Source organism: Psychrobacter frigidicola, from assembly GCF_007997305.1.
In the GTDB taxonomy this organism is placed as follows: domain Bacteria; phylum Pseudomonadota; class Gammaproteobacteria; order Pseudomonadales; family Moraxellaceae; genus Psychrobacter; species Psychrobacter frigidicola.
Window position 1 is genome coordinate 1 of sequence record NZ_VORZ01000005.1, and the last position, 57,671, is coordinate 57,671.

A 57,671-nucleotide genomic window follows, 5' to 3' on the forward strand; every position below is an offset into this window, starting at 1 on the left:
GCCACCTGAGGTGATAGCGGCTACGGTTGCAATAGCAGCGGTAAGGGTGGTTTTACCATGGTCAACGTGTCCGATGGTGCCGACGTTGACGTGTGGCTTTTTGCGTTCAAACTTGGCCTTTGCCATGGGGATATTCCTCTTTATTTGGGGTTAGTGCTTAAATAACAGTGATACAGTATTTAAAGCAATTTTAACCACATTAAGATAATTGTTAAAAGGTTGCACATGCAATGTGCAGATATTATAAGAAATTTGCGACCAATAACAAGTCTTTTAACAAGTTATTGGCTTAATAAAAGCTGACAATACAAAGCTAGGCTCTATATTGCCTTTATTAATTGGCTTTTAGTTACTCGTCGCCATCTTTAGAATTGAACTTAGCGATGATGTCAGCGGCAACTGATTTTGGAATCTCAGCGTACTTTTGAAACTCCATTGAATACGTTGCACGGCCTTGCGACATTGAACGCATTTGTGTGGCATAACCAAACATTTCTGCTAATGGTACTTCTGCACGAATCTGCTTAGTACCACCAGGCAAATCTTCCATACCTTGAACCAAACCACGACGACGGTTTAAGTCACCCATGATATCGCCCATGTAATCTTCAGGTGTTTCAACTTCAACTTTCATAACCGGCTCAAGAAGCGCAGGATTTGCCGCTAAGAAACCTTTTCTGAAAGCGATAGAACCTGCCATTTTAAATGATAACTCATCCGAGTCAACATCATGGTAAGAACCATCATACAGGGTCGCTTTTACGCCAACGATTGGGTAACCAGCAAGTACGCCATTTTTCATGCGCTCTTGGATACCTTTATCAACCGCGCCATGGAATTCTTTTGGTACTGTACCACCAACAACTTCTTCAGCGAATTCATATAAAACGTCGCCAGCTGGATCCATAGGCTCAAGACGTAGCCAAACGTGACCAAATTTACCACGACCACCCGTTTGACGTACAAACTTGCCTTCTTGTTCAACAGTCTCACGAATCGTTTCGCGATAAGCAACTTGCGGCGCACCGATGTTTGCTTCGACGTTGAATTCACGCTTCATACGGTCAACAAGAATCTCTAAATGGAGCTCACCCATACCACTGATGATGGTCTGACCAGATTCTTCGTCAGTATGAACGCGGAACGAAGGATCTTCTTTTGCCAAACGACCTAGAGCAATTGACATTCTTTCTTGGTCAGCTTTGGTCTTAGGCTCAACCGCTAGGCTGATAACTGGATCTGGGAATTCCATACGCTCAAGCGTGATAACATTTTGCTCGTCACATAAGGTATCACCTGTAGTCACATCTTTCATGCCAACCAATGCTGCGATATCACCCGTACGAATCTCTTGTAGCTCTTGCTGATCATCTGCCATCATCTGTACGATACGGCCAACACGCTCACGCTTCATTTTAACAGGGTTATAAACACTGCTGCCTTGCTTAAGCACGCCTGAATAGACGCGAACGAAGGTTAAGTTACCAACGAACTTGTCGTTCATGATTTTGAACGCTAGAGCAGCAAACGGTTCGTCATCTGAAGCTTCACGAGTACCTTCACTTTCTTCTTTATCATTCAAGATACCTGTAATAGCCGGCACATCAATTGGCGCAGGTAGATACTGAATAACCGCATCCAACATTTTTTGAACGCCTTTGTTTTTAAAGGCAGTACCACAAAGCAATGGGATGATTTCGTTATCAATCGTCAACTGACGAATAGCAGTATTGATTTGCTCTACTGACAATTCACCATTTTCTAGATACAGCTCCATCAGCTCTTCGGTCGCTTCAGCAGCACTTTCAACCAAATACTCGCGATATTCTTCCGCTTGTTCTTGTAATTCAGCTGGAATCTCACGTTCTTCGTATTCCATACCTTGAGAGGCTTCATCCCAATAGATGGCTTTCATGGTCACAAGATCAACAACACCTTCAAAGTAGTCTTCTTTACCAATTGGAATAACCAATGGTACTGCCTTGCCGCCTAGACGAGTTTTGATTTGTTCGACAACACGGAAGAAGTCAGCACCAACGCGATCCATTTTATTAATGAATGCAAGACGTGGCACTTTATATTTATTTGCCTGACGCCATACGGTCTCAGACTGTGGCTGTACGCCGCCTACTGCACAATACACCATGCAGGCGCCATCAAGCACACGCATAGAGCGTTCAACTTCAATCGTGAAGTCAACGTGACCTGGGGTGTCAATGATGTTGATACGGTGTTCATCAAACTGCTTGGCCATACCTGACCAAAAACAAGTTGTCGCCGCAGAAGCAATGGTAATACCACGCTCTTGTTCTTGCTCCATAAAGTCCATGGTAGCCGCACCATCATGCGTTTCACCAAGTTTGTGACTGACACCGGTGTAGAACAAAACACGTTCAGTAGTGGTCGTCTTACCAGCATCGATGTGCGCTGAAATACCAATATTGCGATAGCGCTTTAGGGGAGTTATACGAGCCATAGTGTTTTCCTAGGGGAATCATGTATGTATTAATGTGTTGTGTGTCTCTACCTTACATCCTTGGCAAAAGCATTCGGCCTTTACATTTTACTCATTAATAAACCTAATACGGTCAAAAAAGAGTAAAAACTAAGAATAGTGTGGCATCGGAGCTAAAATATAATCTTAATAGATATCCGCCAACGGCGCTGATGAATAATTCAAAACTACTATTCTTAAAGATAAGCAATCTGAAATATTTAACAGTGATATAGATGATAACGGCAATCAGTAGAGTAAATAAACAATAACGTGACTAACTGATTAATCAGTTAGTCACGATGAGCAGCTCTGTAGTCATTAACGCCTTTATGGCTATTAATGAAAAGCCACCGCGTTCTCTAAGCGATCTTAGAAGCGGTAATGAGAGAATGCTTTGTTGGCATCTGCCATGCGGTGAACTTCGTCACGCTTCTTCATAGCATTACCTTTGCCTTCTGAGGCATCAGACAATTCGCCAGCCAAACGTAGCGCCATTGATTTCTCAGAACGCTTTGCAGCAGCTTCAGCTAACCAACGCATAGCCAAGGCAGTACGACGGGAGGGGCGTACTTCCATTGGTACTTGGTAGGTTGCACCACCGACACGGCGAGCTTTTACTTCAACCATTGGGCGAACGTTTTCTAACACGTCTTCAAAGAACGCTACTGGATCTTCGATGTTACGCTTTTGTACCACCGTTTCAAGTGCACCGTAAACGATACGCTCAGCAGTAGATTTTTTACCATGGCTCATCACGTGGTTGATGAATTTTGCGATGGTTTGGCTACCAAACTTAGGATCCGGTAGGATCTCACGGGTAGCAATGACGCGACGTCTTGGCATAATAATAATCCTTTTCTTCAGGAGTGTCTGACATTCACAATCTCGCACCCGCCAATAATTTTGGGGCGTAGCAGCAAGTTGTCAGTCAGCCTTACTGCATGGTGGTACGTTATGGCGGTATGCTCATTAATGAGCTACTCAAATCCTTAACATAAAACTCATGCACAGTTAATGGGGCGTACGAATAAAATCTACGTTAATATTATGACTAATATTATGCTTTAGGTTTTTTCGCACCATATTTAGAACGACCTTGCTTACGGTCTTTTACGCCTGCACAGTCAAGTGCGCCACGAACGGTGTGATAACGTACACCTGGTAGATCTTTTACACGACCACCGCGGATAAGAACAACACTGTGCTCTTGTAAGTTATGACCTTCGCCGCCGATATAGCTTGATACTTCATAGCCTGAAGTCAAACGTACACGGCATACTTTACGCATGGCTGAGTTAGGTTTTTTAGGCGTAGTGGTATATACACGAGTACATACACCGCGACGTTGTGGGCACGCTTGCAATGCAGGAACTTTTGACTTTTCCTTGATTGTTTTGCGACCCTTGCGAATCAGTTGGTTAGTTGTTGCCATAAGGCATGCTTCTCCCGTTTGGTATAAAACAAAAAAATGGGTCTATCCACCAGTTACTTGACGTTATCCGTCAGTTTTTGGGGAACCCATTTTTAGGACAATGTATTATAAAGAGTTGTTGCTGCTATTTCAACTACTTATCAGACTTCCCACTTTACAAATATTCTTAGATGTGCTTTAAGCCTGATAAGGCTCTTATGAATAAATGGCGATATAAGTACGTTTTTCAAGAGACCCCTTTAAATTAATATTTATAAGGGCCTAAGTAATCATTATACCGCCTACTCACTACTCTGCTTCACTATTTACTAAAGCGGTCGCACTATTTTTAGCGTCAGCTTTCTGCTCAGAGCCTTTAGTCTTTTTAGCCTTCTCAGGTTCGACATCGTCTTCTGCTTTCTTGTTCTTTAGAGAAGACTTGTCTAACTTGCTCTCTTTTGACTTAGTATCATCTTCTTTGTCACTATCATTAATATCAAGTTTCTTAGTATCCAAAGCGGTAGTAGACTTTTCTGACTTCTTATCATTATCATCGTCTAATTTTTTATCTTCTTTGGAATCCGAAGAATTCTCTGCTTTACTTGTTATCTTCTCTTTGTCGTTATTGCTTTCATTTTTTTCAACTTTAACTTCACTGCTACTGTCATCAGTGATGGCAAGTTTTGGCTCAGGCGCAAAAGTTGCCTGGGCAACCCCAATTACTTCATCAATCAACTGGCTGTTGTAACGCATACCGACGACCACGGCGGTAACAGGTAATAACTTACGAATCCACGAAAAGTTAATTTGATCAAGATCAATACCCACTTGACCAGCAATATTATCGATCTGTTCAGCGTAAAAATTAACGTTTTGGTTTTTGAGGCCTAAGTTTTTAAGTTCACTATGCAGACCACGGCTTTGAGCATTATCTAGTAAGCCCTTACCTACTCCAATACCCGCTAGAAGTGCTTGTTTTTCTTGCATTTTGCTCAGGTCAGCATTAGCTAATAGCTCATATGCCATTTTAATACCTTGCTTACCTGTTAGCGGCTTATCATAGACTGCTGCTAACTGATAAACCGTACGTAATGATACCAATAGTAGCCATAAAGTATCAGCAAGCAGCCCTGGTAAACCGGCAAGACCTGTGATACCACCGAGGGTTGCTAGCGCACGGTTTTGATTGGCGATATCAGTTGCGAGCGCATAACGCTGCTCATTGTCTAAAGTAGCAATACCTGCAAAACGATGCTCACTTGGTAAATCTACTTGACTCCAATTGGCAGCCAGCTGGGCAACCTTTACAAAAGCGCTATCAAGCACCGACTGGAACATGCTGTTAGGGACGACTTTTTTGGCATATTTACCATAGGTTGCAAATCGGCTACCAAGCAACTGCTGAGTGGTCTTTAACGTTTGCTCACGAAATAAGTCCTGCTGGTAGTCATCATCACCTAGATTGACCGCTTTATATTGACGCGGTTTACTGGTTTTAGCATTGACGCTATCAAGCATTGAACCCACACGCTCAAGATTATTACGAGTCATGTGTCCAATAATACTAATACTTTTAGTGAGAGTGCTCTGCTTTGCCATAGTTATGTCCTTAACGTGAGGGTCATTGTTATTAAGAGTAGAATGTTAAAATTTCAGTGTTTTTTATCATTCAGGTCAGTAATAAGTGCTTTTTTATTTAACTTGCTAACAAATTTAGCCTATTATTCTAGCTACATTCTATTGTTAATGTCAGTGATAGCAATGTTATTAGTCCCGCAAATTTTGTATCTAAAAGTATAGCTTAGTTATCATATTAGATGTTGTCATTGCCAGTCTTTAATAAACCTTTCAGTAATCATAGTAGTTGTTAAACACAACTATTTGAAAAATGCTGTATTTAATCATATTAAATTTTTACTGTTATGCAAAGATTTTGCAGCCTTGATACGCTATCATACTGAGGCTTACATTGTGATTAAGAATATGCTCAAACATCTTTAGTAACATAGTGAATATGCTTAATAAAATATTATATTTAATCTAATATCTAGTAATACCCATAGCCATTATTAAACATCGATCATCAAACATCGATCATCAAACATCGATTATTAAACAGCCTATCATAAGGAATAGAGTATGCGCCGAGTTGTCATCACTGGAGCAGGGATTGTCTCTTGTATCGGACATGATTTAGCCACGGTTACCACTGCCCTCAAAAACGGCCAGTCAGGTATTGTCTTTAACGAATCTTATGCTGAACGCGGTTTTAAGTCGCAAGTCAGTGGCAGTATTGATAATGCCGCACTCGATACTTCTGCCATTGACCGTAAGCTTAAGCGCTTCTTTAGTGATGCCAGTCTCTATGCTTATTTAAGCGCCTTGGCAGCGATTGAGCAATCTGGACTGTCCCTTGAAACTATAAACCATAACCCGCGTGTCGGCGTCGTTGCTGGTTCGGGTGGCGCCTCAACTGAAGGCGTCGTCATTGCAGTAGATGCGATGCGCGAAAAAGGGTTGCGCGGTGTTGGAGCGATGGCGGTACCAAAAACCATGAGCAGCTCAGTATCAGCGGCGCTCGCAACGGGTCTTAAAATCCATGGCCCTTCCTACTCTATCTCTTCTGCTTGCGCCACATCAACCCATTGTATCGGTCATGCCGCTGAGCTCATTCAGCTGGGTAAAGCAGATGTGGTCTTAGCAGGTGGTAGTGAAGCTGAACACTGGACACAGTCGTGTATGTTCGATGCGATGGGGGCGATGAGTACCCAATATAACGATACGCCTAAACAATCCTCACGGGCTTATGATAAAGACCGTGATGGCTTTGTGATTGCCGGTGGCGGTGCGATGGTCGTGGTTGAAAGCTTAGAGCATGCTCAAGCTCGCGGTGCCAATATTTTAGCTGAAATTGTCGGTTATGGCGCTACTTCTGACGGTGCGGAGATGGTCGCCCCAAGTGGTGAAGGCGCGGTACGTTGTATGCAACAAGCATTAGATCAAGCAGGGTTAACCAGCGTTGATTATATCAATAGTCACGGTACTAGCACGCCACTAGGTGATATTACTGAGCTCAAAGCGATTGCTGAAGTGTTTGGTGGTAATTCTGGTACCGATGGCACTGCTAATTCCAAAGCATCTGTTCCGCCCATCAGTTCAACCAAATCAATGACCGGTCATAGCTTAGGGGCAGTTGGAGCGCAAGAGCTTATCTATTGCTTACTCATGTTACAGGACAGCTTTATTGCGCCAAGTATCAATATCGAGCAGTTAGACCCAGCGACCGAAGGCTTTGATATTGTCACTGAAAAGCGTGATGTTAAGCTCAAAACCTTGATGAGCAATAGCTTTGGTTTTGGTGGTACTAACGCTACTTTAATTATTAAAAAGTTCGATGCTTAATCTATGATTGCACTTGATAACTTTACCAAAACACCTACGATAAAAACGCCATCGGTTCTGAATCGATGGCGTTTTAATGATTTGCCTGTTGCTGAGTTACTTAAGCAATTACAGCAGCATTTATTGGCACAAGATAAAAATAGCAATTGGCAACTTACTTGGCTTAATAATGACGGTCGACCAGTCATTGGCTTGCTACCAAAAGTCAGCTGGTCAGTTTACTTTTGTTCCGATCAAACCGTGACTAACTCTACCCTACACCCTAATTATAAAATTGTGAAAACTCACCGTGACAACGGTTCGATAACCACAGCTTATATGAGCTATGCCGACTGGCAAGATGAATTAATCAGTTATAGCAGCCATTATGATAAAGGGTATGATTCTAATAACAGTACAATCACTTTAATAAACAAACAAAACAAGCAACCCAGCTATCATCACGGATTTATGGGCTTTATCGGCTATGATATGAGCGCGCATGAGCTCAGTCCAGCAGCCAAAATTAAACTGGCAACGCAACCTTGCGCGGTTCTAGGGCATTATGATATTTATCTAACCCCAACTGATAATGAAGCTGGCTGGACGTTAAACAGTAAAATATTAAATAGTGAGACTTTAAATAACGAGCTATTAGACATTGAAGATACACTTGACAATTCAAAACTATCAGCGCTTATAGACTATTTAAATATACTGGATAACGAGCTGTCGACTATAGACAGTGCCAATCAACCTAAAGGCGCATTAGCACCCTTCTTAACATTAACTGCCAACTGGCAAAAAAGTGACTATCAGCAAGCCTTTGTGCAAACCCAACGTTATCTACAACAAGGCGACTGTTATCAAATTAATCTCACTCAAGTATGGCAAGGTTGCCTAAATAAGTCTCTCAATAATGATAAAACAACGCCGATGCTCATTGACTATTTACCTACATTACATCGTAACACGCAAGCGCCGTTTGCTGGTTATATCAGTGTAAGCAAGCCAGAAAATTATGATTTAAAGACTGAGGTTTCAACAACTGACAACGTAGATACTATCAGCTTTGAGCTACTAAGCTGCTCCCCTGAGTTATTCTTTACCTTTATAAAAGATATTGAAACAGATATGAATCATATCCGTACCAAGCCAATCAAAGGCACTATGCCACGTGGTAGTACTAGCAAACAGGATTTACTATTAAAACAGCAACTAACTGCTAGCGCTAAAGACCGTGCTGAGAATGTCATGATTGTAGATTTATTGCGTAATGACTTAGGTAAATATGCCAAAACTGGCAGCGTAAAAGTACCGCTGCTGTTCGCTATTGAAAGCTTTAGTAACGTCCATCATATGGTCAGCACTATTACTGCTGAGTTAAAAGTGGACGCGCATCCATTAGCAGTATTATTTGGTAGTTTGCCGGCAGGCTCTATTACTGGTACACCCAAAAAGCGCGCGGTTGAGATTATATCTGAGTTAGAAGCTGATGCACGCGGTGCTTATTGCGGCACGATGGGCTATATGAATTTTGACGGTAGTGGCCAGTGGAATGTATTGATTCGTACGCTACAAGCAAATGAATCGTTAAGTGGAACTAGAAAAGTGAGTCTTTGGGCAGGTGGCGGTATTACTATCGCTTCAAATTGTGACGATGAATACCAAGAATGTCTCGATAAAGTTGGCAACTTGCTACAAGTGCTAAAGCAAGAAACTGGCACTCATTAATTAGAAAATTATCGACTAGACATTAATGAATTAGGCGGTTAATAGCAGGATGCTAATTAATAAGATATTAATTAGTAGAATGTTAGATAATAAAATACAAGGCATAAAGTACTGACGGTTGCTATAAAGTTTAAGTTAATGTCATAGCTTAATTCTCATCGAGCAATAGCATAACTTCACCTTCATGATAAACCTGCACACTTGTATTCTGTAGATGCTGCACGGTAATGCCATTGCCTTCCTGTAAATTGCCCGTAAAACTGCCATCATAAATCAAACCACGCCCGCAAGAAGGGCTTTTTGACTTTAGTAATGCGCGCGTAATTTGATACTTTTTAGCTATAACGCAAGCTTGCCTAGCACCTTCAACAAAGGCATCTGTCACTAGCTGTCCATCACAATCAACCACCTCGATACGTCCTTGTTGGTTGACTGTATCGGCAGGCGCACGTAGAGTTAGTAACCTTCCTAGCATCTCTGGATAAATAGAGACAACTGTAAACTTAGTACGCAGCTGCGTTAGTAATTCGCTATCTGCTAGCTGCGCATGATGAACATCATAGCGCACCTACTGATCTAGCAGGCAGGCACTGACTAACACAATCTCTTTTATAGTAGCAGGCATTTCTACCTATAGTACTTTTAACGCATCAATCAACCGTTGATGCTGCGCTGCGGTACCAATAGTAATACGCAAATATTCTTCAATACGCGGCTGATTAAAGTGTCGCACAATAATACCTTGCTCACGTAACGCGCTAGCAACCGCACTAGCATCACCCTTTTTAGGCCGTGCAAATATAAAGTTGGCATGCGATGGCAATACTTGATAGCCAAGCGCTGTTAAATCAGTCGTCAATGACTCACGTAGATCAATAACTTGCTGGCAGGTTTGCTCAAAATAAGTCTTGTCCAATACACTGGCAGTCGCCCCTGCTTGGGCTAATTTGTCTAGCGGATAGCTATTAAAGCTATTTTTCATTCGCGTTAAAGCTTCGATTAATGAGGTATTACCAAAGGCCATGCCTACACGCAAACCAGCAAGCGAACGTGACTTTGAACAGGTTTGGGTCACGAGCAAATTATCAAACTCATTGATAAGACTAATGGCTGAAACCGCTTTATCTAAGCTGTCCTTGGCCGCATAGGCGAAATCAATATAAGCTTCATCAATCACCACTACGGCATCAGGATGCGCACTTACCAGCTTATGGATATCAGTAAGTGACAATAACAATCCGGTAGGCGCGTTAGGATTAGCAATAATGATGCCGCTGCAAGGTTGATTATAGTCATTAACGTCGACGCTAAAATTATCTGCAAGGGCAATTTGTATCAAATCCACGCCAAAAGTCTGCGCATAAACGGGATAAAAGCTATAGCTAATATCTGGTGCTAACAACGGGTGCTCTTTCATAAAAAAGCTAGCAAAAACCAGCGCTAATACTTCATCTGAGCCGTTACCAACAAAGACTTGCTGGCTATCAAGACCATGTAATTGTGCTAACGCCGCCCGTAAATCATCAGACTCAGGCGCAGGATACAGACGCAACTCATCCGCTTGCTTGGCTAACACCGCAGTGATGGCCTCGCCTACTTTTGCTGAGGGTGGAAATGGATTTTCATTGGTGTTTAATTTACATAAGTTGTCGTGCTGAGGCTGCTCACCAGGGACATAAGGAGATAAGTTCTTTGCTTTATTTGACCAGAGTCTAGTGTCTGTTTTTGCTCTCTCTATCGTTAAATCACTCATAAACTATCCTACTATTAAGCGTATATATAACTATAAAAAATTATAAAATAAATTCAGAAATATGCTGCTAGTCAACCTTACGACTGATAGCGATAACGCGCTGAACGCGCATGGGCTTCCAAATCTTCACGCTGCGCCAGAATATCAGCAGTCTCAGCTAACGGCTTACTACCGGACTCAGAGCAGTAAATAATGGACGATTTTTTTTGAAAGTCATAAACGCCAAGCGGTGAAGAAAATCTTGCGGTTCCTGATGTTGGTAATACATGGTTGGGCCCTGCACAGTAGTCACCGATGGCCTCTGGCGTATGGCGTCCCATAAAGATAGCGCCAGCATGACGAATATTATCAAGTAGCGCATCGGGATCATCAACCGACAGTTCTAAATGCTCAGGCGCGACCCGGTTAATCACGTCCATACCCTCAGCACGGTCTTTAACCAGAATGAGCGCACCCCGATTTTTTAGAGAATCACGGGCGATATCAGCTTTTGGTAAATCCGCTAATGCTTTTTCAATCTCTGCGGCGACTTCTGCAAGCTGTTCAGCACTAGTGGTCACAAAGATTGCCTGCGCGATACGGTCATGCTCAGCTTGTGATAACAAGTCCATCGCCAACCAATCGGCGCGATCATCGGCTTGCCCTTCCGCATAGACCAATACTTCTGAGGGGCCCGCAATCATATCGATGCCCACTTGGCCAAATACGGCGCGTTTAGCCGCGGCAACATATTTATTACCGGGGCCAGTAATCTTATCTACGGACGGAATAGTCTCAGTACCATAAGCCAATGCGGCCACTGCTTGGGCACCACCAATAGTAAACACCCGATCAACTTTGGCTAGATGTGCGGCGGCCAGAACTAACGGATTAAGAATGCCATTTGGGGCGGGTACCACCATGATAATTTCTTTGACGCCCGCCACTTTTGCTGGAATAGCATTCATCAATACTGATGAGGGATAAGACGCTAAACCGCCCGGCACATAAATTCCAACCCGATCAAGGGGCGTGACTTTTTGACCCAAACGGTTGCCCAGCTCATCTTTATATTCCCAAGTTTCTTGTACTTGGCGTTCATGAAAGGTTTGCACCCGCGTTGCCGCTGTCGTGAGCGCTTCTTTTACCTTAGTATCAAGGTTAGTAAATGCCTTTGCCAAAGATTCTTGCGATAATTCTAGCTCATGCATTGACATTGCTGGATGCTGATCAAATTTCTGGGTCAACGCCAATACTACGCTGTCGCCGTCTTGACGTACTTGCGCAATAATACTATCGACCGTTTTTAACAAATCGGCATCATTCACGGTCTCAAAAGCAAGCAAAGTGGTTAACTGCTGCTCAAAATCGACATCTTGGGTACTTAACTGGCGCATAACCTATTCCTATGTTGAAGCTAAAAATACGAATCCAAAAGTAAAGGGGCTATATGTCTGTATGCTTGGCGGCAACTAGGATAATTAACCTACTCACCACTGTTATTCTAAGCGGCATTTTTTTGCAGGCAAGCAGACACAATAAAACCAGTTTAGCATGCTATATCTATCTGGTAGCGCTAAACTGGTTTTATAATGCTGATGGCAATTCTTGGTATTATTAACAGCTATTTGCTAATAATGCTAAAGGTCGCTTATGTTTAGAAAGTCGTACTAAACAACGCTGTTAAGAAGCCGCTGCAATACTATCTTTAAAGCTATTAAGAATCGGCTCTAGTAATGAAAATTTGCGCTTGTAACTGACTTGATTGACAATCAACCGTGAAGACACATCACAAATATGGTCACGCGGCTCTAAGCCATTCGCAATTAAAGTATTGCCGGTATCAACCACATCGACAATTAAGTCCCCTAAGCCAACCAGCGGAGCTAGCTCCATCGAACCATACAGTTTGATAACGTCAACTTGCTGACCTTGACTGGCAAAATAAGCCCGCGCAACATTGACATATTTAGTCGCAATACGTAACCGACGATTCGGTAGCGGCGCGCCTTTGACACCGGCAGTCATCAGCTTACACTGGGCAATTTGCAAGTCTAATAATTCATAAACATGATTGGCACCATGTTCAAGTAGCACATCTTTACCCGCTACCCCAAAGTCCGCAGCGCCGTGTTCAACATAGGTAGGTACATCGCTAGCACGTAAAATCAATACCCTTACATTAGGGTTGGTAGTCGGAAAAATTAATTTGCGTGAAGCAGCAGGTTCTTCTAATAAATCGACGCCAGCGGCCTGTAATAATGGCATCGTCTCTTCTAAGATACGCCCTTTAGATAACGCTAACGTTAAGCCGTTAAACTCATTATCCACTTCATTTAATAAGTCATTATTCTGTAAGCTTTCGGTTTGCTCAGTCATAAGGCCATGGTGTCCGTGTGCAGTTGGTATCTCTTATCGTTAGTTAGTCTTTTTTATTGATAAGAATTATTTATTCCATTAGTGCTCATAGTAATAACATTAATAAAAGGGCAATCACTTACTGTTATTACCCTTTATCCTTATTAACTATGCATCATTAGAGTTAATGCGTTCGATATTCACGCCTAGAGTGCGTAATTTATTTTCAACGTCTTCATAACCACGGTCAATGTGATAGATGCGGTCAATCAAGCTTTCGCCTTCAGCCGCAGCAGCAGCCATAACCAATGACATTGAAGCTCGTAAATCAGTTGCCATCACCGGCGCTGCTGTAAAGTATTCCACACCTTTGACCACAGCAGTATGACCATCTACTTGGATAGAGGCACCTAAACGATTGAGCTCAGGGACATGCATAAAACGGTTTTCAAAGATATTTTCGATGAAAGTACTGGTGCCATCCGCAAGGCAAGAGATAGCCATTACTTGCGCTTGCATATCCGTTGGGAACCCTGGATGCGGTTGGGTACGAATATCAACTGGTAGCGGGCGTCCAGTCATTTGCGCGCGAATCCAATCATCACCAGTAGTAATAACAGCACCCATCGCTTCAAACTTCTCGAGCACCGGAATCAATAACAAGGCCGAGGTATTCTTAGCCATCACATCGCCACGAGTCATCAATGCCCCTGCCAAATAAGAGCCGGTTTCGATGCGGTCGGGCACGACTGAATACTCACAGCCATGTAGACGCTCAACACCCTCAATAGTCATCGTTGCCGTACCAATACCACTGATTTTAGCGCCCATTGCTACTAGCATATTTGCCAAATCAACTACTTCTGGCTCGAGCGCACAGTTGCCTAAAACAGTCGTGCCTTTAGCAAGTGCTGCCGCCATAATAACGTTTTCAGTACCGCCAACGGTGACCATATCAAAAGAGAAATTGCAGCCAATCAGTTTACCGCCTTTAGGAGCTTGCGCTTTTACATAGCCGTTTTCTACGATAATGTCAGCACCCATCGCCTCAAAGGCTTTAAGATGTTGATCAACCGGACGTGAACCTATGGCACAGCCGCCTGGAAGCGACACTTCTGCTTCACCAAAACGTGCCAGCAATGGACCAAGTACTAGAATTGAGGCACGCATCGTCTTGACTAAATCGTATGGCGCATAAAAATTATCAATATTTTTGGTATCGCAAGTAACTGTATCGTCTTGCTTTTGAATACTAATACCCATACCACCAATCAGCTTAATCAACGTCGTTACGTCTTGTAATGAAGGTACATTATGTAATGTCGTTGGAGTCTCGGCCAAAATCATGGCTGCAAGTAAAGGCAAAGCGGCATTTTTGGCGCCTGAGATAGTAACTTCCCCTGCAATACGACTGCTGCCGGTGATTAAAAATTGATCCATATAGGTGACTGCCTAGCTGTGTGAATATGAGGGAATATAAAAACAAAGGTAATATGGCAAGACAATACTCTCACCATGTATGAAACTAAAGGCTTATTATTGAAATAAAAACATTATCCTTTTGACTGAACGTCCCACTCAGCAGGTGTTAGTGCTTGAATATTCAGCGCATGAATATCACCGCTAGCAATTTTATCATTAACCAAGGCATAGATAGCCTGCTGGCGCTGAACTGAACGCTTACCTTCAAAGCTGATATCGACAACCCGCACATCAAACTTATTGCCTTGATTGGCGGCCTGGATAAAAGCGTCTGGGAAGTGTTGCTGTAAAAATGATATTAAATCGTCAGCGTTCATGCTCATAGGGATACCTTTTTATCTTTATAATTTTATCGTTAAAATAGCGTTTGGGTGCAATAAGGCGTCATTATAACAAGAGTTTGATTGTCTTACAGTACTGTCTGCTAATATACGCTTGCAGTTTAAGCTTTTAAAGAAGCCCACAGAATTTATTCAGTGTTTAGCGATGCTTTCGAAGCGCTAATTAAGCTCTTTATCCAGATAGCGTAACACTTGCGCGCGCACGTCATTAACCCAGCGCAGTGGTGAGGCCATCGCACCAATACTGGTAGCATGACTGGCACCCTTAATCTCACTATTTTCTACTGTGGCGCCAAACTCTTTTAACGCCTGCGTCATTTTGATGGTATTTTGATCATAAACCACTTTATCATTCTCAGCAGTTAACAATAAATAAGGGGGCTGCTTACCTTTAATTTGGCGATCGGGCATGACTTCATCGGGGGTTGCATCAGCTGCAAAGGCAACAGAGCCACCATATTTGCGGAAATCGTAGCTGTAAGGGCCAGCGATGCCGACTACGGCACTAATGTCACTGGGCTTCATCCCATAAGTTGCTAAAAAATCTTCGTTTGATACCGCTGCTATCATGTTAAAAGCACCAGCGGAATGACCAACAACGGCAAGACGCTGCGGATTAGCATGAAAGCGCGCGGCATTATCATAGCTCCACGCAATCGCTTGCGCCGTGTCTTTAACATAGTCCGGATAAACGTGTTCAGGCGCTTTGCGATAATTAATCACGGCGGTAATATAGCCTGCTTGGGCAAAGCTTTGCCCGACAAAAGCATAATCTTCTTTGCTACCACTTTCCCATGACCCACCATGGACAAATACGACCATCGGATAGCTGTTACTGATACTCTGCTGGCTTTGCATAGCTTGCGCTAAGGGCTTTGGATAATACATATCCAAATCTTGTAGAGGTGCATCGCCATATAAGATATCTTTACTGACCCCAACGCCGCCACTTGAACTCAAGCTATTCACTACATTTAATGCTGAAAACGCCTGAGCTTGTTGGGCAGCCAGAGCAATACTACCCACTGCCACCGCTGCGGTCACGCCTACACTTACTAGCTTAAGGCTACGTGGCTTAGGAGTTTTTGACTTAGGCCATTGTGATTCATATAAGTTTGGCTTAGTAACAGTTGTCTGATTAGCGGACTTATCCGTAAGATTCGGTTCTTGTTCTGCTCTATTTGCACCTTTCATGACCCATATCCTTATTGAGTATCAATCAACATTTAGCACGATGCTGATTCATTTATCATTCTATTTATCTTGTTTCTTGCCTTTATTATCTTACTGGCTTTTCTAGAGTTTGACGTGTTTTTACTGTTATCACTGGTTAGAGTTCTTGTGAGTAACGGCTATATCAGAATAAATAGAATAAAAAAAGATGGTGTCTGTATTTATTAAACTGAGCGTTATCGATTCGATGTTTTAATTGCTATACAACTCAATATAAGGACTGGATGTTTCTTGAGTTGCAAGATTAGTATTATCTGCTAGTAAAACGGGTTCGGCGCTATGTGCTGCATCAGTAGTCGCGGCATTCCTAATCATTGGTTTAACAGTGGCAACAGAAGCTCCTGTTGCGTTGCGCTCAAACATAATATCATCCTCAGTGACGGGCGCTCCTTGATCATTTATTAAGGTGGTTAGCAAGACCAGCTCAGTGATACCGACAGTACTATTTGCAATTTCAATCAGTAAGCTTTGCTGAGTCGGGGTCATGCGCCCCATCACGTAGACCACACCATCGTTGGTCACGGTTTTAATTTGCGAGGGTTTTATCCCATTATTAGCGGTCACCCTTGCCAGCAGCTTTGAGGTAATATAGCCATCATGGACGGTTGAGCTATACCCTTTTGCCACGCTGATATCCATCTCGTTGTAGACGCGGCGTACATCAGGCATTGAACGCACAACTTCCTCAATTTGCTTTTTAAGGGCTTCTGATGGTACTTCACCCGTCAGTAATACTTCACTATAAAAGCTGTTGATACTAATACGGCTGTCTTGTTTCAGGTTTTCTTGTAGACCATAAATATTGACTTTCACCGTATGCTCAATACTTCGATCAAGCAGGCGCTGTGGAATGGTGCGTTCGGTCACAGGTACGCCATAAGTCCCTTCGGTACTATTGGTTAGATAATTAGTGGTACAGCCGGTACTCACGATGCTGACCATCACAATGGCGCCCATCATAGCGCGGCGCGGTAAATTGAAAATAGCAGTGAGCGAATGCATCCTTGTCATTATTTACCCCATAAGACATTATTAAATGTGTAACTTTGATTATTGCGGTTACTTTACGCAAATTTTATCATTGGCGGTTAGGTATTTGGTAACGGTATATTGTTAGAATCGTTCAGCTGCCCTTTAAATCACTATTTTTAATTGATGGTTTTTGATTGCTACTATTTTTAATCACTACCATGCCGAAGCAATGAATGCGCCCATTAGCCATTCAGGTTGGTAATTGGTTTTTAGATGCTTTCCTGGCTCAATATCATAAGCAACCACATCAAATCGACAGTCCATATCAGCATATTCAGGAGTCTGCTGTAAAAAATATTTGGCCGTTTTGATAACTTTATGTTGTTTGGCTGGCGTAACACTAAGGGCCGCATCGCCAAAGCCTGAACGTCGTCGCTGACGTACTTCAATAAAAACGAGGGTTGACCATGCTTACCTAACCTCGAGCATGACCAAATCAAGCTCACCCACTTTAGGCTGCTGCCAGTTTTGGGCGATAAGTATCAGCCCTTGTTGCTGTAAAAACACCAGTGCGTGCTGCTCAAAATAGCTGCCTTGGCGCTGCTTTGGAGACGTGAGTATTAGAGGTTTGCGTAAGTTGGGTTTATTAGCCATGACACTGAATTCGTCTGCAGAACATTTCATAATTATCATAGCACAACATGCTAAACTAACCACTTTTAAGCGTTCAGTACTTCAGTAATACTCTAGCTAAACATTAGTCACCAGCACTTTTATCGCTGTCTTCAATCACTGCTCACGCTTAACATTCACAACGCCTAAGAGGTTTTCATGTCTACCCCCACTACAATGCCGGCTTGTCTATATATCGTTGCCACGCCGATTGGCAATATGCAGGATATGACCCCACGCGCGATTGATACTTTAAAGCAGGTTGCTATCATCGCTTGTGAAGACACGCGCACCTCCGGTAAATTGTTATCGTACTTTGGCATAAATACTAAAAGTAATAGCAAGAACGATGATGAAAGTGATATTAAAAGCGACATTAAAACTCATAAAGTCGACACCGATAAGTCTGATGAATCAGCAGACAGCAATACTGAAAGTAAAAAAGGCCATAACAAGCTATGGGCATATCATGAGCACAATAGTGCGATACAAACGCCCAAGATTATTGAGATGATTCAGCAAGGGTACTCGGTGGCGTTAATTAGTGATGCCGGCACGCCGCTGGTCAGTGACCCGGGTTATCAATTGGTACAAGCCGCCCATGCCGCTGGCGTCACCGTCTCGCCTATTGCCGGCGTGTCCGCTGCCGTGGCGGCGCTGTCAGTGGCAGGCTTACCATCTGACCGCTTTAGCTTTATTGGCTTCTTAAACGCCAAAACCCATGGCCGCCAAAAGCAATTGACCGCATTAAAAACACGTACTGAAACGCTGATATTTTATGAAGCACCGCATCGTATTATCGCCAGTTTAGAGGATATGGCCGCTGTATTTGGTGCCAATCGTGGCGTGACTTTTTGCCGTGAGCTCACCAAGACCTTTGAAACTGTGCACAAATCAACGCTTGCCGAATTAATTGAATTTGTTTCAGCCGATGACAATCAGCAGCGCGGCGAGATGGTCGTGGTCATCGCAGGTGATAACGCCCTGCAAGATGAAGATGACCTCAGTATTCACGATGAATTATTGCAGCGTTTATTGCTTGATTTGTCAGTCAAAAAAGCCGCTGCTTTAGCGTCTGATATCACTGGCGTCAAAAAGAATGCCCTCTATCAGCGCTTACTTGAATTGCAAACGGCAGAATAAAATCTCTCATTTAAGTATTTTTAATAAAATATCAGGAGTAGTAAATGTACGATGTAATGGCGATAGGCAATGCGTTGGTTGACCATGAGTATCTGCTCAGTGAAGCAGCGCTAGAAGAAACTGAGCTGACCAAAGGCAATATGACGCTGGCAGGACTTGAAGAGCAGCAGCAGCTGTTGGCGTATTTTCAACTGGCAGAGATTGAACCATCAAAGCAAGCCGGCGGTGGCTCAGCTGCCAATACTATGTTTGCCTTTGCAAGCTTGGGCGGTAAGCCGTTTTATGCGTGCCGGGTGGGCGATGACAAGCAAGGAAAGTTTTATCTGCAAGACTTAAATCAAGCCGGTGTTGCTACCTCAGAGCAGTCGATACATAAAGGCGGCGTGACCGGCTCATGCGTCGTTGCGGTGACCGAAGACGGCGAGCGCACCATGCAGACCTATCTTGGCACTTCAAGCGATATCAGCGCTGAGAATGTCAATTTTGATGCGCTCGTAACTGCGGATTGGTTATATTTAGAAGGCTATTTGGCAATGTCTGAAAGCATTCAGCCCGCCATGACCCAGCTGCGCCAACAAGCCGGCGTGCACAATGCCAAAATCGCCGTTAGCTTTGCCGACCCAGCTGTAGTCAAGTTTGCCAAAGACGGTTTGCTTAATATGCTTGGCAATAAAGTTGAGATAATATTTTGTAATAGTGAAGAGGCCTGTTTGTTCACTAATAAAAAACAAGTGAAAGCGGCCGCACGCGCGCTACTTGAGCATTGCCAAATAGCCGTAGTCACTGATGGTGCCAAAGGTGCGGTTATCGCGCAAAAGCCTGAGCATGATGCAGAAGGCGACAGCGACGATATCATCATTCATGAAATCGCCACCCCTGCCGTTGCAGACGTTATCGACACCAATGGCGCCGGTGACAACTACGCCGGTGCATTTTTATATGCCTTATCACAGCACTATAGCTTGCCAGAATGTGGTCGACTTGCCAGCGAAGTCTCCGCGCAAATTATTCAACAGTTTGGCCCGCGCTTAGAGTCACAAGGTTATCAAGATATTGCTCAACGCGTATTGTCTGCTTAACTCTTTAAATCGCTTTATGTTTAAATAACTAAACTGAGTCATTTTAGATTGCTGAGAGAATAAAAAAAGCCCGTATCAAATCGATATGGGCTTTTTTTATTCTTAATTTTAATGATGAATTTCAGATAGTTTACTGAACACTATTATAGCAATACCTCTAACTTAAGCAGACGCTAAGGCTTGTTCTAAATCAGCTTTGATATCGTCAATATGTTCAATACCAATTGACAAGCGTACCATGTCTGCACTAACCCCAGCTTGCGCCAATTCTTCTTCATTCAACTGACGATGGGTGGTGGTTGCTGGATGACACGCTAAAGATTTTGCATCACCAATATTAACCAAACGCGTAAACAGCTGCAAAGCATCAATAAAGCGTGCCCCTGCCTCCAAACCACCTTTTACGCCAAAGGTCAAAATCGCAGAAGGTGTGCCTTTCATATAACGCTGAGCAAGCTCATAGTCAGGATGGTCTGGCAAACCGGCATATTTTACCCAAGCGACTTTTTCATGGTCACGCAGATACTCAGCAACGATTTGCGCGTTTTGCACATGACGCTCCATACGCAAGCTTAAGGTCTCCATCCCTTGCATAATACTAAAGGCATTCAGCGGACTTAACGCCGCGCCCATATTACGCAGTGGAGCCACCCGAGCACGGGCAATAAAAGCCGCAGCGCCAACATCTTTAACGAAATTTACGCCATGATAACTGGCATCAGGGGTATTCAATAACAGGAAACGCTCAGGATAGTCCCCCCAAGGGAAGGTGCCACTATCGACAATCGCCCCGCCAATTGAAGTACCCGTACCACTCATATATTTGGTCAATGAATGCACCACGATATCCGCGCCAAACTCAAATGGACGGCAAAGTGCCGGCGTCGCTACCGTGTTATCAATGACAACAGGCACGCCATATTCATGGGCAATGTCACTTAATGCTTGAATATCAACAATATTACCCAGCGGATTACCGATACTTTCGGCAAAAATCATCTTGGTTTTGTCATCGATTAAATCACGAATTGACTCAGGTTTGGTATGGTCAAAAAAGCGCACTTCGATGCCTTGACGCGGCAGCGCATGGGCAAATAAATTATAAGTGCCGCCATATAGCGTAGAGACGGTTACGATATTGTCGCCCATCTCACAAATAGTCTGCACGGTATAAGTAATCGCAGCCATACCAGACGCTACGGCTAGGCCGCCAACACCGCCTTCAAGTGCGGCCACCCGTTCCTCTAACACCGCATTGGTCGGATTCATAATACGGGTATAAATATTACCCGCGACTTTTAAATCAAATAAATCTGCCCCATGCTGGGTATCATCAAACGCATAGGAGCTGGTATGATAAATCGGTACCGCTACTGCTTTGGTGGTGGGCTCGACACTGTAGCCGGCATGAATAGCTATTGTTTCCAGACGTTGGCTATGCTTAGTATCTTGTTTATTATTGCTCATAACAAACTCCTTAAAGTGATCAAAAACGATAATAAAAACTTATTGATAAAATCAGCACAATAAAAAAGCTAGGTCAATAGTAACCTAGCTTCGTTATGAAGAGAATAGCAAAATATTAATCGCTTAATGAATTTTATTCATAAGGAGCCTTTACTTGTCGCTTATTTATAATACGCATTCTCAGTACTAGTATGATCCGTCTCATCAATCACTTGGGTCAGCTCAGGTATTTGCTGCTTGAGCTGCACCTCCACTCCTTGGCGTAACGTCATATCAACGGCTGAACACCCTTGGCAACCACCACCGAATTTTAGTACTGCGGTTAGACCAATGCCCTCTTCTTCGATCAGCTCTATTAAATCAACCATACCGCCATGCGCGGCCAGACCGGGGTTAATCTCGGATTGCAATACATAATTAATGCGTTCTTCAACACTAGCATCAGCGCCTACTTTTGGTACTTTAGAGTTCGGCGCACGGAACGTTAACTGACCACCAAAACGGTCTTTATTATAATCAATCACCGCATCTTCTAAATAGGGTACGGATGCAGCATCAATAAAGGCAGAGAAATCGTCATAGCTGAACTGCAAATCAGCGCTGTCTTCTTCGCCTGGTTGGTTATATGCCATACAACATTCAGCACGCGGTGTACCAGGATGCTCAACGAAAATACGCACACCAATACCATCAGTATCTTGCTTCGACAGCAAATCAGCCAAGTATCCTTGCGCCGCTTCAGTAATAGTAATATTGCTTTTGGTCTCAAGCTGCTCAAGATCCAACGCCGACTCATATTCTGTTGATTCATGGTCCGCAGGGGCGGTATCTGTTAGGTTGTTTTCACTCATAATCGTTCCTCATTCGTTTGTAGGCTTTAAGACACCAATGCACTGTCTGTCTATTGATTCAGTTTATTAATTAGTCTGTTTATATATCGATTTATCGACAGCAGCAGTAGCATCAACCTTAGAAAATATGGGAGTTACTAGTCGTCACGGCTTATCATTCTATTGGTCTGGCCGTGCTGACTATCAAGTTATAACACCTATTATACCGTACTCAGAGGTTAATTCCGACTGCGCTACTGTGATTTAAACGTGTTCATTGCAAATGGTCATTATTGGTTTTTTAAATGGGGGTATTTAATAAGATAGTTTTAATAGGTAAACCTTATCTTAAGGCTGTAATGTCGTTTATCAAGAGTGATGATTTGCTGCGACTCTTAACATTTAACTTTCTAAATAAATACTTTTACAAAACAGTACTTCAGTAAAACACTAAGAAGCTACTCAGAAAACCCTTATTTAATACTTCGCTTAAAGCCTTGTTTTAAAAAATTTAAGTTTAAAAAGGCTTGATTTAATATGTATTTTTATATATTATAATTAGGTATATTAAATATTTGTTATTTTTAATGATTGATTACTACTGATCAGTTGTCCCTGTCCTGTAAGGAGCTTCTTATGAGCAAGTCATTTAACGATATCACTAAACACGTCGCTGGCAATATGGCTAAATTACGTAAGAGTATTCCTGAGACATCTAAGGCCTTTAGCGAACTTGCAACTTCTGCCTACGCTGAAGGCGTATTAGATAAAAAAACCAAAGAGCTAATCGCTTTAGCCTTGGGCGTCGGTTCACGTTGTGATGCTTGTATTGGTTTTCATATCAAATCATTGGTACAGCTTGGTGCTACCGAGCAAGAAGTGGCTGAGACGCTGGGAGTTTGTGTGGCGATGGGTGGCGGGCCGTCAATGATGTATGCCGCTGAAGCAATCGCCGCCTTTAAAGAATTTAGTAAAGAAGCTTAACCTTGTAGCGAACAAGGTATGAAAGAGTCAATAATTTTAGAGACTCAATAAAAAACTGCCTATAGTTGCTAATAACTATGGGCAGTTTTTTTGGTTATCATTATGGCAAAACTAATATTTGATATAGATGATGACCTTAGGTGTGTTAGGTCTGGTTATATCTATCATCTCACCGCAAATATAAAGTATATTGACTACCATTAAACCAGTGGTAATATGAATAAACAAAAGAAAGAAGAATTAACCTCCATTACTAAACAATACGGTTCCCTCTTCAATAAGGTCTTCTATGGATCGGTTATCAGGCATACCGTTTGCCTCAAAGGTTTCAAGTAAGCTCAAAAGGTTACGTTCTAAATCAGCTACAGCTATTTGCTTGATTAGCGAAACAAGCCTGATGTCGGGTCGTCAATCAGCTTCTTCTCTGAAAGCCGCATCTCAGCCTACGCTGCCTAAAAAAAAGGGCTCTTTGGCTAAGCCTGCGCTCTTAATTGACGATGCCACCAATTTATATCAAGTCGATTGTTTATTGTTTCGAAGTGAACAGCTGCGTGCTGAGGATATCCCGTTGCTAGAGTCTAATGACATTGACGCTATTCTCAATCTGCGCATTTTTGGTCAAAGAGCTAACCATAAACTATTGAATCACATTACCGACAATATGAATGTAAGTTTGCATAATTATCCGCTCAAGACATGGTATGTGACCCCGCAAGAAGTGGCAAAAGCGCTCGTACAAATAAGAGCATTAAAAATGCAGAATAAGCGCGTGTTAGTGCATTGTTATCACGGTTCCAACCGAACAGGCATCATTGTCGCCATGTATCGCATTATTGAGCAAGACTGGTCAATTGAACAAGCCAAGCTGGAAATGGTGACCGGTGATTTTGGCTATCATCCAATGTGGGTCAATCTACGAGCCATGTTAAATCCTGCTACCGTTGCTGAGGTTCGGGCACAAATGTAGACTACCGCTGCTTTATTAAGCGCTACTACCCGTACCAATATTTTTACCTAATATGACTTAATTTTTTGAGACTATAAATGGTTACTATAGTCACTTATATTGAAAAGTGACGTTGAAGACTTATGTATCAAAATGCATTTTTTCTCTTGTCGGCATGTAAAGGGCTGTGGCAGTATTAGCGTCATCAAACAATTTTGAATAATTGACATACATTTTGCAGAGAGTTGGCGTTTATGAGTGAATTATTAGAACAAGAGCAAGTGGCAAATCCATTAGAAATTACGGTTGGTTTAGACAATCAAGCCAATAAACATTATCACTATCTAGTATTTATTGGACGTTTTCAGCCGTTTCATAACGGACACAAAGCGGTAATCGAAGAGGCTTTAAAGCGTTCCAATGAAGTGATTATCCTTATTGGTTCAGCCAATCTGCCGCGTAGCTTACGCAATCCCTTTTCGGTTGCTGAACGTACAGCGATGATTAAAGGTGCCTACTCAAAAGAGGAGGCAGCGCGTATCCACTGCGTAGCGCTCGATGATGTACTCTATAACGACACCCGTTGGCTACAGTATGTACAAGCTGGAGTAAGATCAGTTACTGGTGATTTGCGATCTGATATTGGTTTGATTGGCCATTCTAAAGACAGCTCCTCCTATTACTTGTCACTATTCCCTCACTGGGCGTCAATCTCCGTTCCTAGCTACCATAACTTGTCCGCCACCCCTATTCGTGACAGTTATCTGATGGGCGCAACCCCTACTTCTGAGCGTACCCCTAAATCAACTCGCAAAATTTTAGACAACTTTAAAAAGACAACTGAGTACCAGCAGCTACATGAAGAAGCAGGTTTTATAGATAAATATAAAAAACAATGGGAAGCAGCGCCTTATCCACCAACCTTTATGACCGCCGATGCTCTAGTAGTACAGTCAGGGCATATCCTATTAGTTGAGCGTCGTAGTATGCCAGGACGTGGATTATGGGCACTACCAGGTGGCTTTGTTGATGCAAAGGAAACTTTATTTGACGCTTGTATCCGTGAGTTACGTGAAGAGACTCGTCTAAAAGTGCCTGAGCCCGTACTGCGCGGTTCGCGTCACAGTCAGCATACCTTTGATGACCCCTATCGCTCTGCGCGTGGTCGCACGATTACTCAAGCTTTTTATTTTCAACTAAAGAACGATGCGAAAGGGTTGCCCAAAGTAAAAGGCGGTGATGATGCTGCGCAGGCTTTTTGGCTACCGCTTGCCGAGCTTGATTCTAAAATGATGTTTGAAGATCATTATGCAATTATTATGAAGATGGTTGGGTTGTAGCGTGTTCTTCAACTCAATTTTTAATCGATAATTTTTCTTTGAGAACTATTGATACAATTTTATAAATTTTTCCGCCAGAGCTGATAGACGGTTAAGGCTAATAGCCGTAGTGATTGCGGCATCTCAAAGCAGAGGAGTTCTGTGATGTTTACCAACAATCTTAATAATTTAATTCTCAATAGCGACAGCTATAAAACCTCACATTGGGTGCAATATCCAGCGGGCAGCGAGTATATGTCCAGTTATGTCGAGGCAAGAAGTGGCGACTATGATGTGGTGTTCTTCGGCTTGCAGGCCTTTATTAAAGAATACCTAAGCATGCCGGTCACTATGCAAGACATCGATGAGGCCGAAACGGTCATTCAGGCACATGGCTTGACCTTTAACCGTGCCGGTTGGGAGCTATTGGTCAAGAGACACGGCGGTTATTTACCACTACGTATTGAAGCGGTTCCCGAAGGCAGTATCGTGCCAGTATCAAATGTAGTCTGTCAGATCGTCAATACTGATCCTGATTTTTATTGGCTACCCAGCTATATTGAAACTTCTCTATTACGAGCAATTTGGTATCCGTCAACGGTCGCTAGCGTCTCGCGCTATTGTAAAAGCGTTATCCGCCAAGCACTAGAAAAATCTGCTGATAATAGTGATTCTCTTATTTTCCGCTTACATGACTTTGGCTCACGCGGCGCCTCCAGTCATGAGTCAGTTGCGCTCGGCAGCCTAGCGCATTTGGTTAACTTTGCTGGCACTGATTCTATGACCGCTTTGGTTGCAGCCAGTCGTTGGTATCAGATGGCTAATAACATGCCAGCCTTCTCAATTCCTGCGGCTGAACACAGTACCATGACCGCATGGGGACGTGAAGGTGAAACCGCGGCCTACGCCAATATGATTGAGCAGTTCGGCGGTGCAGGTAAAACCTTTTCAGTGGTCTCTGACAGCTATGACTTGTGGAATGCCATTGATAATATTTGGGGTGATACCTTAAAAGACGATATCAAAAACATGGGCGGCACTTTAGTGATCCGGCCCGATAGTGGCGAGCCGATCAAAGTGGTTCGTGAAGCCTTAGAGCGCTTAGCAGTGAAGTTTGGTACTACCATTAATAGCAAAGGCTATAAAATATTGCCTGATTATGTACGCATTATTCAAGGCGATGGTATCAGTCCACAAAGCTTAGGCAGAATTGTTAACGCCGTCATGGCAGCGGGCTTTAGCGCTGATAATATCACTTTTGGCATGGGCGGCGGCCTGCTGCAACAAGTCAACCGCGATACTATGAGCTGGGCGATGAAAGCCAGTGCGATTTCAATCGATGGCAACTGGACTGATATCTATAAAGATCCTATCACCAGTCATGCTAAACGCTCTAAAAAAGGCCGGTTAGCGTTGATAAAAGATAACAACGGTCAATTAAGAACTGTCAAAGCTGACGAGTTGGGTACTGTTAGTAATAACTTACTACGTGACGTCTATGTTGATGGCAAACTAATAGTTGAAGACAGTCTCACAACCATTCGGGAGCGCGCTGGATGGTAGCCGCTAAAATTGCAAATGTCGCAAAAGACGTTCTACTCGCTCCGGTTTATCTGTATCAAGGGCGTAAGGTCAAGCGTGATACAGTGCGCTTACCCGAGCCAGACGGTGACAGGTATGGTCATATTAAACTAAATCCAGAAAAAAACGTCGCTATTAACGTCGATAAAATGACAGCTGCAAATCAAAAAACATTAAGTCTAATGATTGTCGGCGATTCAGCAGCAGCAGGGGTTGGTAGTCAGACCCAGCAAGAGGCGCTAGCAGGTAAGCTTATTCCAGCGTTGCAACAGCAAGCACTTATTGATGAGCAGTTCAATACAAAGTTCGATGAGATCAGCTGGTCATTACAGGCCACGACTGGCCATACTAGCTTTGATATCTTGCGCCGATTGTATATATTGCCAGCTCCTAGCGCATCCGTTGATGTCATGGTGTTAAGCGTTGGTGTCAACGATACGACAGCTAATGTTTCGCCAGCCAAGTGGCAACAGCAAATCGAAGAGATTATCACTATTGCTCAGCGCAAATTTGGCGTAGGCACGTTGATTTTTTCAAGATTGCCACAAATGGCGCAGATGCCTGCACTACCTGCACCGCTAAATGGTTTTATCGGGGCAAAAGCGGATAAGCTAGATAAAATATTACAGCAAGTTTGTGCTGAGCATATCGGTGTCACCTATATGGCTACAGACTTTGCGCGGATGATAGACGATCATGCTAATGGCACCCCTATTGATATCTCAGTAATGTTTGCCAGCGACGGTTTCCATCCTAGCAGTTTGATGTATGGCTATTGGGCCCAGCAATTAGCAGAGCTTATAGCTAAATTAGTTGATAACTGATCTGCCGACTCGTCCATAGAATAACGAGCAAAATTTATACTTACTACAAAAAAACCGCTGAATATTCAGCGGTTTTTTTATATTGGTACTATTGCAGGGCGTAAGTAAAATAACTGTAGCCCATACAGATTTCTTATTCAGCAGAATCGGTATCAGCAGCTTTCTTATTACGGCCACCAAACGCACCAAAGCGTTTGTTGAAGCTTGCAACACGACCTTCAGTAGACGATTTACGTTGTTCACCAGTATAGAACGGATGCGACGCACTTGAAATATCAAGTGGGTAGTATGGATATTCTGTACCTTCGTATTCACGAGTACCTTTGGTTTTGACCGTTGAACGAGTCAAAAAATACACGTCAGCGTTAGTGTCATGGAACAACACGTCATGGTAATCAGGATGGATATCTTTACGCATAATAAACTCTCTATGTCCGATGTATCGTCAGTCCAATCGATAATATATCTTTAAGACTGGCATACGTAACTGAGGCACTAAGGACATCTACCAGTCTGGCAATCGCGTCACTGGCTTATTCCAGCACCCAACACCACACCTCTGCTCTCTTAGCCTTTCCCCAGCGGGAAAATCAAACGACGATTTTAACGGTTTTTAGCCGTTGATGCAAGCAATGCAACCTTTAAATGCGAGTATCAACTGTCAAAAAATGCATCAAAAAACTCTTCGACTAAAAGCCCTATCTATTCTACTAATAAATAATTTAAGGGAAAATAACTATCAGCCCTTGATCAATCCGTTTTATTACTACTACTACTGACTTATAGCTACTAATACGTTATAAACGATAACTACAAGTTATCAGCATTGTATTAACACTTACTTAAACTAGAATAAAACCCTATAAAGGAAATTATATGACGTCAATATATTTACCAACTCGTATCACAAAAGCTCTTTTTATTACCTCAATACTAGGATTAACCACTGCTGCAAATGCTGCCATGCCTACTCAATGGCAGCTCGATAATTCACATACCCGCGTCGGGTTTTCAGTGGAGCATTTAGGGTTTTCAACCACTATGGGTCATTTTGATAAGGCTGATGGGTCGCTTAGCTATAATATGAAAACGCCCAATAAAACGCAGATGAACTTCGTCATTGATACAGATAGCATCAACACCGCATGGGCGGCGCGCGATGCGCATTTAAAGAAAGATGACTTCTTTAATGTGGCAAAATATCCAACGATGACCTTCAAATCTACTAAAGTGGATTTTTACAACCCCCAACAAGCTAAGGTCACGGGTGATTTTACATTGCTTGGTAAAACCAAACCATTGACCCTAGATGTGACGCTCAAGAAAATCGGTAATAGTCCGATGACCAAAGAGCCGGTTATAGGCTTTCGCGCCACTGGTAATATCGACCGCGTCGCTTATGGCATGACCACCTTTGCTCAAGGAATTACCACTAATGTGCCTATCCAAATTGATGGTGAACTGATAGAGAAAAAAGCTAAATAAAGCTAATTGGTGAAAAGATCATCCATTAAAAAGCAGCCTGTGTAAAGGCTGCTTTTTTTGATTTTGATTTTGGCTTTGAGTTAATAGTTATAAGTCAATATTTATATAAATAACTTTTAATAACTTCGTTGAACAATCTACTTATTTAAAACGGGAACAACGTGCCAAACATCAAGTTTATTGTCGCCATGCTTATCGCCGACATTCTTGTCGTTAGCGTAGAAGTATAAAGGCTTACCGTTTACTGCCCATTGGTATTTACCATCTTCACGTTTAAAAGAGGCAAACTGCCCACTAGCTTGAGCGTTATTAGGTGCCAAAAATGCTGGCCAAGCAACCAAACATGCTGAACCACATTCTGACTTATTCATCGAGTCTTTATCAAAGGTATACAAAGTCATATGGTTTTTTGAATCAACCAGCACGCTGTTTTTACTGGTCACTGGCGCTGCATTGCTAGTGGTACTGTGCACATCATGCATGCCTGAAGTGTCGTTACCAACCACGTTTTTTAGCGTTGAGCATCCTGTCAAAGCCAAAACGCCTGTTAGTGCTGATAACATAATAGTATTTTTCACGGTAACTTCCTTATAATCGAAAATAATATAGGTTTGGTTCAAAGTCATAGCTAGAGTTTCTTATTTAAATATATACTTACTTAAACCAGGAATCTGAACTAGAAACAATTAACACACCTCAATGATTGAGCTTTAAATTTCTGAATTGAAACAGTTCTAACTTTTAATATAGCATAGGATTTAAAACAGTCTATTATGCTGTTAGAAAAACTTACAAAACCTAATATAAGTTACAAATTGTATAACCAGAAATAATTATCCAAGTTTAATCTTCATAGTCTTAAACCCTGCCTCTCGCAAAAAATATGGCGATGATATTCCTCTGTTTAATAATGCTTTTAACCCTTAATTCTATTCATTATCTTTTATGACGCTTCGTTGACAAAACTAATGCATTCTCTTACGTATTTACTGGGATAATCAAGACGAATTTTTGTAAACTAGCTTTAACATCGGCTCGTAAAGATAAGTATAGCTACACAATGATTTACTAGTAAAGGTGACGCTAGCAATATTTATAGTCTATTGAACTCTACAACAACCGCATGCATATCAATCTAAATATATAGACACCCTTACAGCATTAAATGATGACTAATAAATATTTGATGCAGCACTAAAATGCAAAGAGTATTAAACCGCGAAATTTATAGAAGCTTTGAGCATGTGATTATGCCAAAAATATCAAGGATATACCCACTACCATGACCCAATCTCCTACGAACATCCAATCCCAAACCGTTACACGTGATACGGCAAATCATGTTAAAGCAAATGATAGCCAAGTAAAACGCGTCGGTATTCTTGGCGGCGGTACGGCAGGGGCGACGATTGCTATTCGTCTTGCTGCCTTGGGACTCGAGACCTATGTGTTTGAAAAACAAAACTCGCTAATCGATGGCCCGCCGATGTGCCATTTGCATGCTGGTGGGAATTTGTACCGCGAAATTCCTGATGAAGATTGTGTGGCATTACTAAAGCAATGTATCGATATTCTGCGCCTATATCCTTATACCATCGATGTACGCCCGACTGTGTTTGCGGTGCCGACACGTGATGCCGGTCTGCCTGAAGATCTCTTACCGCGCCTTGATATTCTGACCGATGCTTATCGTAATCTTATTGAGCAAGATGTGAATAATAAAGTCTTGGGCGAGCCTGAGGACTACTATCAACTATACAGTCATGAGCAGCTAATTGAGTTGTCTGAGCGTGAGCAAGTTAAAGTACCGAGCTCCTCAGATGAATGGATGATACCGGTTGCTAAGCATTTGGACTTAAACAAAGTTAAATTCCCCTTGATTATGGTGCAAGAGTACGGCTGGAACATTTTCCGCTTGGCTGCTTCCGCCAAATTGGCATTAGAAGAATATGACCACGCTCATGTTTTTACTGACACTAAAGTCAAACAAGTTGTCGCGGTCGATTGCGATGATTGCGCGAACATTAATCACCATGTGAGTCAATGGCGCATCGATTATCAGCAGCAACACAGAGCGTCCCGAGGTAATGAGACGCACAATAATGAAGCTAAAATTGAGTCTATCGAAGTTGATTATTTAGTGAATGCGTGCGGCTTCCGTACCGGTATTATTGACGATATGGTAGGGGTCGAAGTTAAGCGGATGGTGGAATTCAAGTCCTCTTATATCACTCATTGGGGCGAAACTGGCGGACAGATTCCAGAGATTATCATTTATGGTGAGCGCGGTACGCCTGAAGGTATGGCACAGCTCACGCCTTATCCTGGTGGCTATTTTCAGATTCATGGAATGAGTAAGTCCATTACTTTGTTTGATGATGGCTTGGTCGCATCCAATGAAGCCAGTGCCCAGCCTAAGCTCCCTGCACAATATGTTCATTATATTGACGATGGCTGGGATAAAGCACCGCTACAAGCACGCAGTCAACAGTCTATTGATTATATGGCAGAGTTCGTACCGACATTTAAAAGCGCACGGACAGTTGGCAACGCTTTATATGGTGGTCAGCAAATCCCGGGTAGCGATGATACGCTACGGGTAGCAGACGTGAGCTTATATCCTAATTTGCATTATGCGCGCGCTGAAAATGTTAAGGCCTCTTCAGCCTTACTTGCAGCAGACGAAATCGTGAACCAACTTATTGAACTTGAGTTGTTAGAGAATAATTTGCCTGCTAATCAGGATCGCCACGACCATGAATGGGCTTATCTAATTCGTCACGACAGTTTAACTATTGACGAGGTAGCGCAAGTGCTGGCTCGTGAGCGCGGGTTTCCACTCGCTATGGCTGGTGTTAATCACAGTATTCGTGAAGAGGCTTTAAATAATTTAACCCCAGATGAAGTATAAACAGCGAAGTACAAGCAATTACGCATAACTACCAAAGTTAAAATCCAAGTGTAAAAAAACCGGAATCAAAGGCTAATCTATAGCCCTTTGTTCCGGTTTTTATTTAATTCAGAAATAGTAATGTTACGAGTATACTAATTAAATCAATGGATGTTACTTGCCTGCCATTTTTTCAGTATCGACAGCATCGTCGATTTTAACGATCACATGTAATAAATCAATGGCTTCAGCAATCGTATTACAAACCACCAGACGCTCAAGGTCTTGCTGCTTCATAAACCCTTGGTCAGCTGTATATTTCAGATGGTCAATTAACCGGTCATAAAAACCATTAATATTCAGAATAATCATCGGCTTTTCATGCTGATATAGCTGTCGCCATGTGGCGATTTCCATAATTTCTTCTAGCGTGCCAAGGCCACCGGGCAAGGTAATAAAGGCATCCGCATACTCTGCCATGACTGTTTTACGGGTGTGCATGGTATCGGTCAAATGCAGCCGTGTCAGTTGTTCATGGGCAATTTCATGTTTTAGCATAAAGGTCGGAATAACGCCAACCGTCTGCGCGCCGCCTTTAACGACCGCATCTGCTACTGCGCCCATCAGACCAATACTCGCACCGCCATAGACTAAACCCATGCCATTTTTGGCTAATGCATTGCCCAGATCACGCGCAGCTTGCTCATAGACTTCACCGACGCCCGATCGCGAGCCACAATAAACAGCGACTAAAGGCATATCAAGGGTTGATTTATCCACTGCTTTTTCAATATGAGTGATATCTTTACTGGTAATAACTTCATAATTTTCGTTATTAATTTTCATTTGCATATAGCATCCTTAATTTATAATGATTTTGATGTGACTGTTATTTTAAATTATTATGGTATTCAATATTATTGCTAATTTTTTGGATAGTTATTTTTTATAGAGTTACTATAAATATCCTATAATTATATCCCGCACTTATCTTACCATAAGCCACGTCACCGCATAGTAACAGTGGCCTGTCTCTACGTAATAAAGATATTTTTATTAGTGTTTTTTAATAAATTAACCCTGATAAACTGCTCTAACCAAAGCCTACTAAAGTGACTATGATGCTTCCATCCCAACCCATAGAAAAACGTATGTTTAGCACATCAGTTAAAGTGCTGATAATGATGGCCTGCTTATTTGCAATTCCGTTGTTTATAACACCTTTTTTTAACAAGTCACCGTCTATAGTGATGGCGATGTGGCAGCGAGTTGGATTATTACAGCAAGAATTACCGCAGGAAAATAGCTTACCAAGTCCCCTAGCTGGGCAGCATCTGACTGACACATGGGGCGGCGCCCGTAGCGAAGGACGGTCGCATGAAGGTATTGATATTTTTGCGCCTCGGGGTACGCCTATTGCTGCTACGACCCAAGGCGTTGTCAGTAAAGTCGGCGATGATAGACTTGGCGGGCGTGTGGTGTTTATTATTGGTCCTGGCGGCGCGGCACATTATTATGCTCACTTAGAAGACTATGCAGATATAAGTCCCAATGATTGGGTCAATGCTGGCGATATTGTTGGTTATGTGGGCGACAGTGGCAATGCTAAAGGCACACCGCCCCATGTCCATTATGGCGTTTATATCAACGGTAACGCGGTGAATCCTTATCCTTTACTAGTTAAAAATAAGTAATGAGAAAGTGTAGAATAGACTTAAAGTCTTAGCACTTTAGAGAGCATCTAATACCCTATCTGTTGTGTCATTTGACACCGTATTTATAGGCGCAGCTCGAACATGCTCAGGTGGAAATAAAGCACTAAATGTCGACCCCTTACCTTCTATTGACTCAATGTGCAAGTTGACATCATGCTGATACAAGACGTGTTTCACAATCGCAAGCCCAAGTCCTGTACCCCCTGTAGCCCGACTCCGACCACTATCGACACGATAAAAACGCTCAGTTAAACGGTCTATATGATTCTGTGCAATCCCAATACCATCGTCTGTTACGGCAAACTGGCAACCATCAGACATTTTGCTCCAACTAATGACTATATGACCGCCTTTTGGCGTATATTTAATTGCATTAATAACGAGATTTGATAACGCACTATTTAAGTACATCTCTGAGCCATATAAGCCATCATTGGTATTTATTTCTAAGCTGATAGTATGCTCATATTCTTGATTATAAACCTTTGCATCATCATAGATGTGCTTGAGCAGCTTAGTCATATCGATATCACACAACTCATGAGTCTCTTCGATTTCGATACGCGAGAGCAACAATAGGTCATTCACAATGCGATTCATGCGCGCGGTCTGCTGGGTCATGAGTTGCATACCGCGCTGCCATTGCACCGGCATATCAGGCTGATCTGAAAAGTTTTCAAGGTAGCCCATCAGTACCGTCAGGGGTGTGCGTAATTCATGCGAGACATTGGCTACAAAGTCGCGACGCATCTGCTCTAAATGCTGCAAGCGCGTGACATCATAGATAATCAGAAGCTTTTCGCTGCCAAAATGGGTGAGTTCACATTTGAGATAGCGCTTCGAATCTCGCCATGACACAATATGCACACCATCATTGGGGGTGGTTATGGTCTGATGGTAGCGTCGAAATTCAGGCGCGGTAATAAAATCAAAAATACTCGCGCCTTGATCGGTCAATTGTAGCGCTAACAAATCCTCCGCTGCCTGATTCCACCACTCCAGCCCATCATTATCATTTAGCAAAATCACCGCATCTTGTAACGCCTTTAGCGAGCTTCTGATTTTTTTGACCAATCCCATCACCTTTTGTTGAGTCAGCTGATCTTGTTGGCGATTTTGATAGAGCTTATTTGCCACAATGCTAAGGCCACCTAATCTATCCGGTGGCAACGTATTGATAGGTTTATTTATCCATCCGCTAAAGCGCTGCAAGGTATACATGCGCCACAGACTATATAATAACAGCGTTCCGACAAGGCTTTCTAGCAGGTGTGCAGTCGCTAAACCTAGAGCTATTCCAGCAGTTAACCACAGTAGCAGCCAGCGTATATCTGCCCATAGCAGCGCATAACGCGGTACTGGCTGGCGGTTATTACTCTCAGGCGTCATCATATTAATATACCGTATTTATCCTAGGCAGTAGCTAGGTAGCAGCGTCTTTACGACCCTGTAATTTCTGCTATCAATAAATTTTTTGCATAATTATCATGCCTTAATTATTCTGGTTGCATGATATTAGAAAATCGATAACCGGTACCACGAACCGTTTGGATCAACGTGTCACAGTCATAAGGTTGCAACAGCTTACGTAAACGCCGAATGTGCACATCAATGGTGCGATCTTCGATATAAACGTTACTGCCCCAGACCTGATCTAACAACTGCGCGCGGGTGTAAGCACGCTCAGGATGAGTCATAAAAAAGGCCATTAGACGGTACTCTGTGGGGCCAAGCTCAACAGTTTTGCTATCAGCAGTCAGACGCTGGCTTTTAGAATCTAAGCTCAGCCTACCTATTTCAATAGGTTTGTCAGCACTGAGGGCGCTACTACGACGCAGCACTGCTTTGATCCTCGACACTAGCTCGCGCGTTGAAAAAGGCTTGGTAATATAATCATCAGCACCCGCATCAAGCCCGTAAACTTTATTATTTTCCTCACTTTTTGCCGTGAGCATAATGACTGGAATCTCAGAGAGCAACTCGTCTTTTTTGAGCATCCGGCAAAAATCAATGCCACTTTTATCCCCTGGTAGCATCCAATCTAATAAAATCAATGCGGGTCGATGATCAACCACTTGTTGATGTGCCTCCGGTATATCCGCCGCTTGCAAGCACTCAAAACCTGCCATCTCTAGCGTCATGACAATCATCTCACTGATCGCAGGCTCATCTTCAACGATTAAAATCAGCTCACTATGCATATGACAGCCTTGTTATTAAGGTAGAAAAAGTCGTTAGAGTACAAAAAACTATTAGGGTATAAAAAATAGCGATAAGTGCTCGCCACCATCCTCTTATTAAACGACTTCTATATGACGGCTTGATGACAATTTAAGGTTAATTTCCTTCTAACAAAAAATTCAGCGGTCCATCATTGATACTCTCGACTTGCATATCTGCACCAAATTCACCGCTTTCTATATTAGGATGCTGAGCGTTAGCATACGCTATCATCTTTGCAAACAAGGCTTGCGCAGAATCAGGATGCATTGCCCCACCAAAGTCAGGACGACGACCATTATTGGTATTTGCCATTAAGGTAAATTGCGATACCAATAACAATCCACCACAGACTTGTTGAACATTTTGGTCAAGCTTTCCAGCTTTAGCAGGGTCAGTATTATTTTCAAAAATGCGATAGGTGAGAATTTTATCAATCATGCGCTGCGCAGTTTGCAAATTGTCCTCATGCCCAAGTCCAATATATGCCAATATACCGTGCTCAATGGCGCCAACGCAGTGGCTATCAACCGTCACACTAGCACTGCTCACCCGTTGAATAAGTGCTTTCACTGATTGTCTCCTTTGTAAATTACGTTTATAGATTATGGTCATACAGACAATGGCTGACCATGATAAAATATAACCATTCCTGACTCACTTTAGTCACATTCTCTAATGCTAATAATTATTTTGGTAGCCTTGATATGAATTTATTTACCACTATCCAGCAGTTTGTACCGCAGCAACAACTGAGTAAAGTAGCAGGACGCTTGGCAGCCAGTCGCCATCCACTGGTCAAGCGCGCTTTTATTCGCACTTTTGCCAAAGCTTATAATGTCAAACTGGATGAATATGAGCGGCAGAGCTTGAACGCTTATGAGAGCTTTAATGACTTTTTTACGCGTGAGCTAAAAGAGGATGCGCGTACTATTGATAATACTGCGCAAGGTGTTGTCAGTCCTGCCGATGGGGTAATCTCACAACTTGGTCAACTGCATAATAATAAGTTACTGCAAGCCAAAGGTCTCTATTATGACATCGGGCAGCTGCTCGCCAATAACGAAGATGGCAGCTATTTTGCCGATGGTAGCTTTGCCACCGTTTATCTGGCACCCAGCAATTATCATCGCGTCCATATGCCCTTTGTTGGAACGCTGATAACCACTCGCTATGTGCCCGGCACGTTATTTTCGGTGAATAACACCACTGCTGAAAACATTCCAGACTTATTTGCACGCAATGAACGTTTGGTCTGTCTGTTCGATACCGAATATGGAAAAGCAGCGGTCGTCATGGTTGGGGCAATGATTGTCGCTGGTATCGAGACGGCAGCGACTGGTAAAATAGCCCGTACTGATGAGATTCAAGAGCAAACGCACGATATGAGCTTTGCACAAGGGGATGAGCTTGGGCGTTTTTATTTGGGCTCAACAGCGATTGTCATACTACCAAAAGCAGCAAAAACAGACTGGCAAAATAGCATGACTGCCAATACTACTGTACAAATGGGTCAATTATTAGGCGTAGCAAACGCAGAATAAAACGCTCATTATGAATAAAAACAACACTAAAAATGCAGCCGCTAGTATTAAGTTACTAGCGGCTGTATTTATGATACCAGCATTTACGATATCGGCATTTACAACATCAACCGTTTTACTTCTATTTAATCAAATTACTAATGGTTTTAAAAGCAGGGTCTGCGCTACTACGGCATAGCTCGAACAAAATAGTTTCAACCGTAGTAATCACGCCACCTGCACGACGTATACGGCGCAGGGCAAGCTTTTTATCATAAGGAAAACGTGAGCCAACGGCATCAGCAATGATGACGGGCTGCATACCGTTGTCTAATAAATCAAGCGCAGTTTGTAGCACACAAACATGAGTCTCAACACCGAAAAGCAAAACAATACCACGATTCTGCTGTGCTAGATAATGCCATGAGGTATCGGTATCGCATGCGCTAAAGGTTACCTTCTCAAAACCTTTGGCGTTGCTGCCTTGTAATAATTCTTTAATCTCAGGTAAAGTATCACCCAAGCCTTTTTTATACTGCTCATTGAGCATAATAGGCACATCAAGCGCTTGCAGACCTTTAACCAAAGTCACAATTTTTTTGACGATATTTTCATGGTCATTAATATGTGGAGTCAGACGTTCTTGGACGTCAATAATCATCGCTTGGGTGTTTTCTCGGGCAATACGGTAGGTTTTATCAGAAATCATGGTCGACATAGCACACTCCTTGTACGGCTGCCAAATTGGCAATCCAAAACTGTCTTTTAGTAATCATTATTTTTTAGCAAGAGCCATCTTTTATCATTAATATTATAATAGATAGCACCGCCTTATTTAGTCATATTTTGTTCAGTGCGTCAATGAGGATAATTTCTGGTAACAACTTACAAACAGTCTTTGTTCTACCTTTTTAGTCGGACAGTGAAAAAGCCCTCAATCGTCACGACTGAGAGCTTCTTTAATGAATAAAGTTTATGACAATATCATTGAGCAATTAAAACTTATACGCGCTCAATAATCGTGGCGATACCTTGACCGAGACCAATACACATGGTGGCAAGACCAATTTCAGTATCCATTTGCTCCATAGCGTTAAGCAAGGTTACTGTGATACGTGCACCAGAACAACCTAGTGGATGACCGAGCGCAATCGCACCGCCATTAATATTAATAATATCTTGCTTATCACTTAGCCTTAAGGTTTTGATAACCGCTAAACTCTGTGCGGCAAAGGCTTCATTTAGCTCAATCGTTTGGATGTCATCAAGACTCATGCCTGCACGTTTCAATGCTTTTTGGGTGGCAGGAACGGGACCGTAACCCATGATGGCGGCGTCACAACCGGCAATAGCCATACTACGAATACGGGCGCGCGGTTTGAGACCCAACTCTTTGGCTTTTTGCGCGCTCATAATGAGCATTGCTGACGCACCATCTGATAATGCTGAAGATGTCGCTGCCGTTACTGTACCGTTTACGGGGTCAAAGGCTGGACGTAATTTTTGCATTTGCTCCATCGTCGCATCGGGGCGAATCACTTCATCAACGGTGCACAGTTGCAAGCGACCCGCTTCGTCATGACCTTCGATACCGATAATTTCATTGTCAAAACGACCTTCTAACGTCGCTGCCCATGCACGGCGATGCGACTCAAGACCAAACGCATCTTGCTCTTCGCGGCTGATGTTATTCATACGACCGAGCATTTCAGCGGTCAAGCCCATCATATTTGAGGCTTTGGCATAATGCTTAGAAGCTTCGGGATTGAGGTCGACGCCATGCATCATACCGACGTGACCCATATGCTCAACACCTCCAATAATAAAGGTATCGCCTTGATTGGTCATGATTTGCGCAGCAGCGGTATGTAGCGCCTGCATTGATGAACCGCACAGCCGGTTAACTGTTTGGCCACCAGCTGTTTTTGGAATATCAGCCAGCAAGCCAATATTACGACCGATATTCAAGCCTTGTTCTAGAGTTTGGTTAACACAGCCCCAAATGATATCTTCGACATCTTTTGGGTCAAAATCGTTACGTGCAACCAAAGCACGAACCAATTCAGCAGATAAGCTGTCGGCACGCACATGGCGGAACATACCGTTCTTAGATTTTCCCATTGCTGAGCGTACGCCATCGACGATGACCACATCTTTTGGACTTAAAGTTGTCATATTACATTCCTTTCAATTTTTTTATTGTCAGTGTCAGTACAACAATGCTCGCCTATCTAATTTAGAAGATTATTGATAATAAATAAATCATCAATCGTCTTATCGAGCATCTGTACTGCACTTCATCTTATTAATGACAGCCAATTACGCAGTTGGGTAAAAGGTCTCGCCAGCAGCAGCCATATCGCGAATCTTTTGCGGGGCTTCATAAGCTTTGCCAAGGTACGCGTATTTTTCGCATAGCGCCAAATAGTTATCTAACCCCATTTGGTCAATATAACGGCAAGGTCCGCCACGGAATGGTGGGAAACCAACGCCCATAATCATTGCCATGTCAGCCTCGCTCGGGGTATCAACGATATTGTCTTCTAAGCAACGTACGGTCTCATTACAGAAGGCCAGCATGGTGCGGTCGATAATAGCTTGGTCATCAAAGGTTTGTTTGTCGCTATCAGTGGTGTCTTTTAGCAACTCATAAGTGGCATCGTCAGCAACTTTGTTTGGCTTACCACGTTTGTCCATCTCATACTTATAGAAACCAACACCATTTTTCTGACCTAAGCGTTTGTTGTCATATAGATGTTCAATCGCACCTTTATAATCTGGTTTCATGCGATCAGGATAGCCTTCTGCCATCACTTCTGCACCATGCACGCCGGTATCTAAACCAACTACGTCGATTAGATACGCAGGACCCATTGGCCAGCCAAATTTTTCCATGACTTTATCGACATGAACGAAATCCGCGCCTTGTTTAAGTAGCAAATCAAACGCGCCAAAGTATGGGAATAGCACACGGTTGACTAAGAAACCAGGACAATCATTAACGACAACTGGCACTTTACCCATTTTAGTAGCTAAAGCAACGGTGGTAGAAATAGCTTCTTCAGAGGATTTTTCGCCACGAATGACTTCAACCAATGGCATGCGACTGACAGGGTTAAAAAAATGCATGCCAACGAAGTTCTCTGGACGTGCCAGCGCTTCGGCTAAATAAGTAATGGAAATAGTTGACGTGTTTGATGCCAAGATACAATCGTCTTTGACCAAACCTTCGACTTCTTTAAGTACCGCACGCTTCACGTTTGGATTTTCAACCACCGCTTCGATAACGATATCCGTCTCAGCAAAGTCGCCATAGTTTAGGGTTGGACGAATACGACTTAAAGTTTTGCCCATATCGGTGGCGCTGATTTTGCCGCGGTCGACCATTTTACCTAATAGTTTGCTGGCTTCACCCATACCCAAATCTAATTGCTCAGACTTGATATCTTTCATAATGATTGGCAAGCCTTTGCTGGCTGCCTGATACGCGATACCGCCGCCCATGATACCAGCGCCGAGTACTGCCGCCTCATCAATATCATGTGCTTGCTTGCTGTGTTGCTTAGCTAGTTTTTTAACCAATTGGTCATTTAAGAACAGACCAACCAAGCTTTCTGCTTGTGGCGTTTTAGCCGCTTTAGCAAAGCCCGCTGCTTCAACTTCAATGGCTTTATCACGGGGTAAATTAACGTGTTTTTCAATCGCTGCGATAGCCAATGCTGGTGCAGGATATTGCTTAGGATTGGCTTTAGCAAAAATCATCGCTTTAGCGCTACTAAATGCCATGGTTTGTTCAAGTGGGTTTAACTTGACGGGGTCAAGTTTTTCTTGACGCTTGGCTTGCCAATCAAGTTCGCCCGAAATACACTTCTTCACTAAATCAATCGCCGCATCTTGCAAGTCATCAGCAGCAACGGTCGCATCAACCAAGCCTATCTTTAAAGCATCGAGTGCTTTTTTAGGCGTGCCGGTGGCAATCAATTCAAGCGCGTTATCAATACCGATAATACGTGTGGTACGCACCGTACCACCAAAGCCGGGGAAAATACCCAGTTGGGTTTCAGGTAGACCGATAATTGCTTTTTCGCTCATGACGCGATATTCGCACACCAAGGTCATCTCACAACCGCCGCCGAGCGCTGCGCCATTAATCGCCGCAACTTTCGGAAATGGTAAATCTTCAAAGCGATTGAAGACTTCGTTAATCTCCACAATCCAGTCTTTAATATCATCTTCTGGCTGTTTAAAAGAAGCGACAAATTCTGTGATATCTGCACCAGCAATAAACACGCTTTTGCTTGAGGTGACAATCAAGCCTTTGACGTCATTGGCTTGCTCTAACGCAGTAACCGCTTCGCCAAATTGCTTATTGGTTTCCGCATCAAACTTATTCACGCTCTCATTTTCGGCGTTGTATTGCATATTGGCGATGCCGTCTTCTAGCATGCTCACCGTGATGCGATTTCCTTGGTATACCATTTGGAACTCCTTGTTATTAATAAAAAGCTATGTTTTAAAGCTATATTTGAAAGTTAAAACTTATTTATATTTTTATATGCATTTAACTGCTTAGACCATTTGACGCCAATCAGTGTAAGAGATTATGCCCCCGACTGTCAGGGGCTAAAACCATACTCATAAGTCACTATTAATCTGACGGCAGGCATTTACCTTACTGCCATTGTGCGTTACGAGACAGTTATCGTTTTTAATAACACCCTTTCAATATCTCTTTGTTAAGCTTTTATAAAAATTGACACCCATTCATCAAAACACATTCAGATGACAAGTTAAATCACCAATACGTAACCAAAACAAATGGCGCGTTAAGTGTGTCTGTAAGCCTTATTCGCTATCATGTTACACTAGCGGTATTTTTATTATTCACCTGATAAATGGTTGGGTTATGACGGTTTCCTCTGCTCCACGCTTCACTTCTTTCACCAGTTTCGAGTCTTTTTCACACGCACTACGGGTACAATTGGCGCAAGATATTGATGTATTATTTGCTTATGCTGACTTGCCCAGTCCGCTCAATGACGCCTGTCGCTATGTGATGAACGCACAAGGCAAATTGGTGCGTCCACTGTTAGTGGCAAGTAGCTTTGTAAGTGTCAATACCAGCAATAAGCAAACACCCAACAATGTGATTAATAGTGCATTTTCTGATGCCGAAGCTATTAATAGTATTGTTAAAGACAATGGTTTAGATGCGTTTTTAGATGCAGATTCGCACTTTGATATGTGTCGACGCGCAGCATTGGCGGTTGAGCTACTGCATACTTATTCATTGGTACATGATGATTTGCCGTGTATGGACGATGACGAGCTGCGACGAGGACAGCCAACCGCGCATATTGTATTTGATGAAGCGACGGCGTTATTGGCAGGGGACGTGTTACAAACGCTAGCCTTTGAAGTATTGACGGCAGAACTACCGACGTTTGCATCGTTTGATGCGCCAATAGCCAGTCAGTTATTGGCAGTATTTGCCCCGCGCGCGCGCAGAATGGTGGCAGGACAAATGCTTGATATCAATGCCGAAGCCACAAGCAACATTACCCAAAATGAGCTGGAAGACATTCACCGTGATAAAACAGGTGCGTTGATTGAAGCAGCGATATTAATGGGTGGTATTTGCGGCGGAGCGACTGCCCCACAACGCATCGCATTACAAGATTGTGCGCAACATATCGGGTTAGCATTCCAAGTTCAAGATGATATTTTAGACGTCACTGCCAGTACCGATGACTTAGGCAAGCCTGCCGGTAGCGATGAAAAATTGGATAAATCGACTTACGTCAAACTTATGGGCGTTGATGCTGCTAAAGGCTATGCTCAATCTTTATTTAATAATGGACGCGCGGCTATCATTCGTGAGCTTATTAACAATAGCGATGACGTGGATAGCGACATAAACGACATAACTGATAATGCAAAAAGCAACGCATTACTTGAACTGATTGACTGGCTGTGGTCACGAAAAAAATAGCAGTGTAAAGGATAAACACAAGACCCAAAAAAAAGGACTAAATAAGGGGGCAATAATGACGCAAGCTCAAACACAGACCAATACTCCGCGCATTTATCTTGGCACTGGCGGTTATAGCGATACCGATTTATTAGGTACGCTTTATCCAACCGGCACTAAGAAAACCGACTTCTTACGTGAGTATGCCAAGCAATATGGCGCGGTGGAAATTAACAGCACTTTTTATGCGCCTATCGGACAAAAGGCTTTTGCTGGTATGGTCAATAAAGCTTACGTCCAAGCCGAAAGTGAATTGCAATTTGCGGTCAAGCTGCATCAAGATTTTACTCACGCGCGCAAAGGCAGTCCTGAACACGCACAGTCGTTTCTCACTGCCTTAACGCCATTAATAGAAGCCAACTGCCTAGCACCTTTATTATTACAGTTCCCACATGGCTTTGATCGTACTCGCGATAATCGGCTGTATTTAGCCAATCTCGTCAGTTGGTTTAAAGATTATCCTTTAACAGTAGAATTCCGTCATGCCAGCTGGCATAACTCACAAGTGGTCGATAGCTTTCGTGAGCAAGGTCTGATTTGGTGTAGCGTCGATTATCCCAAAGTAAGTGGTCTACCGCCATCACGGCTGATATTTACTCAGCGCACTGGCTATCTAAGGATGCATGGTAATAACCTAAACTGGTGGGATGCGATGAGTGCGGCTGACCGTCATGATTATCGCTATAGTGAAGCGGAGATGCAGAGCTGGGCACAAGCGATTGCCAATCAGCGTCAGCATTTTGATAGGTTATATATCTTCTTTCAAAACACCGTCAATGCGCATGCTTATTATAATATTGCTATGCTGCGAGAGGCGTTGGGTCAGTTTGGATTTGAGGTGTTGTAAATTTCAACCAAGCCTAATAATGTTTAAATAATTTTAAACTCTACCTACCTAAGGGAAAATACATGAACCCAGATATATTCATTGATGATTTTGAGCTAACTGAAAACACTGAAGAGTTACATGCGATTTTAGGGCGTTGTATTATTATAGCGACAAGGTTTGATAGCCTGTGCGACCATGGTTCAAAGTTTATAAAAATAAGAAAAGCTCATAAAGAATTATCTGATAATGAATTTGCAGCATTCACTACCTCTCTATTTGATAAGTTCCCAAATTTGAATAACAATATTAATTTTTTACCAGTTGGAAAAACCGCTAAAGATGTACTTCATGCAGCACGTGAAGCTCGGAATGAAGTCGCCCATAGTCTTTCAATTGGTATGATTGGTTGCTTAGACATAAGAATAGACGAAAGTGCTTTCAAGCTACAAGTTTCTTCATTAATCACGCAGATTGCCGCTGGAGATTATTTAATCTCAACTATAATTTCTCTCTTGAATAAAGAAGCTTTACCTAATTACACAGAAGATTATTATAAACAGAAAATCACTAAATGGGTTTTTGGAAAATAATTAATTAAACCAAAAAAAGAACGCCTCTCAGCGTCCTTTTTTATTAATCAAATACTTAGTGGTTAAAGATTACTCTTCAACACCAGCATCTTGACCTTGATATTTTGCGTTTGCGTAGTCCCAGTTCACTAGTTTGTCTAGGAACGTATCAACATACTCAGGACGACGATTGCGATAGTCGATATAGTACGCATGTTCCCACACGTCACAAGTCAATACCGCTACTTGACCATGCGCTAATGGCGTATCAGCGTTAGCAGTTTTAGCGATTGATAGTGTGCCGCCAACTTTATCAGCAACCAACCAAGCCCAACCTGAACCAAACTGAGTCATTGCTGCGTTTTTGAACTCTTCACGGAATTTATCATAGCTACCAAAGGCTTCTTCAATTTTGCCTTTTAGATCGCCAGTAGGTTCGCCGCCGCCATTAGTAGGCGTCATGCAGTTCCAATAGAACGTGTGGTTCCACACTTGCGCTGCTTGGTTGAACATACCTTGTTTGCTGTCGTCTTTAGCCGTCGCTACAATGATTTCTGACAAGGTTTTGTCTTCAAGACCAGAACCTGGTAGCAACTCATTCAATTTATTCACATACGCCGCATGATGCTTATCATGGTGAAATTCTAATGTTTCAGCACTGATATGTGGCTCAAGCGCGTCTTTTGCATAAGGTAGATCTGGTAAATTAATTTTTGACATAGTTATTTTATCCTTGCTGTTTTAGCCGTTAATTTTATATCTCAATCATGCATCTATATTAAACCATACCTACCTCAAACTTTACAGACAACGCAGACGTTACCGCGATATCCTCAAGCATCAGTTATCGAGCATTGTTTAAACGTATGATTATAAATTTTTGGACTAAGTTGGCTGAGTTTATTGTTAATTAGAATTATTGCTCAATGCGCTACTGCGAACCATTATGCACTCAGAATTTAGCATTATATTACTGTCAGCTTGTTCATACTGACTCATAAATATCGATGCTAAATTATTGTTAATTTTAAATACATAACTTGTCAGTTATAATTCACTGTAGCTTGGTGTCTATTATAGCAACAATAGCGCTTAATATCAGTTACCGAATGTTATGGCACGCAATTACTGTCTACTAGCCTTGTAATGACTCAGCGAATACTCAATCTATGTGATTGAGCAGCTTCTAACTTAACACTGTATAAAATTTAGCAGCGTATCACTTTAACACTAAGTATTAATTTAAAATCCTGTAATAATGGACGTAACTTATGAGCGACTTTCAATCTCAACCTTTATCAGATAATGTATCGCAAGCCGACTGGGTTCTTGCCAGCAATAATAAAGGCAAACTTGTAGAGTTTAAAAGACTGTTTACTGAGGCCAATTTAGACGTTACGATTGTCCCGCAAGGCCAGCTGAATATAGAAGACGCTATTGAAGACGGCCTAAGCTTCGTTGAAAACGCTGTTATTAAAGCCCGCCATGCCAGCCGTATTAGTGGCCTACCTGCTATCGCTGATGATTCAGGTCTTTGTGTGCCGGCTCTAGGCAATGCGCCCGGTATCTACTCAGCGCGCTATGCTGGCGAGCACGGTAATGATGATCTGAACAATGCAAAGCTCATTGCTGACTTACACCCTATCCGTGCCCAGCAGCCTGACGCCCCTATTGAAGGGTTATTCGTGTGTGTACTGGCCATGGTTCGTCATGCCGATGATCCACTACCGATTATCGCTCAAGGTTTGTGGCAAGGTGAAATCTTAGACAAAGCGCATGGTGATGGCGGCTTTGGTTATGATCCCCTATTCTGGTTACCAAAGTTGCAAGCAACCGCTGCCAGCTTGAGCGCCACTGATAAAAACCAAGTCAGTCATCGCGGCCAAGCCATTCGTCAGTTGTTGGCGCAGTTATAAGTACTAATTTAACTGACTAGTTCAATATATAGTTATCAATGTCATTAAAGGTAGCTGCCAAATAGCAGTTATTATGCCATTTATAGCCGTTATGCAGGTAAATTGGCATCATTGATTAACTATCGGACGTAAAACAGATAATTTTTACTTTAATTAGCAGATAGATTATACTGGCGTACTTTTAAAATTTTATTGAAAACCCCTATTCATTCCATGGCAATCAGCTGTAACGTACATATATTTTGAGGGCTTGATTGCCAGCTATTTTAATCCTAAAGGTGTAATCAACATGGCTACAGATTTACAAATCACAACCAACAAGCTGTCTAATAAAGAGACTCAGCTGACAGTTAAAGTACCCGTCGAAAAGATTCAAAACAAAGTCGAAGGCCGTATTCGTCAAGTCGCAAAAACGGCTAAAATTGATGGTTTCCGTAAAGGTAACGTCCCTATGTCACATATCCGCGCCCAATACGGTGCTGGTATTCAACAAGAAGTGATCAATGACGTAATCCGCGATACCGTATTTGAAGCCATTAAAGCGGAAGATATCCGTGCCGTTGGCATGCCTAATATCGATGATGTTAAACTTGAAGACGACTTCTTGGTGTATCAAGCAACGGTTGAAATCTTCCCAGAAGTTGATGTTCAAGGTATTAATGAGATCGAAGTTGAGCGTCATACTGCGACGGTTAACGAAGCAGACGTTGACACCATGATTGAAAACTTGCAAAAGCAACGTGAAGAATTTGTTGAGAAGAAAGGTAAAGCGGACAAAGACAATCAGGTTACCTTTGACTTTGAAGGCTCAATCGATGGCGAAAAATTCGATGGCGGTTCATCTGAGGACTTCAAACTGGTTATCGGTAGCAACCAGATGATTCCAGGCTTTGAAGATGGCATCAAAGGCATGAAAGCTGGCGAAGAAAAAACGATTGAAGTAACCTTCCCAGAAGATTACCAAGCTGAAGAATTGGCTGGTAAAGCGGCACAGTTTAAAATCAATGTGAAGTTAGTTGAAAAATCAAAACTACCTGAAATCAACGACGAGTTCCTTGAGTTATTCGGCGTAAAAGAAGGTGGCGTTGAGAAGCTAAAAGACGACGTTCGTAAGAATATGGAACGCGAAATCAAAAATGCTGCGCGTAGCCAAGTTAAACAAGCGACATTTGATGCCTTGTTAGAAAAGAACGAGTTTGACGTACCAAGCGCGATGCTAGAGCAAGAAATCGACCGTCAACGTAGCATGATGATGCAACGCTTTGCACAACAATTCGGCTCAAACGCGGACAGCTTCGATAAAGACATGCTACCCAATGAGCTGTTTGAAGAACAAGCGTTACGTGCTGCCCGTCTTGGCATCATCGTTGCTCGTGTTATCGATACCAAAGGTTTAGAAGTGGATCAAGATCGTGTTGAAGCCTTCATTAAAGAATCTTCAGAAAACTACGAAGATCCAGCTGAAGTTATCGAGTACTACACCAATGACAAGCAACAGCGTGCGAACATTGAGTCAGTCGTTCTAGAAGATCAAGTCGTTGACTATTTAATTGAGCAAGGTACAGTCACTGACAAAGAAGTCAGCTACCAAGACTTGTTAGCCGCTCAGCAACAACAGCAACAAGCGATGTAATTTAGCGCTTTAGTGCTCCTTAATAAAGCTGTCTACTAAAACGATAATTAAAGTGCCCTAACATACCTTGTTGGGGCATTTTTATTGATGGTTTATGTGCTTAGCCCTTGATTAATGAGCGCAGACGCCTTATCAATAGGGAAACATTTATTATTTGTCACATTAAAACCTTACTCTTACAACCTTAAAAAAGTTACTATTACTGCAATTATTCTTAGCAACCTCTCGTTAGTATTGTTGAAAATTATCGTCAATAATAATGAGCTGTGTTGAGTATTGAACCGCTAACTTATTTTCACAATTTTACTTTACGCTTTTATTTATAGGATATCTCTATGACAGATTATGATCGCATCACTACCAACCCGCATTTTGATATGCTGATGAGTGCTCACAATGCTCAGGGCGCACATGATACTCAAAGCTTGAATATTCAAAGCGCACCCCAAGGCGCATTAGTTCCAATGGTAGTTGAACAATCTTCGCGCGGTGAACGCTCGTTTGATATCTTTTCGCGCCTACTGCGTGAGCGGGTTATCTTTTTGACCGGACAAGTCGAAGATCATATGGCGAACCTTATTGTGGCGCAGCTCCTGTTCTTAGAAGCTGAAAACCCTGATAAAGACATTCATTTATATATCAATTCACCAGGCGGTTCTGTTAGTGCGGGTTTGGCCATTTTCGATACTATGAACTTCATTAAACCTGACGTGTCTACTATTTGTATGGGCGGTGCTTATAGCATGGGCTCTTTCCTGTTAGCCGCTGGACAACGAGGCAAACGTTATGCACTCGCTAACGCACGCGTCATGATTCACCAGCCTTCAGGTGGTGCCCAAGGTCAAGCGTCTGATATCGAGATTAATGCACGTGAAATCTTAAAAACCCGTGCCCGCTTAAATGAGATTTTGGCTGAACGTACTGGTCAACCGGTCGAGAAAATTGAGAAAGACGTTGAGCGTGACTATTGGTTAGATGCAAAAGAAGCGAAAGAATATGGTCTCATTGATGAAGTGTTAGAGCGTCGTCCTGCATCTTTATAAGTACGCTTATGAAGAACAGTTATAACAACCCTCTATAGCGCTCACAATGTCACTCAGTATTTGGGTGACATCTCGTCTATTTATAAGCTTTAAAATTTTTTAGGAGTGCCTTTGTATGGCAGAAGACAACACCCCGCAGTGCTCGTTTTGCGGCAAAGCCAAGAGCGAAGTTAAACAGCTCATCGCAGCTGACGATGCCAATATTTGTAATGAATGCATTGAGCTATGTACGGATCTGATTGCTGATAGTGCTACCAGTGATGATGACTCTGATAGCGAGCTTGATACCTCTTGGGTCAATAAAAAGCTACCGACGCCAAAAGAGTTGCGTGCCAAGCTTGATGAGTATGTCATCGGACAAGATGCTGCTAAGAAAGCTTTAGCTGTTGCAGTTTATAACCATTATAAACGCCTAAAAGTCAGCCAAACATTTGCTAATGACCGCAAAAAAGCTAAGATTGGTGCGGATGATGCGATGGTTGAGCTGTCAAAAAGCAATATCTTGCTGATAGGCCCGACAGGTTCTGGCAAAACTTTGTTAGCCCAAACGTTAGCGCGCTTGCTTGATGTGCCGTTTGCGATGGCTGATGCCACTACCTTAACCGAAGCCGGTTATGTGGGTGAAGACGTTGAAAACATTGTACAAAAGCTACTGCAAGCATCTGATTATGATGTCAGCAAAGCCGAGCAAGGTATCATTTATATTGATGAGATTGATAAAATCAGTAAAAAAGGTGATAACCCCTCTATTACCCGTGATGTATCAGGCGAAGGCGTTCAGCAAGCATTACTGAAGCTTATCGAAGGTACAGTTGCGGCTATTCCACCGCACGGTGGACGTAAGCATCCACAGCAAGAGCTGATTCAAGTTGATACCAGTAATATCCTTATCATCGTTGGTGGTGCCTTTGCTGGTCTGGATAAAGTGATTCAGCAACGTACTGAAAAAACAGGTATTGGCTTTAACGCTGATGTCAGCTCAAAAGATGACAGCCGTCGCAGCTCAGAATTGCTACAGTCGGTTGAGCCTGAGGATTTAATTAAGTTTGGTCTGATTCCTGAGCTTATCGGTCGCCTACCTGTCCTAGCTGCCCTACAAGAGCTAGATGAAGAAGCGTTAGTCCAGATATTAACTGAACCTAAAAATGCGCTTGTGAAGCAGTATAAATATCTGTTCGATATGGAAGGCGCAGAGATTACCTTCACTAAAGAAGCGTTGGATGCGATTGCTAAAAAAGCGATGGCACGCAAAACGGGTGCGCGTGGTTTGCGTTCTATCGTTGAGAACGTTTTATTAGAGACGATGTATGAGCTGCCATCAATGGAAAATGCTAAATTAATCACCGTTGATGAACAAGTAATTAATGAAGGAAAAACACCTGAAATAACTTTCTCTAAAGAAGGCTCAGAGCAGATAGCTGTGGACTTTTAAGGCGTCTTATTGGTTTTAGTAGAAAAATAGCGTCTAGTGTAAATCATGCTAGACGCTATTTTTATGTCTACTGACTTATTGTTTGCAAAACCACGGTTGTAAAGTACATGTTTGGAGCGGTAGTTATAAAATGACAACAGCGTCTATAAATGACGGTCAAGACTGATATTAAATTATGCTAAGGTGTAAAGAATCGTTTACAACCAATGATACAAAGGACTGTTTATCATGATGACTGCTATGACTGATGCGCTGCGTCAGCATCTTCCTTTTTCTAAGAACAAAACCTCTCTGAACAATTCTTATCCAGATACTACTCAAGATGAAGATATTGCCTCTTACTACGTTAGCCATGTGGCTGCAGTTACCGGTGCAGGCTCTGGTATGGGACGCGAACTTGCCTGCCATTTAGCCAAACTTGGCTGTCACTTGGCACTATCTGATATCAATACTGAGGAGCTTGAAAAAACGCAAGAGTTACTTGTAGGCTACAATGTCAAAGTGACTACTACAGTGCTAGATGTTGCTAATAAAGACGCTGTCTATGCGTGGGCGGATAATGTTATGACGGACCACGGTAAGGTGAACTTTATCTTTAATAATGCTGGCGTTGCGTTTTATTCCACGGTCGAAGGGAGCAGTATTAGCGAGCTGGAATGGGTCATGGATATTAATTTTTGGGGTGTAGTCTACGGTACCAAAGCGTTTTTACCACTGATCAAAAACAGCGTGAAACAAAGTAAAAATAATGATGTCACAGACAATGGTCATGTGATTAATATCTCAAGCCTGTTTGGACTGATTGCGCAACCATCACAATCTATTTATAACGCCAGTAAATTTGCGGTACGCGGATTCACTGAAAGTCTGCGTCAAGAATTGGATATTCAACGTTGCGGAGTCTCTGCAACTTGCATTCATCCAGGCGGTATTAAGACCAATATCGCTAATAGTGCACGCGGCAATGATAGCTTAAGCGAGCTTGGTATGCGCTCAGGTAGCAGTGCTATTAAAAGTTTTAATAAGTTTTTACGTTTTGATGCTAAAGAGGCAGCATGGATTATTTTACAAGCTGCCGCAACCGATCAACGGCGCTGTTTGATTAGCAATGACGCTAAGATAATGGATGCGGTACAACGTGTTTTCCCCAATCACTATAGTAATATTTTGTACCGCGCCACTAAACTAACACGCACACTAAAACCCAAACACCATAACAAAACCAGCCCGACTGAAACTACATCTACATCCTAAAAATCTCGCATGATGCTAGAAATAAAAAGGGTTTAAACATTATTTATGTTTAAACCCTTTTTATTTCTATTAAGAAAAGTAGTGTATTACTCTACTTACGCGCCAAATTTGTTACATGAATGACGACTTAAACTAAGTTTGCCACCGCTTTAAGATGAGGTATTTGGTATACTCATGTTACTGATACCTTACTAATTGCTAACGCGATTTAAATTTGCTCTTATTTAAATGGACAAGCAGCAAGTTTCTACTAAATACTGGCCATTGTTTATTTAAACTAAGCATTTTATTATTGAATATTTATCAAATTATTGTATTTATCTATTTACCTGTCTAATTATATGACAGCTATTAAAAGGGCACTATTCAAATCAGGGTATTTCCACCGCCATTTTTTATCTGTTTTTATTTGCACAGTACAGGTAGTATGCGCTTTAACATAGCACATAAATACAACTTCACATATTATTTTTTATAATAAGGATATGCCAATGACAAACTTTCCAGCACCCAAACCTTCTGTCCTTATGGCAGCTATTTTTGCAATCAGTGCAGTCGCTGTTACTGGCTGTAGCAGCGACAAAGACACCAAAGCGATTGACCGTGTGGAAGAAGCCGCATCGCTTGCGAGAGTTCAAGCACTTGAAGCGCGCGCAACAGAGCTCAAAGGCAATATGCCAGTGGCTACAGAGGGTAGTGCGAGTGCGGACGGAGCCGCGTCAGCAAGCGCCAAACCTAGCATTAAGATGCCTGACGAATCAACTATTCCAGATGATGAGTACGGGGCTGCGGTACGTCGCGGCTTACAAATTGCTAATCATACCTATAAAGAGTTGCCAAATAATGTGGGTAACCAACTCAACTGTACCAGCTGTCATTTGGGTAATGGTTCAGAAGCATATGCAGCACCTTGGAACAATATAACCAGTATTTATCCGGTTTATCGATCGCGTGCTGGCCGTATAAATGTGATACAAGAGCGGATCAATGGTTGTTTTGAGCGCTCAATGAATGGTAAAGCGCTTGATCTCGGTTCAGATGATATGAACGCGATGGTGTCTTATATGAGCTGGCTGTCAAAAGATTTGCCCTTTGGCGTCTCACCAGAAGGTCGCGGGTTTGTCAAAGTTGATAAGAGTTTAAAGCCAAATACTGATAACGGTAAAAAGCTATTTGCTGAGAAATGTACCGTTTGTCATGGTGCTGAAGGTGAAGGCCAATATAATGATGATGGTAGCTATGTGTATCCAGCAGTTGCCGGCGACAAGTCATTCAACGATGGCGCTGGCATGGCGCGTACGTACACAGCTGCCTCATTTATTAAAGGTAAAATGCCCTTTGGTCAAGGAAATTCGCTAAGTGATCAAGAAGCGGTTGATATTGCCGGCTACTTTACTCACTTACCACGTCCTGTAAAAGCCAATAAAGATAAAGATTGGCCCAACGGCGACGCGCCGAAAGACGTTCGTCGCTAGTCTTAATATCTTAATTTCTATTATTAAAAAAGCCTAGCTATTTTAAACAGCTGGGCTTTTTTTTGGTAATTAATGACTGTGATTTTAAGCACTAACTTAAGGCAGCTTCATATCGCCCTCAACCAGCCAGCCCGCACGGCGCATCGCAAATGCTACTAACCAAGCAATAATAGCGGGTAATATGAACATTAATAAAATAATCGCGGTCCACAGCTGGGAGCTGCTCATAATTCCTTGCGACGCTTCAATAACGCCAAATACGCCAACCAATCCTGCCGTACCCATACCTGCTCCCGTTGCCGTACATGCCAACCCGAAACCTACGGTTGCAATAGGACCGACAATCGCACTGGCTACCACGGCTGGTAATAAAATCAGTGGCTTTTTGAGTACATTTGGAATTTGTAACATGCTGGTCCCCAGTCCTTGGGAGATCACGCCACTAACCCCATTGTCTTTATAACTGGCTACGGCAAAGCCAATCATATGTGCCGCGCAGCCAACGACAGCGGCTCCGCCCGCCACGCCACCAAGACCAATTGCAATACAAATTGCCGCACTGGATGTCGGCATCGTTAGTAAAATGCCGACCACAACTGCAATTACAATACCCATTAATAATGGCTGAAGCGTAGTTGCTGCTTGAATCCCTTGCCCGATAGCATTGACAGCAGCAACCACGGACGGATTCAGCAGCGCACAAACCGCTAAAGCTACCGCGCAGACCACTAAGGGCACTAGCAAAATATCGAGTTTAGTCTTGCCAGCGACCCATGTGCCCGCACGATAAGCAAACACTGAGGTCAAATAAGCGCCGATCGGATTACCCGGTAAGGCGACAAACGTTGCAGGTCCTGCTTCTTGTGGGATAAATAATGTCCCTGCCATTAGCGCCTCAGAATGGGCACCGAGCATCCCTGCTACCAAGCAGCTCAGCGTCACCAATGTCGGCGCTTTTAGATAATAAGCAATGCCAACTCCGATACCTGCCCCCATCAATACCGAAGCCAGTTTACCAACCGCTACCAAGGCTGGTAGATTTACCCAGCCGCCGATTTGCGAGATGATAAGTCCTGCAATTAAGGTAACAAATAGCCCCAGCGCCATGCCAGTAAAGGCATCAATAAAATATTTTTGAAAAAACGCTTTGATAGCGCTTGGCGGTGTCAAGGTTGGATTAGATACAGTCATGATGATGCTCTTGTTTAGGTTTTGAACAACAGGCAGTATACAAAGTAGCGTGATGAGGAGATAAACAACGCACATAAAAAAAGCGTCTTTATGTGACGCTTTTTTTATCAAATAATGCAGTACCAGTCAAAAGCTTTAACGGCGCTGCTCAACGATAATAGAATCAATACCATTATTTTGCAGACGTTGCTGCGCGGTAGTGACGGACTGGCGGTTATTCATTGGTCGTGAGATGACTTGATAAATAGGCGCGCCATTGGGAGTGGCATTCTTGACTACTTTAGCATCAACACCCGCCATCAAAACTTGGGCGCGCCGGCGGTCAGCTTCGTCCGCATTGCCAAAGCTGTTAATTTGTAAAATATAAGTCGTTGCAGGCTGAGCCTTTTGTACGCTTACTGATCCTGCACTATTAGTTCTACCTTGAGAGCCACTGTTATTGCTGCTAGTAGTCGGTGCTCCGTCGTAGGTAGCGTCTTCTTCAACAATGACAATATTATCATCACTATTGCTATTAGTCGTATTATTGCCACGGCTTGGCTCAATCACTGTGTTTTCAGAAATACCAAAGTTGCCACTGTCTTCATTGCGATTGCCTTCAGACTGGCGAATCACCACATCTGGCTCAAAGTCGCTGACATTACCTACCGGATTGTCTTCTGCCACCCCGAGATCTTCATCAGGAATCGTCGGCATTTCTTGACTGGGTAAAATATCATAAAACTCATAATCACTATTATCAGTGTCGGTATTAACGCGGGGCTGGACTTGCTTATTAGGATCCGATACCGTTTTGTCGGCAGGGCTAAAATCAAACAAGGGCGATAGGTACAAAAACACCCCTATCATTAATGTCAGTACTGCACCGACGAACATCCATAGTAAGCCTGATACGCTACTGGTCTTGCGCTTTTCAGTGGCACCTTTGGGTTTTTTGGCTAACATGGAACATATTCTCCCTACCGAATCTATCAATAATAATGCGCTGTTTTTATAACCGAGACTATAGTAACCAGCGTTTGTCGTTTGTATATGCCACTAAATATGACCGTAGCGCTGCTATAGTCATAGTCGGGTACTTAAGAATGTACCCTACATGCTAGATGGCGCTGATAATCCCAATAAACCCAGACCATTAGCCAACACCTGCCGTACCGCTTTTGATAAGCGTAGCCGCGCTTGCATCATATCTAACTCATCTTGGCTTGGGGTTTCGCCTGACGTTAGACTGACTGGCAAAATACGGTTGGTGTCATACCAGCCATGAAATAGTGCGGCCAACTCTTTTAGGTAATTAGTCAACACGTGCGGCTCATAGCCAGTCGCTGCCCGTAGTAAAGTAGCAGGATATGCAGCAAGTAGTTTAATAACTTCCTCTTCAGCAGGTGCAATCAGCAAGTGTTGCTGTTGCGCACCGATAGCATCATCGACACGGAGACCACTAGCGGCTAGTTTTTCTAGTACGCGGCAAACGCGCGCATGAGCATACTGAATATAATAAACTAGATTGTCTTTGCTTTGCGATTTGGCAAGCTCTAAGTCAAAGTCAACATGCACTTCAGGCTTACGCGCTACATAATAAAAACGTGCGGCATCATTGCCTACTTCCTGACGCAATTCGCGCAAGGTAACAAATTTACCTGAGCGTGAAGACATCTGTACCTTTTCATCGCCACGCCATAACGCTACAAATTGTACCAATACCACATCAAGGCGATCGGCATCAATGCCCAGCGCTAATAATGCTGCTCTGACGCGTGGCACATAACCGTGATGGTCTGCACCCCAAACATTAACCACTTTATCAAAACCACGGTCGAACTTATTCTTATGATAGGCAATGTCTGAGGCAAAATAAGTACTTTGACCATTGGCACGACGCACGACGCGGTCTTTTTCATCGCCAAAGTCAGTCGATTTAAACCAAATATTCCCGTCTTTTTCGTACAAGAAGCCTTTATCATCCAATATTTGTAATACTGGCTCAATCTCAGCATCAATAGACTTTTCGCTGAACCAACATTCATAACGTACCCCAAAATCATTGAGGTCATCTTTGATATCTGCCAAAATGCTGGTCAGCGCTGCATTCAAAAACAGCTCATAACCATCACCAAGCAAGGTTTTACTATTAGCGATTAAGCCATCAATATGTGCTTCTTTATCACCCGATAGCAGTACCTTTTCGCCATCGGCATTAATTTCAAACTGTGCATCCGCTGCAACAGCATTGGCAATTTGTGCAAATGGATGTACATAGCTATTACTATGCTGAGTTTTCACCGTTTCTGCAATGTCGCGTACATAGTCGCCCTGATAGCCATTAACAGGGAATACAACCATTTCGCCATTGGCCTCTAAATAACGCAAATAGGTGCTGGTCGCTAAAATATCCATCTGCCGACCGGCATCATTCACGTAGTACTCACGGGTAACGTCGTAACCAACCGCTTCTAATAAGTTGGACACACTCATACCA

50 protein-coding genes and 1 pseudogene (1 of these 51 running past the window's edge) are annotated in these 57,671 nt (G+C 42.8%); 22 read left to right on the plus strand and 29 right to left on the minus strand.

Annotated elements, in window-relative coordinates:
- The 5 genes from ES754_RS11665 to ES754_RS11685 form a co-directional block, all read right to left on the minus strand.
- On the minus strand, positions 1–126 hold a 126-nt coding region (locus ES754_RS11665; protein ID WP_228267773.1), incomplete at its 3' end, for a GTP-binding protein.
- 223 nt (positions 127–349) lie between these two features.
- Complete coding sequence (fusA, locus tag ES754_RS11670) at positions 350–2,476, minus strand: elongation factor G (RefSeq protein WP_147224380.1); 2,127 nt, start codon at positions 2,474–2,476, stop codon at positions 350–352.
- 390 nt (positions 2,477–2,866) lie between these two features.
- Positions 2,867–3,340, minus strand: a complete 474-nt coding sequence (gene rpsG / locus ES754_RS11675) for a 30S ribosomal protein S7 (RefSeq protein ID WP_147224381.1) — start codon at positions 3,338–3,340, stop codon at positions 2,867–2,869.
- Positions 3,341–3,554: 214 nt separating this feature from the next.
- On the minus strand, positions 3,555–3,929 hold the full coding sequence (rpsL, locus tag ES754_RS11680; protein WP_025646352.1) for a 30S ribosomal protein S12: 375 nt from the start codon (positions 3,927–3,929) through the stop codon (positions 3,555–3,557).
- 288 nt (positions 3,930–4,217) lie between these two features.
- On the minus strand, positions 4,218–5,507 hold the full coding sequence (locus ES754_RS11685) for an EcsC family protein (protein ID WP_147224382.1): 1,290 nt from the start codon (positions 5,505–5,507) through the stop codon (positions 4,218–4,220).
- 540 nt (positions 5,508–6,047) lie between these two features.
- On the opposite strand from ES754_RS11685, the gene ES754_RS11690 reads away from it, so the two are divergent.
- Positions 6,048–7,310, plus strand: a complete 1,263-nt coding sequence (locus ES754_RS11690) for a beta-ketoacyl synthase N-terminal-like domain-containing protein (protein WP_147224383.1) — start codon at positions 6,048–6,050, stop codon at positions 7,308–7,310.
- Positions 7,311–7,313: 3 nt separating this feature from the next.
- Positions 7,314–9,023, plus strand: coding sequence for an anthranilate synthase component I family protein (locus ES754_RS11695; protein ID WP_147224384.1), 1,710 nt, complete (start codon positions 7,314–7,316; stop codon positions 9,021–9,023).
- Positions 9,024–9,171: 148 nt separating this feature from the next.
- On the opposite strand, the gene ES754_RS11700 is transcribed toward ES754_RS11695, so the two are convergent.
- The 9 genes and pseudogenes from ES754_RS11700 to ES754_RS11740 all read right to left on the minus strand — a co-directional run.
- Positions 9,172–9,591, minus strand: coding sequence for a 2-thiouracil desulfurase family protein (locus ES754_RS11700; RefSeq protein ID WP_147224385.1), 420 nt, complete (start codon positions 9,589–9,591; stop codon positions 9,172–9,174).
- A 63-nt stretch (positions 9,592–9,654) separates the two neighbouring features.
- Entirely contained in the window at positions 9,655–10,776 is a 1,122-nt protein-coding gene (hisC, locus tag ES754_RS11705) for a histidinol-phosphate transaminase (RefSeq protein ID WP_201538803.1), read from the minus strand.
- Between the two features lie 77 nt (positions 10,777–10,853).
- Entirely contained in the window at positions 10,854–12,152 is a 1,299-nt protein-coding gene (gene hisD / locus ES754_RS11710; RefSeq protein WP_147224386.1) for a histidinol dehydrogenase, read from the minus strand.
- Positions 12,153–12,438: 286 nt separating this feature from the next.
- A complete protein-coding gene (gene hisG / locus ES754_RS11715; protein ID WP_201538804.1) occupies positions 12,439–13,134 on the minus strand; it encodes an ATP phosphoribosyltransferase in 696 nt (231 codons plus the stop codon).
- A 147-nt stretch (positions 13,135–13,281) separates the two neighbouring features.
- On the minus strand, positions 13,282–14,553 hold the full coding sequence (murA, locus tag ES754_RS11720; protein ID WP_147224387.1) for a UDP-N-acetylglucosamine 1-carboxyvinyltransferase: 1,272 nt from the start codon (positions 14,551–14,553) through the stop codon (positions 13,282–13,284).
- A gap of 113 nt (positions 14,554–14,666) precedes the next feature.
- Positions 14,667–14,918 (minus strand): BolA family protein, encoded by a 252-nt coding sequence (locus ES754_RS11725; protein WP_147224388.1) that lies wholly within the window; start codon positions 14,916–14,918, stop codon positions 14,667–14,669.
- 177 nt (positions 14,919–15,095) lie between these two features.
- A complete protein-coding gene (locus tag ES754_RS11730; RefSeq protein WP_147224389.1) occupies positions 15,096–16,130 on the minus strand; it encodes an alpha/beta hydrolase in 1,035 nt (344 codons plus the stop codon).
- Positions 16,131–16,361: 231 nt separating this feature from the next.
- Positions 16,362–17,180 (minus strand): BON domain-containing protein, encoded by an 819-nt coding sequence (locus ES754_RS11735; protein WP_147224390.1) that lies wholly within the window; start codon positions 17,178–17,180, stop codon positions 16,362–16,364.
- A 318-nt stretch (positions 17,181–17,498) separates the two neighbouring features.
- Positions 17,499–17,834: pseudogene (locus tag ES754_RS11740) on the minus strand (YraN family protein); the annotation flags it as partial.
- 138 nt (positions 17,835–17,972) lie between these two features.
- Between ES754_RS11740 and rsmI the strand changes: the two are divergent.
- Both rsmI and ES754_RS11750 read left to right on the plus strand, forming a co-directional pair.
- Positions 17,973–18,956, plus strand: coding sequence for a 16S rRNA (cytidine(1402)-2'-O)-methyltransferase (rsmI, locus tag ES754_RS11745; RefSeq protein ID WP_147224391.1), 984 nt, complete (start codon positions 17,973–17,975; stop codon positions 18,954–18,956).
- Between the two features lie 44 nt (positions 18,957–19,000).
- Positions 19,001–20,035, plus strand: coding sequence for an adenosine kinase (locus tag ES754_RS11750; protein WP_147224392.1), 1,035 nt, complete (start codon positions 19,001–19,003; stop codon positions 20,033–20,035).
- Positions 20,036–20,197: 162 nt separating this feature from the next.
- On the opposite strand, the gene ES754_RS11755 is transcribed toward ES754_RS11750, so the two are convergent.
- Positions 20,198–21,502 (minus strand): O-acetylhomoserine aminocarboxypropyltransferase/cysteine synthase family protein, encoded by a 1,305-nt coding sequence (locus tag ES754_RS11755; protein ID WP_147224393.1) that lies wholly within the window; start codon positions 21,500–21,502, stop codon positions 20,198–20,200.
- 161 nt (positions 21,503–21,663) lie between these two features.
- Positions 21,664–22,353 (minus strand): Fe-S biogenesis protein NfuA, encoded by a 690-nt coding sequence (gene nfuA, locus ES754_RS11760; RefSeq protein WP_147224394.1) that lies wholly within the window; start codon positions 22,351–22,353, stop codon positions 21,664–21,666.
- Between the two features lie 615 nt (positions 22,354–22,968).
- Here nfuA and ES754_RS11765 point away from each other — a divergent pair.
- From ES754_RS11765 to ES754_RS11785, 5 genes are all read left to right on the plus strand, one after another.
- Complete coding sequence (locus ES754_RS11765; protein ID WP_147224395.1) at positions 22,969–23,316, plus strand: carboxymuconolactone decarboxylase family protein; 348 nt, start codon at positions 22,969–22,971, stop codon at positions 23,314–23,316.
- 289 nt (positions 23,317–23,605) lie between these two features.
- Positions 23,606–24,283 (plus strand): dual specificity protein phosphatase family protein, encoded by a 678-nt coding sequence (locus ES754_RS11770; protein ID WP_147224396.1) that lies wholly within the window; start codon positions 23,606–23,608, stop codon positions 24,281–24,283.
- Between the two features lie 233 nt (positions 24,284–24,516).
- Entirely contained in the window at positions 24,517–25,602 is a 1,086-nt protein-coding gene (locus ES754_RS11775) for a bifunctional nicotinamide-nucleotide adenylyltransferase/Nudix hydroxylase (protein WP_147224397.1), read from the plus strand.
- A 144-nt stretch (positions 25,603–25,746) separates the two neighbouring features.
- Entirely contained in the window at positions 25,747–27,144 is a 1,398-nt protein-coding gene (locus ES754_RS11780; protein WP_147224398.1) for a nicotinate phosphoribosyltransferase, read from the plus strand.
- On the plus strand, positions 27,138–27,986 hold the full coding sequence (locus ES754_RS11785; protein WP_147224399.1) for an SGNH/GDSL hydrolase family protein: 849 nt from the start codon (positions 27,138–27,140) through the stop codon (positions 27,984–27,986). Before ES754_RS11780 ends, ES754_RS11785 begins: the two co-directional genes overlap by 7 nt.
- A 133-nt stretch (positions 27,987–28,119) precedes the next feature.
- Here ES754_RS11785 and ES754_RS11790 read toward each other — a convergent pair whose 3' ends face one another.
- The gene (locus ES754_RS11790; RefSeq protein ID WP_147224400.1) at positions 28,120–28,404 is read right to left on the minus strand and encodes a type B 50S ribosomal protein L31; all 285 of its coding nucleotides are present in this window, start codon (positions 28,402–28,404) and stop codon (positions 28,120–28,122) included.
- A gap of 458 nt (positions 28,405–28,862) precedes the next feature.
- Between ES754_RS11790 and ES754_RS11795 the strand changes: the two genes are divergently transcribed.
- Positions 28,863–29,471, plus strand: a complete 609-nt coding sequence (locus ES754_RS11795; protein WP_147224401.1) for a YceI family protein — start codon at positions 28,863–28,865, stop codon at positions 29,469–29,471.
- Positions 29,472–29,608: 137 nt separating this feature from the next.
- Here ES754_RS11795 and ES754_RS11800 read toward each other — a convergent pair whose 3' ends face one another.
- Positions 29,609–30,049 (minus strand): COG4315 family predicted lipoprotein, encoded by a 441-nt coding sequence (locus ES754_RS11800; protein ID WP_147224402.1) that lies wholly within the window; start codon positions 30,047–30,049, stop codon positions 29,609–29,611.
- Between the two features lie 704 nt (positions 30,050–30,753).
- Here ES754_RS11800 and ES754_RS11805 point away from each other — a divergent pair.
- Complete coding sequence (locus ES754_RS11805) at positions 30,754–32,382, plus strand: FAD-dependent oxidoreductase (protein WP_147224403.1); 1,629 nt, start codon at positions 30,754–30,756, stop codon at positions 32,380–32,382.
- A 153-nt stretch (positions 32,383–32,535) separates the two neighbouring features.
- On the opposite strand, the gene ES754_RS11810 is transcribed toward ES754_RS11805, so the two are convergent.
- Positions 32,536–33,213 (minus strand): LOG family protein, encoded by a 678-nt coding sequence (locus ES754_RS11810; protein WP_147224404.1) that lies wholly within the window; start codon positions 33,211–33,213, stop codon positions 32,536–32,538.
- A gap of 299 nt (positions 33,214–33,512) precedes the next feature.
- Between ES754_RS11810 and ES754_RS11815 the strand changes: the two genes are divergently transcribed.
- The gene (locus ES754_RS11815) at positions 33,513–34,055 is read left to right on the plus strand and encodes a M23 family metallopeptidase (RefSeq protein ID WP_420825334.1); all 543 of its coding nucleotides are present in this window, start codon (positions 33,513–33,515) and stop codon (positions 34,053–34,055) included.
- Positions 34,056–34,091: 36 nt separating this feature from the next.
- Here ES754_RS11815 and phoR read toward each other — a convergent pair whose 3' ends face one another.
- From phoR to dtd, 3 genes are all read right to left on the minus strand, one after another.
- Positions 34,092–35,468, minus strand: coding sequence for a phosphate regulon sensor histidine kinase PhoR (gene phoR / locus ES754_RS11820; protein ID WP_147224406.1), 1,377 nt, complete (start codon positions 35,466–35,468; stop codon positions 34,092–34,094).
- Between the two features lie 104 nt (positions 35,469–35,572).
- Positions 35,573–36,277, minus strand: coding sequence for a phosphate regulon transcriptional regulator PhoB (phoB, locus tag ES754_RS11825; protein WP_147224407.1), 705 nt, complete (start codon positions 36,275–36,277; stop codon positions 35,573–35,575).
- Positions 36,278–36,413: 136 nt separating this feature from the next.
- On the minus strand, positions 36,414–36,869 hold the full coding sequence (dtd, locus tag ES754_RS11830) for a D-aminoacyl-tRNA deacylase (RefSeq protein ID WP_147224408.1): 456 nt from the start codon (positions 36,867–36,869) through the stop codon (positions 36,414–36,416).
- 134 nt (positions 36,870–37,003) lie between these two features.
- On the opposite strand from dtd, the gene asd reads away from it, so the two are divergent.
- The gene (gene asd, locus ES754_RS11835) at positions 37,004–37,840 is read left to right on the plus strand and encodes an archaetidylserine decarboxylase (RefSeq protein ID WP_147224409.1); all 837 of its coding nucleotides are present in this window, start codon (positions 37,004–37,006) and stop codon (positions 37,838–37,840) included.
- Between the two features lie 121 nt (positions 37,841–37,961).
- Here the strand turns inward: asd and ES754_RS11840 are convergent, their stop codons facing one another.
- The 3 genes from ES754_RS11840 to fadB form a co-directional block, all read right to left on the minus strand.
- Positions 37,962–38,537: an isochorismatase family protein gene (locus ES754_RS11840; RefSeq protein WP_147224410.1), complete on the minus strand. Its 576-nt coding sequence runs from the start codon at positions 38,535–38,537 to the stop codon at positions 37,962–37,964.
- 284 nt (positions 38,538–38,821) lie between these two features.
- Positions 38,822–39,994: an acetyl-CoA C-acyltransferase FadA gene (fadA, locus tag ES754_RS11845; RefSeq protein ID WP_147224411.1), complete on the minus strand. Its 1,173-nt coding sequence runs from the start codon at positions 39,992–39,994 to the stop codon at positions 38,822–38,824.
- Between the two features lie 144 nt (positions 39,995–40,138).
- Positions 40,139–42,298 (minus strand): fatty acid oxidation complex subunit alpha FadB, encoded by a 2,160-nt coding sequence (gene fadB, locus ES754_RS11850; RefSeq protein ID WP_147224412.1) that lies wholly within the window; start codon positions 42,296–42,298, stop codon positions 40,139–40,141.
- Positions 42,299–42,725: 427 nt separating this feature from the next.
- On the opposite strand from fadB, the gene ES754_RS11855 reads away from it, so the two are divergent.
- The 3 genes from ES754_RS11855 (at position 42,726) to ES754_RS11865 (ending at position 45,269) form a co-directional block, all read left to right on the plus strand.
- Positions 42,726–43,811, plus strand: coding sequence for a polyprenyl synthetase family protein (locus ES754_RS11855; protein WP_147224413.1), 1,086 nt, complete (start codon positions 42,726–42,728; stop codon positions 43,809–43,811).
- A 55-nt stretch (positions 43,812–43,866) separates the two neighbouring features.
- Entirely contained in the window at positions 43,867–44,697 is an 831-nt protein-coding gene (locus ES754_RS11860) for a DUF72 domain-containing protein (protein ID WP_147224414.1), read from the plus strand.
- Positions 44,698–44,759: 62 nt separating this feature from the next.
- Entirely contained in the window at positions 44,760–45,269 is a 510-nt protein-coding gene (locus ES754_RS11865; RefSeq protein ID WP_147224415.1) for a hypothetical protein, read from the plus strand.
- Positions 45,270–45,338: 69 nt separating this feature from the next.
- On the opposite strand, the gene ES754_RS11870 is transcribed toward ES754_RS11865, so the two are convergent.
- Positions 45,339–45,968: a superoxide dismutase gene (locus ES754_RS11870; protein WP_147224416.1), complete on the minus strand. Its 630-nt coding sequence runs from the start codon at positions 45,966–45,968 to the stop codon at positions 45,339–45,341.
- A gap of 551 nt (positions 45,969–46,519) precedes the next feature.
- On the opposite strand from ES754_RS11870, the gene rdgB reads away from it, so the two are divergent.
- From rdgB to ES754_RS11900, 6 genes are all read left to right on the plus strand, one after another.
- Complete coding sequence (rdgB, locus tag ES754_RS11875) at positions 46,520–47,164, plus strand: RdgB/HAM1 family non-canonical purine NTP pyrophosphatase (RefSeq protein ID WP_147224417.1); 645 nt, start codon at positions 46,520–46,522, stop codon at positions 47,162–47,164.
- A 289-nt stretch (positions 47,165–47,453) separates the two neighbouring features.
- Entirely contained in the window at positions 47,454–48,797 is a 1,344-nt protein-coding gene (tig, locus tag ES754_RS11880) for a trigger factor (protein ID WP_147224418.1), read from the plus strand.
- Between the two features lie 383 nt (positions 48,798–49,180).
- The gene (gene clpP, locus ES754_RS11885; protein WP_420825351.1) at positions 49,181–49,840 is read left to right on the plus strand and encodes an ATP-dependent Clp endopeptidase proteolytic subunit ClpP; all 660 of its coding nucleotides are present in this window, start codon (positions 49,181–49,183) and stop codon (positions 49,838–49,840) included.
- A gap of 115 nt (positions 49,841–49,955) precedes the next feature.
- A complete protein-coding gene (clpX, locus tag ES754_RS11890) occupies positions 49,956–51,272 on the plus strand; it encodes an ATP-dependent Clp protease ATP-binding subunit ClpX (protein ID WP_147224420.1) in 1,317 nt (438 codons plus the stop codon).
- A gap of 228 nt (positions 51,273–51,500) precedes the next feature.
- Complete coding sequence (locus tag ES754_RS11895) at positions 51,501–52,526, plus strand: SDR family NAD(P)-dependent oxidoreductase (protein WP_227677838.1); 1,026 nt, start codon at positions 51,501–51,503, stop codon at positions 52,524–52,526.
- 491 nt (positions 52,527–53,017) lie between these two features.
- Entirely contained in the window at positions 53,018–54,001 is a 984-nt protein-coding gene (locus tag ES754_RS11900; protein ID WP_147224421.1) for a c-type cytochrome, read from the plus strand.
- Positions 54,002–54,097: 96 nt separating this feature from the next.
- On the opposite strand, the gene ES754_RS11905 is transcribed toward ES754_RS11900, so the two are convergent.
- From ES754_RS11905 to argS, 3 genes are all read right to left on the minus strand, one after another.
- Positions 54,098–55,192 carry a PTS sugar transporter subunit IIC gene (locus ES754_RS11905; RefSeq protein ID WP_147224422.1) on the minus strand — a complete coding sequence of 365 codons (1,095 nt, stop codon included), beginning with the start codon at positions 55,190–55,192 and terminating at the stop codon, positions 54,098–54,100.
- A 135-nt stretch (positions 55,193–55,327) separates the two neighbouring features.
- The gene (locus ES754_RS11910; RefSeq protein ID WP_147224423.1) at positions 55,328–56,137 is read right to left on the minus strand and encodes an SPOR domain-containing protein; all 810 of its coding nucleotides are present in this window, start codon (positions 56,135–56,137) and stop codon (positions 55,328–55,330) included.
- A gap of 147 nt (positions 56,138–56,284) precedes the next feature.
- Positions 56,285–57,671: the 3' portion of an arginine--tRNA ligase gene (gene argS, locus ES754_RS11915; protein WP_147224424.1), read on the minus strand. The gene runs 443 nt beyond the window's last position; 1,387 of the gene's 1,830 nt are visible here — the last part of the coding sequence; its start codon lies off the right edge, out of view — the gene reads right to left on this strand; its stop codon occupies positions 56,285–56,287.

Bases quoted from the DNA above. Each gene is read 5' to 3' on its own strand.
- fusA (WP_147224380.1), bottom strand. From the start codon at position 2,476: ATGGCTCGTATAACTCCCCTAAAGCGCTATCGCAATATTGGTATTTCA.
- rpsG (WP_147224381.1), bottom strand. From the start codon at position 3,340: ATGCCAAGACGTCGCGTCATTGCTACCCGTGAGATCCTACCGGATCCT.
- rpsL (WP_025646352.1), bottom strand. From the start codon at position 3,929: ATGGCAACAACTAACCAACTGATTCGCAAGGGTCGCAAAACAATCAAG.
- ES754_RS11685 (WP_147224382.1), bottom strand. From the start codon at position 5,507: ATGGCAAAGCAGAGCACTCTCACTAAAAGTATTAGTATTATTGGACAC.
- ES754_RS11690 (WP_147224383.1), top strand. From the start codon at position 6,048: ATGCGCCGAGTTGTCATCACTGGAGCAGGGATTGTCTCTTGTATCGGA.
- ES754_RS11695 (WP_147224384.1), top strand. From the start codon at position 7,314: ATGATTGCACTTGATAACTTTACCAAAACACCTACGATAAAAACGCCA.
- hisC (WP_201538803.1), bottom strand. From the start codon at position 10,776: ATGAGTGATTTAACGATAGAGAGAGCAAAAACAGACACTAGACTCTGG.
- hisD (WP_147224386.1), bottom strand. From the start codon at position 12,152: ATGCGCCAGTTAAGTACCCAAGATGTCGATTTTGAGCAGCAGTTAACC.
- hisG (WP_201538804.1), bottom strand. From the start codon at position 13,134: ATGACTGAGCAAACCGAAAGCTTACAGAATAATGACTTATTAAATGAA.
- murA (WP_147224387.1), bottom strand. From the start codon at position 14,553: ATGGATCAATTTTTAATCACCGGCAGCAGTCGTATTGCAGGGGAAGTT.
- ES754_RS11725 (WP_147224388.1), bottom strand. From the start codon at position 14,918: ATGAGCATGAACGCTGACGATTTAATATCATTTTTACAGCAACACTTC.
- ES754_RS11730 (WP_147224389.1), bottom strand. From the start codon at position 16,130: ATGAAAGGTGCAAATAGAGCAGAACAAGAACCGAATCTTACGGATAAG.
- ES754_RS11735 (WP_147224390.1), bottom strand. From the start codon at position 17,180: ATGACAAGGATGCATTCGCTCACTGCTATTTTCAATTTACCGCGCCGC.
- rsmI (WP_147224391.1), top strand. From the start codon at position 17,973: ATGTCTACCCCCACTACAATGCCGGCTTGTCTATATATCGTTGCCACG.
- ES754_RS11750 (WP_147224392.1), top strand. From the start codon at position 19,001: ATGTACGATGTAATGGCGATAGGCAATGCGTTGGTTGACCATGAGTAT.
- ES754_RS11755 (WP_147224393.1), bottom strand. From the start codon at position 21,502: ATGAGCAATAATAAACAAGATACTAAGCATAGCCAACGTCTGGAAACA.
- nfuA (WP_147224394.1), bottom strand. From the start codon at position 22,353: ATGAGTGAAAACAACCTAACAGATACCGCCCCTGCGGACCATGAATCA.
- ES754_RS11765 (WP_147224395.1), top strand. From the start codon at position 22,969: ATGAGCAAGTCATTTAACGATATCACTAAACACGTCGCTGGCAATATG.
- ES754_RS11770 (WP_147224396.1), top strand. From the start codon at position 23,606: ATGGATCGGTTATCAGGCATACCGTTTGCCTCAAAGGTTTCAAGTAAG.
- ES754_RS11775 (WP_147224397.1), top strand. From the start codon at position 24,517: ATGAGTGAATTATTAGAACAAGAGCAAGTGGCAAATCCATTAGAAATT.
- ES754_RS11780 (WP_147224398.1), top strand. From the start codon at position 25,747: ATGTTTACCAACAATCTTAATAATTTAATTCTCAATAGCGACAGCTAT.
- ES754_RS11785 (WP_147224399.1), top strand. From the start codon at position 27,138: ATGGTAGCCGCTAAAATTGCAAATGTCGCAAAAGACGTTCTACTCGCT.
- ES754_RS11790 (WP_147224400.1), bottom strand. From the start codon at position 28,404: ATGCGTAAAGATATCCATCCTGATTACCATGACGTGTTGTTCCATGAC.
- ES754_RS11795 (WP_147224401.1), top strand. From the start codon at position 28,863: ATGACGTCAATATATTTACCAACTCGTATCACAAAAGCTCTTTTTATT.
- ES754_RS11805 (WP_147224403.1), top strand. From the start codon at position 30,754: ATGACCCAATCTCCTACGAACATCCAATCCCAAACCGTTACACGTGAT.
- ES754_RS11810 (WP_147224404.1), bottom strand. From the start codon at position 33,213: ATGCAAATGAAAATTAATAACGAAAATTATGAAGTTATTACCAGTAAA.
- ES754_RS11815 (WP_420825334.1), top strand. From the start codon at position 33,513: ATGTTTAGCACATCAGTTAAAGTGCTGATAATGATGGCCTGCTTATTT.
- phoR (WP_147224406.1), bottom strand. From the start codon at position 35,468: ATGATGACGCCTGAGAGTAATAACCGCCAGCCAGTACCGCGTTATGCG.
- phoB (WP_147224407.1), bottom strand. From the start codon at position 36,277: ATGCATAGTGAGCTGATTTTAATCGTTGAAGATGAGCCTGCGATCAGT.
- asd (WP_147224409.1), top strand. From the start codon at position 37,004: ATGAATTTATTTACCACTATCCAGCAGTTTGTACCGCAGCAACAACTG.
- ES754_RS11840 (WP_147224410.1), bottom strand. From the start codon at position 38,537: ATGTCGACCATGATTTCTGATAAAACCTACCGTATTGCCCGAGAAAAC.
- fadA (WP_147224411.1), bottom strand. From the start codon at position 39,994: ATGACAACTTTAAGTCCAAAAGATGTGGTCATCGTCGATGGCGTACGC.
- fadB (WP_147224412.1), bottom strand. From the start codon at position 42,298: ATGGTATACCAAGGAAATCGCATCACGGTGAGCATGCTAGAAGACGGC.
- ES754_RS11855 (WP_147224413.1), top strand. From the start codon at position 42,726: ATGACGGTTTCCTCTGCTCCACGCTTCACTTCTTTCACCAGTTTCGAG.
- ES754_RS11860 (WP_147224414.1), top strand. From the start codon at position 43,867: ATGACGCAAGCTCAAACACAGACCAATACTCCGCGCATTTATCTTGGC.
- ES754_RS11865 (WP_147224415.1), top strand. From the start codon at position 44,760: ATGAACCCAGATATATTCATTGATGATTTTGAGCTAACTGAAAACACT.
- ES754_RS11870 (WP_147224416.1), bottom strand. From the start codon at position 45,968: ATGTCAAAAATTAATTTACCAGATCTACCTTATGCAAAAGACGCGCTT.
- rdgB (WP_147224417.1), top strand. From the start codon at position 46,520: ATGAGCGACTTTCAATCTCAACCTTTATCAGATAATGTATCGCAAGCC.
- tig (WP_147224418.1), top strand. From the start codon at position 47,454: ATGGCTACAGATTTACAAATCACAACCAACAAGCTGTCTAATAAAGAG.
- clpP (WP_420825351.1), top strand. From the start codon at position 49,181: ATGAGTGCTCACAATGCTCAGGGCGCACATGATACTCAAAGCTTGAAT.
- clpX (WP_147224420.1), top strand. From the start codon at position 49,956: ATGGCAGAAGACAACACCCCGCAGTGCTCGTTTTGCGGCAAAGCCAAG.
- ES754_RS11895 (WP_227677838.1), top strand. From the start codon at position 51,501: ATGATGACTGCTATGACTGATGCGCTGCGTCAGCATCTTCCTTTTTCT.
- ES754_RS11900 (WP_147224421.1), top strand. From the start codon at position 53,018: ATGACAAACTTTCCAGCACCCAAACCTTCTGTCCTTATGGCAGCTATT.
- ES754_RS11905 (WP_147224422.1), bottom strand. From the start codon at position 55,192: ATGACTGTATCTAATCCAACCTTGACACCGCCAAGCGCTATCAAAGCG.
- ES754_RS11910 (WP_147224423.1), bottom strand. From the start codon at position 56,137: ATGTTAGCCAAAAAACCCAAAGGTGCCACTGAAAAGCGCAAGACCAGT.